Source organism: Bradyrhizobium ivorense (assembly GCF_900696085.1).
GTDB classification, from domain to species: Bacteria; Pseudomonadota; Alphaproteobacteria; order Rhizobiales; family Xanthobacteraceae; genus Bradyrhizobium; species Bradyrhizobium ivorense.
Map to the genome: position 1 here is coordinate 169,840 of NZ_CAADFC020000023.1, position 43,550 is coordinate 213,389.

The 43,550-nt window shown below is 61.8% G+C and carries 43 protein-coding genes and 2 tRNA genes (1 of these 45 running past the window's edge); 22 read left to right on the top strand and 23 right to left on the bottom strand.

What is annotated here, in order from left to right:
- From CI41S_RS29480 to CI41S_RS29490, 3 genes are all read right to left on the bottom strand, one after another.
- Window positions 1-155, bottom strand: the start of a protein-coding gene (locus tag CI41S_RS29480) for a peptidoglycan DD-metalloendopeptidase family protein (RefSeq protein WP_139862728.1). 1,429 nt of this gene lie to the left of the window's left edge; 155 of the gene's 1,584 nt are visible here — the first part of the coding sequence; it begins with the start codon at window positions 153-155; its stop codon lies beyond the left edge, outside the window.
- Between the two features lie 143 nt (window positions 156-298).
- Window positions 299-865: an elongation factor P gene (efp, locus tag CI41S_RS29485; RefSeq protein WP_139483241.1), complete on the bottom strand. Its 567-nt coding sequence runs from the start codon at window positions 863-865 to the stop codon at window positions 299-301.
- Window positions 866-1,023: 158 nt separating this feature from the next.
- Window positions 1,024-1,707 (bottom strand): hypothetical protein, encoded by a 684-nt coding sequence (locus tag CI41S_RS29490; protein WP_139862729.1) that lies wholly within the window; start codon window positions 1,705-1,707, stop codon window positions 1,024-1,026.
- Between the two features lie 284 nt (window positions 1,708-1,991).
- Here CI41S_RS29490 and epmA point away from each other — a divergent pair, with 284 nt between their 5' ends.
- The 4 genes from epmA to CI41S_RS29510 are packed head-to-tail and all read left to right on the top strand — an operon-like array spanning window position 1,992 to window position 4,638.
- The gene (gene epmA, locus CI41S_RS29495) at window positions 1,992-3,044 is read left to right on the top strand and encodes an EF-P lysine aminoacylase EpmA (RefSeq protein ID WP_139862730.1); all 1,053 of its coding nucleotides are present in this window, start codon (window positions 1,992-1,994) and stop codon (window positions 3,042-3,044) included.
- Complete coding sequence (locus CI41S_RS29500) at window positions 3,041-4,132, top strand: lysine-2,3-aminomutase-like protein (protein WP_139862731.1); 1,092 nt, start codon at window positions 3,041-3,043, stop codon at window positions 4,130-4,132. Before epmA ends, CI41S_RS29500 begins: the two co-directional genes overlap by 4 nt.
- Before the next feature lie 8 nt (window positions 4,133-4,140).
- Window positions 4,141-4,353 (top strand): hypothetical protein, encoded by a 213-nt coding sequence (locus tag CI41S_RS29505; protein ID WP_139862732.1) that lies wholly within the window; start codon window positions 4,141-4,143, stop codon window positions 4,351-4,353.
- 21 nt (window positions 4,354-4,374) lie between these two features.
- Window positions 4,375-4,638, top strand: coding sequence for a hypothetical protein (locus tag CI41S_RS29510; protein ID WP_139862733.1), 264 nt, complete (start codon window positions 4,375-4,377; stop codon window positions 4,636-4,638).
- 114 nt (window positions 4,639-4,752) lie between these two features.
- On the opposite strand, the gene CI41S_RS29515 is transcribed toward CI41S_RS29510, so the two are convergent.
- The 4 genes from CI41S_RS29515 to CI41S_RS29530 form a co-directional block, all read right to left on the bottom strand.
- A complete protein-coding gene (locus tag CI41S_RS29515; RefSeq protein WP_139862734.1) occupies window positions 4,753-5,838 on the bottom strand; it encodes a 3-deoxy-7-phosphoheptulonate synthase in 1,086 nt (361 codons plus the stop codon).
- Between the two features lie 237 nt (window positions 5,839-6,075).
- Window positions 6,076-6,648: an HdeD family acid-resistance protein gene (locus tag CI41S_RS29520; RefSeq protein WP_139483307.1), complete on the bottom strand. Its 573-nt coding sequence runs from the start codon at window positions 6,646-6,648 to the stop codon at window positions 6,076-6,078.
- A gap of 95 nt (window positions 6,649-6,743) precedes the next feature.
- Entirely contained in the window at window positions 6,744-7,781 is a 1,038-nt protein-coding gene (locus CI41S_RS29525) for a PrsW family glutamic-type intramembrane protease (protein ID WP_139862735.1), read from the bottom strand.
- A gap of 219 nt (window positions 7,782-8,000) precedes the next feature.
- Window positions 8,001-9,245, bottom strand: coding sequence for a Zn-dependent hydrolase (locus CI41S_RS29530; protein ID WP_139862736.1), 1,245 nt, complete (start codon window positions 9,243-9,245; stop codon window positions 8,001-8,003).
- 130 nt (window positions 9,246-9,375) lie between these two features.
- Between CI41S_RS29530 and CI41S_RS29535 the strand changes: the two genes are divergently transcribed.
- Together CI41S_RS29535 and CI41S_RS29540 are read left to right on the top strand one after the other, a co-directional pair.
- Window positions 9,376-9,717 carry a hypothetical protein gene (locus tag CI41S_RS29535; protein WP_139862737.1) on the top strand — a complete coding sequence of 114 codons (342 nt, stop codon included), beginning with the start codon at window positions 9,376-9,378 and terminating at the stop codon, window positions 9,715-9,717.
- Between the two features lie 352 nt (window positions 9,718-10,069).
- Window positions 10,070-10,252: a hypothetical protein gene (locus CI41S_RS29540; protein WP_139483311.1), complete on the top strand. Its 183-nt coding sequence runs from the start codon at window positions 10,070-10,072 to the stop codon at window positions 10,250-10,252.
- 87 nt (window positions 10,253-10,339) lie between these two features.
- Here the strand turns inward: CI41S_RS29540 and CI41S_RS29545 are convergent.
- Window positions 10,340-10,414, bottom strand: a tRNA-Glu gene (locus CI41S_RS29545).
- Window positions 10,415-10,630: 216 nt separating this feature from the next.
- Between CI41S_RS29545 and CI41S_RS29550 the strand changes: the two genes are divergently transcribed.
- Both CI41S_RS29550 and CI41S_RS29555 read left to right on the top strand, forming a co-directional pair.
- Entirely contained in the window at window positions 10,631-10,888 is a 258-nt protein-coding gene (locus CI41S_RS29550; RefSeq protein WP_139483312.1) for a PilZ domain-containing protein, read from the top strand.
- Window positions 10,889-10,919: 31 nt separating this feature from the next.
- Window positions 10,920-11,165 carry a hypothetical protein gene (locus CI41S_RS29555; RefSeq protein ID WP_139862738.1) on the top strand — a complete coding sequence of 82 codons (246 nt, stop codon included), beginning with the start codon at window positions 10,920-10,922 and terminating at the stop codon, window positions 11,163-11,165.
- Between the two features lie 92 nt (window positions 11,166-11,257).
- Here the strand turns inward: CI41S_RS29555 and CI41S_RS29560 are convergent, their stop codons facing one another.
- Together CI41S_RS29560 and CI41S_RS29565 are read right to left on the bottom strand one after the other, a co-directional pair.
- Window positions 11,258-11,902 carry a glutathione S-transferase family protein gene (locus CI41S_RS29560; RefSeq protein ID WP_139862739.1) on the bottom strand — a complete coding sequence of 215 codons (645 nt, stop codon included), beginning with the start codon at window positions 11,900-11,902 and terminating at the stop codon, window positions 11,258-11,260.
- Window positions 11,903-12,282: 380 nt separating this feature from the next.
- On the bottom strand, window positions 12,283-12,735 hold the full coding sequence (locus CI41S_RS29565; protein WP_139862740.1) for a VOC family protein: 453 nt from the start codon (window positions 12,733-12,735) through the stop codon (window positions 12,283-12,285).
- Window positions 12,736-12,962: 227 nt separating this feature from the next.
- Here CI41S_RS29565 and CI41S_RS29570 point away from each other — a divergent pair, with 227 nt between their 5' ends.
- Window positions 12,963-13,385 carry a hypothetical protein gene (locus CI41S_RS29570; RefSeq protein ID WP_139862741.1) on the top strand — a complete coding sequence of 141 codons (423 nt, stop codon included), beginning with the start codon at window positions 12,963-12,965 and terminating at the stop codon, window positions 13,383-13,385.
- 171 nt (window positions 13,386-13,556) lie between these two features.
- The gene (locus CI41S_RS43755; protein ID WP_172626901.1) at window positions 13,557-13,703 is read left to right on the top strand and encodes a hypothetical protein; all 147 of its coding nucleotides are present in this window, start codon (window positions 13,557-13,559) and stop codon (window positions 13,701-13,703) included.
- Window positions 13,704-14,131: 428 nt separating this feature from the next.
- Here the strand turns inward: CI41S_RS43755 and CI41S_RS29580 are convergent, their stop codons facing one another.
- From CI41S_RS29580 to CI41S_RS43760, 3 genes are all read right to left on the bottom strand, one after another.
- Window positions 14,132-14,380 (bottom strand): hypothetical protein, encoded by a 249-nt coding sequence (locus tag CI41S_RS29580; RefSeq protein ID WP_139862743.1) that lies wholly within the window; start codon window positions 14,378-14,380, stop codon window positions 14,132-14,134.
- 210 nt (window positions 14,381-14,590) lie between these two features.
- Window positions 14,591-14,821, bottom strand: coding sequence for a hypothetical protein (locus CI41S_RS29585; protein WP_139483318.1), 231 nt, complete (start codon window positions 14,819-14,821; stop codon window positions 14,591-14,593).
- Between the two features lie 125 nt (window positions 14,822-14,946).
- Window positions 14,947-15,120, bottom strand: a complete 174-nt coding sequence (locus CI41S_RS43760) for a hypothetical protein (RefSeq protein WP_172628235.1) — start codon at window positions 15,118-15,120, stop codon at window positions 14,947-14,949.
- Window positions 15,121-15,480: 360 nt separating this feature from the next.
- On the opposite strand from CI41S_RS43760, the gene CI41S_RS29590 reads away from it, so the two are divergent.
- Window positions 15,481-15,675, top strand: coding sequence for a hypothetical protein (locus CI41S_RS29590; RefSeq protein ID WP_139862744.1), 195 nt, complete (start codon window positions 15,481-15,483; stop codon window positions 15,673-15,675).
- A gap of 453 nt (window positions 15,676-16,128) precedes the next feature.
- Window positions 16,129-16,407: a hypothetical protein gene (locus CI41S_RS29595; protein ID WP_139483320.1), complete on the top strand. Its 279-nt coding sequence runs from the start codon at window positions 16,129-16,131 to the stop codon at window positions 16,405-16,407.
- 119 nt (window positions 16,408-16,526) lie between these two features.
- Here the strand turns inward: CI41S_RS29595 and CI41S_RS43765 are convergent, their stop codons facing one another.
- Window positions 16,527-16,688: a hypothetical protein gene (locus CI41S_RS43765; protein ID WP_172628236.1), complete on the bottom strand. Its 162-nt coding sequence runs from the start codon at window positions 16,686-16,688 to the stop codon at window positions 16,527-16,529.
- A 282-nt stretch (window positions 16,689-16,970) separates the two neighbouring features.
- On the opposite strand from CI41S_RS43765, the gene CI41S_RS29600 reads away from it, so the two are divergent.
- From CI41S_RS29600 to CI41S_RS29615, 4 genes are all read left to right on the top strand, one after another.
- On the top strand, window positions 16,971-17,732 hold the full coding sequence (locus CI41S_RS29600) for an SIR2 family NAD-dependent protein deacylase (protein WP_172628237.1): 762 nt from the start codon (window positions 16,971-16,973) through the stop codon (window positions 17,730-17,732).
- 200 nt (window positions 17,733-17,932) lie between these two features.
- A complete protein-coding gene (locus tag CI41S_RS29605) occupies window positions 17,933-18,598 on the top strand; it encodes a cold-shock protein (RefSeq protein ID WP_139483321.1) in 666 nt (221 codons plus the stop codon).
- A 210-nt stretch (window positions 18,599-18,808) separates the two neighbouring features.
- Entirely contained in the window at window positions 18,809-19,288 is a 480-nt protein-coding gene (locus tag CI41S_RS29610) for a DUF192 domain-containing protein (RefSeq protein ID WP_139862745.1), read from the top strand.
- Between the two features lie 130 nt (window positions 19,289-19,418).
- A tRNA-Pro gene (locus tag CI41S_RS29615) sits at window positions 19,419-19,495 on the top strand.
- A 513-nt stretch (window positions 19,496-20,008) separates the two neighbouring features.
- Here CI41S_RS29615 and CI41S_RS29625 read toward each other — a convergent pair.
- Window positions 20,009-20,800 (bottom strand): FkbM family methyltransferase, encoded by a 792-nt coding sequence (locus CI41S_RS29625; protein ID WP_139862746.1) that lies wholly within the window; start codon window positions 20,798-20,800, stop codon window positions 20,009-20,011.
- A 144-nt stretch (window positions 20,801-20,944) separates the two neighbouring features.
- On the opposite strand from CI41S_RS29625, the gene CI41S_RS29630 reads away from it, so the two are divergent.
- From CI41S_RS29630 to CI41S_RS29645, 3 genes are all read left to right on the top strand, one after another.
- The gene (locus CI41S_RS29630) at window positions 20,945-22,573 is read left to right on the top strand and encodes a hypothetical protein (RefSeq protein ID WP_139862747.1); all 1,629 of its coding nucleotides are present in this window, start codon (window positions 20,945-20,947) and stop codon (window positions 22,571-22,573) included.
- 45 nt (window positions 22,574-22,618) lie between these two features.
- Window positions 22,619-24,085 carry a bifunctional class I SAM-dependent methyltransferase/glycosyltransferase family 2 protein gene (locus tag CI41S_RS29635; protein WP_139862748.1) on the top strand — a complete coding sequence of 489 codons (1,467 nt, stop codon included), beginning with the start codon at window positions 22,619-22,621 and terminating at the stop codon, window positions 24,083-24,085.
- Window positions 24,086-24,901: 816 nt separating this feature from the next.
- Window positions 24,902-25,066, top strand: a complete 165-nt coding sequence (locus tag CI41S_RS29645; RefSeq protein WP_139483404.1) for a Flp family type IVb pilin — start codon at window positions 24,902-24,904, stop codon at window positions 25,064-25,066.
- Between the two features lie 426 nt (window positions 25,067-25,492).
- Here the strand turns inward: CI41S_RS29645 and CI41S_RS29650 are convergent, their stop codons facing one another.
- From CI41S_RS29650 to CI41S_RS29670, 5 genes are all read right to left on the bottom strand, one after another.
- Window positions 25,493-27,775, bottom strand: coding sequence for a calcium-binding protein (locus CI41S_RS29650; protein WP_139862750.1), 2,283 nt, complete (start codon window positions 27,773-27,775; stop codon window positions 25,493-25,495).
- An 89-nt stretch (window positions 27,776-27,864) separates the two neighbouring features.
- Window positions 27,865-30,108, bottom strand: coding sequence for a beta strand repeat-containing protein (locus CI41S_RS29655; RefSeq protein WP_139862751.1), 2,244 nt, complete (start codon window positions 30,106-30,108; stop codon window positions 27,865-27,867).
- 90 nt (window positions 30,109-30,198) lie between these two features.
- Window positions 30,199-32,679: a beta strand repeat-containing protein gene (locus CI41S_RS29660; protein WP_139862752.1), complete on the bottom strand. Its 2,481-nt coding sequence runs from the start codon at window positions 32,677-32,679 to the stop codon at window positions 30,199-30,201.
- A 152-nt stretch (window positions 32,680-32,831) separates the two neighbouring features.
- The gene (locus CI41S_RS45055; RefSeq protein WP_139862753.1) at window positions 32,832-35,075 is read right to left on the bottom strand and encodes a beta strand repeat-containing protein; all 2,244 of its coding nucleotides are present in this window, start codon (window positions 35,073-35,075) and stop codon (window positions 32,832-32,834) included.
- Between the two features lie 150 nt (window positions 35,076-35,225).
- Window positions 35,226-37,268, bottom strand: a complete 2,043-nt coding sequence (locus CI41S_RS29670) for a calcium-binding protein (protein WP_139862754.1) — start codon at window positions 37,266-37,268, stop codon at window positions 35,226-35,228.
- 422 nt (window positions 37,269-37,690) lie between these two features.
- Between CI41S_RS29670 and CI41S_RS29675 the strand changes: the two genes are divergently transcribed.
- On the top strand, window positions 37,691-38,461 hold the full coding sequence (locus CI41S_RS29675) for a cyclase family protein (protein ID WP_139862755.1): 771 nt from the start codon (window positions 37,691-37,693) through the stop codon (window positions 38,459-38,461).
- Window positions 38,462-38,778: 317 nt separating this feature from the next.
- Here the strand turns inward: CI41S_RS29675 and CI41S_RS29680 are convergent, their stop codons facing one another.
- Entirely contained in the window at window positions 38,779-39,063 is a 285-nt protein-coding gene (locus CI41S_RS29680) for a hypothetical protein (RefSeq protein WP_244622300.1), read from the bottom strand.
- A gap of 370 nt (window positions 39,064-39,433) precedes the next feature.
- On the opposite strand from CI41S_RS29680, the gene CI41S_RS29685 reads away from it, so the two are divergent.
- Window positions 39,434-41,254, top strand: a complete 1,821-nt coding sequence (locus tag CI41S_RS29685) for a carbamoyltransferase family protein (protein ID WP_139862756.1) — start codon at window positions 39,434-39,436, stop codon at window positions 41,252-41,254.
- Window positions 41,255-41,257: 3 nt separating this feature from the next.
- On the opposite strand, the gene CI41S_RS29690 is transcribed toward CI41S_RS29685, so the two are convergent.
- Window positions 41,258-42,421 carry an OpgC domain-containing protein gene (locus CI41S_RS29690; protein ID WP_139862757.1) on the bottom strand — a complete coding sequence of 388 codons (1,164 nt, stop codon included), beginning with the start codon at window positions 42,419-42,421 and terminating at the stop codon, window positions 41,258-41,260.
- Between the two features lie 238 nt (window positions 42,422-42,659).
- Between CI41S_RS29690 and CI41S_RS29695 the strand changes: the two genes are divergently transcribed.
- The gene (locus CI41S_RS29695; protein WP_139862758.1) at window positions 42,660-42,965 is read left to right on the top strand and encodes an ETC complex I subunit; all 306 of its coding nucleotides are present in this window, start codon (window positions 42,660-42,662) and stop codon (window positions 42,963-42,965) included.
- Window positions 42,966-43,269: 304 nt separating this feature from the next.
- Here CI41S_RS29695 and CI41S_RS29700 read toward each other — a convergent pair.
- Window positions 43,270-43,550: transposase (locus CI41S_RS29700; protein WP_139862759.1), on the bottom strand; the 281-nt coding region annotated here is incomplete at its 5' end.

Here is a 43,550-nt window from a genome sequence, read left to right on the forward strand (position 1 = left end):
TTGATCTCCAGCCGCAGCTGGTCGAGCACGCCGCGCCATTCGACCCGCATGGCCGAAATCGACGGCGTCCTGAATTCGTCGGCGGAAGCGCCGGGAAGAGGCAAGACAACGGTTGCCAGCCAGCAACTGACGAAGCTGACAACCTTCCTGTTCACTGCACCCCTCGGCCCATTTGCGAAATCGCAGGAGAGACTAAGCCATGATCCGGAAACCAGTGTAGCGGTTTTCCGCAGCTATCGTGCCTAAACAAGATGCTGAAGCGCGATGAAGGTTAACCAGCCGCCATCGCGCGTTAGGCTTAATCCTTGGCGCGTTCGACGTACGAGCCGTCTTCAGTCATCACCACGATGCGGGTGCCGGTGGAAACGTGCGGCGGCACGCCGGTGCGGATGCCGTTGGAGAGCACGGCTGGCTTGTAGGACGAGGAGGCGGTCTGGCCCTTGGTGACCGGCTCGGTCTCGACGACTTCGAGCGTCACGCGCTGCGGCAGCTGGATCGCGACCGGATTGCCCTCGTGCATCGAGAGCTTCACGGTCATGTTCTCCTGCAGATACGGCGCGGAGGTGCCGACGATCTCCTTGGAGACCTGAACCTGGTCGTAGTTCTCGGCGTTCATGAAGTGGAAGCCGTCGCCGTCCTCATAAAGGTAGTTGAAGTTGTGGTCTTCGACCGTGGCCTTCTCGACCTGGTCGGTGGTCTTGTAGCGCTCCGAGACCTTCACGCCGTCGCCGATGCGACGCATTTCGATCTGGCTGACCGGGGTGCCCTTGCCGGGATGAATGTTCTCGGCGGACAGGACCACATAGAGCCGGCCGTCCTGCTCGATGACGTTGCCCTTGCGGATGGAACTGGCGATGACTTTCAAAGGTGTTTTCCTGAATTTGGGAAGCCGGGAGCGCAAACCGGGTCGCCAGCCCCTCGGCCATGGCGGCGATTTCGGGCTGCAACATACTGATTTGTCCCTGAGATGCCAGTCTTTTGCGGCCGATTTTGGCAGGTTGCCAACCGTTCTGATCGCGGCGATCAGCGCGATTTCCGGTCCGGATCGGGCGTTTTCCACGCCTTGGCGTTGTGCTCGGCAAAGGCCTCGGGAACCGAGAAGGTCCCGGTTTTCAGGTCGTAGAGGCAGCGCCAGTCCTCGACCCAGGGGAACGGCGTGTCCTCGCCCTGAATGTCGAACGACAGGCCGATGACGAGGTAGCGGCTGTCGGGCCAGTGCTGGCCGAGCCAGGCATAATTGTCCTCGAGCCCCTTGATCAGGCCCGCCTGCATATGATCGAGCGAATAGGGGTCCTGGGGGTCGTACCGAACGACCTTGGCGGCGGGCTGGGTGAAGAAATAGTCCCAGGCGGCATCGCCCAGCGGCTTGTTGGTCGCCGCCGCAAAGCGGTCGCCGCTGCGCTTGTAGAGGTGCAGTGTCTGCGTGCCGGAGCCGATCTTCTGCATCCGCACCAGCCATTGGCTGTCCGGGCTGAAGCGGAAGCCGGCCTGATAGCCGGCCTGGTCGGTGGTTTCGCCCTCATTCAGCGGGAAAGCGTTCTTGCGGGCGCGGTCGAAGGTCCAGAACTGAAACAGCATGCCGTCATCGCCCATGTCGCGCGCATATTGCTCGACGCGCAACTTGCCGTCGGGCGAGGTGATGACCTTCGCATCCCTGACCCGCTTGAACTCGCTGGCGGGGCCCGTCGGCGTAGGCCGGCGCGGCAAGGGCCAGAGCGAACAGCAGCACCAATCCTGGAAGTCGGCCAAACATCGTCGCGTTCCCTTGTCCGTGGGTTGCAGATGGGACGCCGGGGCAGCCGGTCCGGTTCAGTCCATCGCGCACATGGACAACGCCGGTATCTTTCGACATGAAGGGATGGGGCAGCGCCCATGGGGCACGAGATCGAGATCGTGACAGTCATAAATACTTTCAGAGTCAATGGTTTGTGCTCGCTTCTTAAGCGGAATTGGCGGCGCGTTGATGTCGAATCCGCAGGAGCCGTGCGGCGATGACGGAGCACGGCCAATCCTCGCCATGGTGGACACCGTCGCGCTTCGGCGACCGCAGGCAATTCCTGCTGGCGCGGACCGCGATCACCAAGGCGCTGAGGGCCTGGTTTGAGGAGCAGGGATTTGCCGAGGTCGAGACGGGTGTGCTCCAGGTCTCGCCGGGCAACGAGACGCATCTGCATGCCCCGCGCACCGAGCTGTTGCGGGCGGACGGCTCGACGGCGACCCGCTATCTGCGCACCTCGCCGGAGTTCGCCTGCAAGAAGCTGCTCGCGGCCGGTGAACCGAGGATCTATGAGTTCGCGCGGGTGTTCCGCGATCGCGAGCGCGGCGACCTGCATCTGCCCGAATTCACCATGCTGGAATGGTATCGCGCCAACGAGGGCTATGACGCGATCATGGCCGACACCGTGGTCGCGATCGCCCATGCCGCGCAGGCCACCGGGATCGGACGGTTCTCGTTCCGCGGCAAGGTAGCCGACCCCTTCGCCGAGCCGGAGCTGCTGACTGTTGCCACCGCCTTCGAGCGGTTTGCCGGGATCGATCTGCTGGCGACGATCGCAGCCAACGAGGGCGACCGCGCGGCGCTGGCGGCGGCGGCAAAGCAGCGGGTGCGGATTGCAGACGACGACACCTGGTCCGATATCTTCAGCAAGGTGCTGGTCGAGCATGTCGAGCCCCATCTGGGGCAGGGACGCCTGACCGTGCTGTTCGAATATCCGTCGCCAGAAGCGGCGCTGGCGCGCACCAAGGCGGGTGATCCGCGCGTCGCCGAGCGTTTCGAGATCTATGCCTGCGGCGTCGAACTCGCCAACGGCTTTGGCGAGTTGACCGACGCCGCCGAGCAGCGCCATCGTTTCACCGCCGCGATGGACGAGAAGGCGCGCCGTTACGGCGAGCGCTACCCGCTCGACGAGGATTTCCTTGCCGCGGTCGGCCAGATGCCGGAGGCGAGCGGCGTCGCGCTCGGCTTCGACCGGCTGGTGATGCTGGCGAGCGGCGCGCCGCGGATTGACCAGGTGGTCTGGACACCGCCTGCAGGAGAGACATGAACAAGATCGATCGAAGATTGGCGGCAACGCTGCGGCAACCGCGCGAGCTGCTCGATGCCGGCCTCGCGCCGGTGGAGGCGCTGCCCGAGCTGGAGCGCGTCGCCGCGCGCTATGCGGTGGCGGTGACGCCGGAACTCGCCGCGCTGATCGATCCGGCCGATCCGGATGATCCGATCGCACGGCAGTTCGTCCCCAGCGCGGCCGAGCTCGTCGAGCAGCCGGGCGAGAACGCCGACCCGATCGGCGACGACGCGCATTCGCCGGTCGCAGGGATCGTGCACCGCTATCCGGACCGGGTGCTGTTCAAGCTGGTGCATGTCTGCGCGGTGTATTGCCGGTTCTGTTTCCGGCGGGAAATGGTCGGGCCCGGCAAGGCCTCGGCACTATCAGACGACGCCTATCGCGCGGCGCTGGACTACATCCGCGCGCATCAGGAGATCTGGGAGGTCATCCTGACCGGCGGTGATCCCCTGATGCTGTCGCCGCGCCGGCTGTCCGAGATAATGGCCGATCTCGCCGGCATCGATCATGTGAAGATCATCCGCATCCACACCCGCGTGCCGGTCGCCGATCCCGTGCGCATCGACGCCGACCTGGTCGCCGCGCTGCGGGTTGCGGGCGCGACAACATGGATCGCGGTCCATGCCAACCATCCGCGCGAGCTGACGGCTAGCGCTCGCGCGGCCTGCGCCCGCTTGGCCGATGCCGGCATCCCGCTGGTCAGCCAGTCGGTGCTGCTGCGCGGCGTTAACGACGATGCCAAAACCCTCGAGGCGCTGATGCGCGCCTTCGTCGAGTGCCGGATCAAGCCGTACTATCTGCACCACGGCGATCTCGCGCCCGGCACCGCGCATCTGCGCACCACGATTGAGGCCGGGCAGGAATTGATGCGCACCCTGCGCGGCCGCGTCTCCGGCCTGTGCCAGCCGGACTATGTGCTCGACATCCCCGGCGGCCACGGCAAGGCGCCGATCGGCCCGAGCTATTTGTCGCAGTCATCTTCCCACGAACGTGAAGAGGCCGGGGAACGACGCTATCGGGTCGTCGATTATTGCGGTGACGTTCACCTTTACCCGCCGGAAACGTGAGCCAGGCGATGGGCGGGAGCGGCGACGGGCGGCAGGAGCCGCCCGAGGACGAGGGCAACCGCTGGATCGAAAATGCCGTGCTGCTCGGCTTCTTTGCGGTACTGGTCGCCGCCGGAATCTGGCTACTTGGCACGATGGCCGATATACGGAAGGTACAGGATTGCGCGGCGCAGGGGCGCCGCAACTGTGCTAACATCGATGTCCCGGAACGGGCGCGATAGGGTTGAGAGCGGAGACGCGAGATGCGGAAAACAGTTTTGGCGATGGCGTTGATGGTTGCGGTCGGCGCGCTGCAGACCTGGGCACCCCAGGCCTGGGCACAGCAGCAAGGTGGGTCGTCCTCGGTCCAGAAAAACGGGCCGTTGCTGGAGGCGCCGATCGGCCACCGTCAGCCGCGCCGCGGCGACGTCCCCAGTGAGAAGAATCTGAGCGATCCGAACAGCGCGATGAACAAGGAAGACGCCGCGCTCGACAAGAAGATCAAGAGCATCTGCCGCGGCTGCTAAAGCATGATCCGGAAAAGTGTGAGGCGGTTTTCCGAATAGATCATGCTCAAGTAAAGAGCGAGAGCCGGCGGAGCGCGAGTTCGCCCCGCCGGCAGCGCTCAATCCGTTCCCGCCTCAGGCCGAACGCTCCTTCAGGCCGTCGCGTTGCACGCTGCGCCGGGCGTCGACGGCATCGGCCAATTGCTTCAGCACATCAGCCGTCGTGTCGAAGTCGATGCAGCCATCGGTGATGCTCTGGCCATAGGTCAGCGGCTTGCCGGGAACGACGTCCTGGCGGCCCGCCACCAGATTGCTTTCGATCATCACGCCGACGATGCGCTGCTCGCCGCCTGCGACCTGGCCTGCGATGTCGGCGGCCACCAGCGGCTGGTTCTCCGGCTTCTTGCTCGAATTGGCGTGGCTGGTGTCGATCATCAGCCTTGCTGCGACGCCGGCCCGGCCAAGCTCGGCCGCGGCCGCGTCGACGCTCGCCGCGTCGTAGTTCGGCGCGCGGCCGCCGCGCAGGATGACGTGGCAGTCCTCGTTGCCGCTGGTCGCCGCAATCGCCGAACGGCCGCCCTTGGTCACCGCCATGAAATGATGCGGGTGCGAGGCCGACTTCACGGCGTCAGCTGCGATCCGCAGGTTGCCGTCGGTGCCGTTCTTGAAGCCGACCGGGCACGACAACCCCGACGCCAGCTCGCGATGGATCTGGCTCTCGGTGGTGCGCGCGCCGATCGCGGCCCAGGAGACGAGGTCGGCGATGTATTGCGGCGTCGTCATGTCGAGGAATTCGGTGCCGGCCGGCAGGCCGAGATTGTTCACCGCCGACAGCACGCTGCGGGCGAGCCGCAGGCCCTTGTTGATGTCGAAGCTGCCGTCGAGGCCGGGATCGTTGATCAGTCCCTTCCATCCCACGGTGGTGCGCGGCTTCTCGAAATAGACCCGCATCACGATCTCGAGGCGGTCGGCGAGCTGTTCACGCAGGCCGGCGAGGCGCTCGGCGTAATCGACGGCCGCCGCGGGATCGTGGATGGAGCAGGGGCCGACCACGACCAACAGGCGGTCATCGGTCCCGTGCAGGATCGCGTGGATGGCATTGCGCGCGCCCATCACGACCCGGGTCGCGGTCAGGGTGCGCGGGATTTCCCGCATCACCTCATCGGGCGTACTGAGCTCTTTCAGTTCCTTGATGCGAAGATCGTCTGTCGTACTCAACACGGCTGGCTCCTTTGGATGTGGGACCTGCCGGCACACAAAAAAGCCGCCAGGTCTGGCGGCTTGTTTTGGTGGTCTGCTGCAATTCTTCAGATTGAGCGCGATCCTCCTGCCGCCAGCAAGCTGTCGTAGCTAAAATACCAAAAATAGCTGGTGGCGGCGGTGATCATGGGCCGGGTCTATAGCCCATGGAATCCGGCCTGTCACCCCAAAATCTCGCGCCGGCTTGCCGGTTCGGCGTCAGGTGTTGCGCGCCGCCAACGCCATGCCGATCAGGGTGGCGCCGCCGAACATCAGATTGAGGCCGACCAAAAGGCCGATCGCCCATTCCGCCGAGCCCGGCAGGCCGGCGATGATGAAGAACGCGATCAGGATGTCCATCAGCCCGGCGATCAGGAGCCACGACCAGCGTCCGGACAGTTCGCGGCGGTGCTCCAGCGCGTACATGATGGTGGCGACGCCCTCGGCGATGAAATAGGCGCCGATCACGATGGTCAGCGTCAGCACGCCCTGCATCGGCCGGGCCAGCAGGATCAGGCCGGCCAGCACCGCGAGCGCGGCCGAGATCAGCGACCACCAGAAGCCCGGCATGTCGCGCGCCCACCAGGTCACGATCAGCCCGCCGATGCCCGAGATCAGGAACATCCAGCCGAGGAAGATGGTGACGGCGAGGCTCGCGAATGCCGGCACCAGCATCGCCGCGATGCCGAGGATCACGAGCAGAATGCCCTCGAACAAAAACGCCCGCCAGTGCTGCTTGACCGCGGCGCTCATTTGCGATCGCAGCTTGTCGAGATTGTCGGGAAGTGTCATCGCGGCTCTCCGGATCTGCGAGCGTCGAGACGAATTCTAGAGCATGATCCGGAAAAGCGCGAAGCGGTTTTCCGAGAAGATCATCTCATCGCGCTTCAGCTTGGGCCTGATGCGGACGAAAAACCCTCTCCGGCGCTCCGCATCCGGTTACGGCCGAAGAAATACACGGCGGTGGTTGCGATCAGCAGCGCGAAGCCGATCAGGATCGAGGTGAAGCCGATCGGCACCAGGATGAACGACGCGTTGCGCTCGGGGTTGACGTACCAGTGATGCAGCGAGGTGAGCAGGAAGGAGACGCCGGCAAAGCCGGCGCCGCCGCCGATCAACAGCAGCGCCCACATCCGCCTGAGCTGGCTGAGCCGCTCGCGCGCAATGTCGGTGCGCGGCGCGTGATGCTTGCCGACGCGGCGCACCAGGCGGATGGCAAAGCCGATCGAGGAGAAGCCGATCACGACGCTGGCCGACCCGAGCAGCAGCCGCGTGGTCGAGCCAAGGTCGGGAATCCGCTGCAGGCACAACAGCGGGAAGTCGAACGCGGCGTGCAGCGCAATCGGCGCGAACAGCACCAGCGACCAGCTCGAGATCTTGGCCCAGTCGCGGTTGTGCCGGTGCGCGCCGAGCGCGCCGCCCGAGCGCGCGATCGCAAGATAGGCGCCGGCAATGATGCCGAGCGCGCCGTGAAACGGCACCGTCAGCACGCTGCGCAGCGCCGCGAGCGCACGCCACATGTCCTTGTGCTGGACCAGATAGGCAAGGTTCTCATAGGCCGCGAAGCCCAGCCCGGCCGCCGCGCCATAGACCACCGTGTCCATCGGATCGGCGGAGGCGCGGCGCCGCGCCGAGATCGCGACGATGACGAGGACCTTGACGATCTCCTCGGGCGCCGCGACGCCGAACGCCGCGCGCACCGCCTGGGTGAGCCAGGGATCGTCGGGAATGGCGAGCAGCGCGTTGAACGGCGCCCGCGCCAGGCCGAGCAGCGAGATGCTGGCGGCGCCGAGCACGAAGGCCAGCCACACCTGGGTCGGCGGTCCGGGGCGCTCATCGGCTGCGATCACGAGCCACAGCACCAGCAACGCGGGCGCGATGGCGGCAGCCCCAATCACAGTCGGAAGCGACTCGAGCAACAACATGAAGCCAATTTGTCCTTATGAGCGGCGAAAATGGCCGCAAATCCAGCCCTTTGCAAGGTGGCCCGTCGCCGCGGACACGCGGTTGGGAATTCACGTTTCGCTGTAACGGGGTGCAGGCCTTGTTGCGTGGCAGACGGGGGGCCGGGTATGGCGCGCCCGGCGGCAGCGCGCCGGCCAGCGGGGTCTCGGCGGTCGTTCCGTTCGGACGGCGGGTCTGAGTTAGCGCGCAGCCGCGCCCGCCAGCAGGCGCCGGCAGGTTTCGACGTAGACGTCCGCGCCGGTGACGATGTCGACGTCGTCGGTGTTCTCGGTCCAGTGATGGCTGATGCCGCCGATCGACGGCACGAACAGCATCGCCGCCGGCATGATGGTGGCGAGGATCTGGGCGTCGTGGCCGGCGCCGCTGGGCATGCGCACGGATTTGCCGTCCGCGCGCGCTGCGCTGGCGGCTTCGATCGCATCCTGGAACGGCTGATGCATCATCGCCGGCGCACCGGTTCTGATCCGTTCGACTGCGGCGCTGCAGCCGCCGCGCGCGGTGAGCTCGGCGGCCATGCGCTGCAGATGCTCTTCCAGCCGCGCAATCACGGCAGGGTTGTCGTCGCGGATCTGGAACAGCATCTCGGCGCGGCCCGGGATGATGCTCGGCGCGCCCGGGTCCAGCGTGATGCGGCCGGTGGTCCAGACCGTGCGCGGTCCGCACACGGCCGGGAAGCTGTCGTCGATCGCGACGCAGAACCGCGCCAGCGCCAGGCCAGCGTCCTTGCGGATCGCCATCCGCGTGGTGCCGGCATGGTTCTGCGCGCCGGTGAATGTGATGCGGTACTGCCAGATCCCGACGATCGAGGTGACGACGCCGATCTTCAGCTGGCCGCTCTCCAGCGTGTCACCCTGCTCGATATGCGCCTCGAGATAGCCGATATGGCGTCCTGGCGCGGCGTGCAGGCGCGGCCGGCCGGCAAAGCCGGCATCGTGCAGCGCCTGACGCATGGTACAATCGCTGCTGCGGTCGCGCGCCGCATCGATCTCGGCCTCGGTCACCGCGCCGACGTAGGAGCGGCTGCCGAGGAACTGGCCGAAATGGCCCTCCTCGTCGCACCAGGCCGCGACCTCGACGGCACCGTCGATCGAGGGATCGGTGTTGATGACGCGCGCGGCTTCGAGCGCGTAGATCACGCCGAGCGGGCCATCGAGCCAGCCCGCCTGGTTCTGGCTTTCGAGATGCGAGCCGGCGAGCAGTTTTGGTCCGGCCTTGGCGCTGCTGCCGAGCACATTGCCGATGCCGTCGATCGCCGCAGTGAGACCCGCCTCCGGCAGCCGCGCGGCGAGCCAGTCGAGCGAGCGCAGATGCGGCTCGGAAAACGTCGGCTTGTGCACGCCGGTCTTGAAGGCGCCGATGGCGCGCAGCGCGTTGAGATCGGCGAGCACGCGCTGGCCGTCGAAGCGCGGGTTGACGTCAGGCATGGCTAAACTCCCGTTTCACTTTTACGCCGCAATACCGTCGTCCTTGCATGCGATGGCTGGCCGACAGGGCAAACGATTTCTTAGCGGTTCTGCTCTTAGGTCGCAGCACGAATAGCGTGAGAGTTTGATCATGTCTGCATTCCGGAACTGGGGCGGCAAGGCCGCGGTGCTGTTGTTGCCGTTCGCACTCGGCGCCTGCGCGCAATATGCGCAATACGGCATGACGACGTCGACACAGCCGGGGCAGGGGCCGATCGCCTGGGACGGTGCCGGACAGGATCCGAACCTCCCACCGCCGCGGCGGCAGGCGCGCAATGCATCGCCGGCCGTGGCGCAGTCGGCGGATGCCGACGATCAACTGGCGCGGAAACTCGTGATCTGCAGCACCTGCATCAAACCGGCGCCGGCGCCGGCGCAGGTGGCGGTGCAGCCGGACAACCGCCAGGACGTGGCCAGCGCCGCCAATCGCTAGCCGGGTCGCGCGGCACGCGCGCTGAACGTTGGCCGCAAATCTCGGAACAGATCCGCGGGCCATAGTTAGGCCACGATATCGTCTGATGCGCAGGCCCATGCTGTTCGGAAGACCTGTCGTTCCCATCATCGTCATCGCGCTTGTTGCCGCCATCCTGATTCACCTCGGCGGCACACGGGCGCATGCGCATATGCCGCCGCATTGTGGATTCTGGACCACAATCCAGGCCGGACTTTCCTGCCGGTGACCGGGTCGCTCGCGCTTTGATCTATTTGGGTCATGACCGGAGCTGGTCCGGCGTGCTCTCAACTGGCGCAGGATTGCAGTTCATTTTTTGAAGTGACGGCGGCGCGTGGAAACACGCAGCCGGCGTCGCGGTCGGCTTTTCTCACTCCAGGTGATTTTGATCGTGCGCATTGGCTTCATCGTATTCGTCGTCTTGGCGGCCATCGCGGGCCTGCTGTCGCTTCCGGACCTGGACGAGCGCGCGGTGCTCGACCGCGGCGTCCCGGTCAGCCAGCTGGAACAACGCTGACGGCGCGCGGCGACGAGGCTCGGCAGGCGACCGCTTGAAGAAGCCAGCGCAATCCCTTGAGCTTGCTTGATTTTGGATTGGCCTTGATGGCGCTCCCTAGCGGAATCGAACCGCTCTCTCCACCGTGAAAGGGTGGCGTCCTAACCGATAGACGAAGGGAGCAAAACTCCCGGCAAATCAATACGTTAGACGTGAGATGCGCCGGACTGGCCGCAGCCGTCAACGGCCGCGACGGGCGAACGTATAGTGGCGATTGGCCGGGTGAGCAAGCGTTCCGAGCGGCTTTCCCGCGCCCCGGTGGATCGCTGCAATCCACGGCGATTTCGCAACCCTTTGGTAAGTCACCGGCGATACGGCTTGGCCTCGGGAATGATGGCAATGGCTCTCGGGACCAAGAAACGCGAAACGCGCAAATCGCTGCGCCAACCCGGCTGGATCACGCTCGACGGCGGATTCGCCGCGCGGCCCTGCGTGGTCGAGGACCTGTCGTCGACCGGCGCCAGGATCACGATCGAGGACCGCAACACGCTGCCCGCAAAACTGCGGCTGGCGTTCTCGCGCGATGCCCGTACCGGGCGAGCCTGCGAGGTGGTTTGGCGCGAAGGCAGGACATTCGGCGTCAAATTCGTGCGCTAGCCTCGACCATCCGCGCGCGATAAAAGGCCGGATGCGAACAACACTCTTCGCCATCCTCGCCGTGCTGCTGCCGGTCGCCGCGTTCGCGCAGCAGGGCAGAAGCCGCGATTTTCAGACGCCGCCCGATGCAGGCAAGGCGCTGCCGTCGAAGCCCGCGGCGCGGGCCAATCCTTGCGCGTCGTTCGGGCCCGGCTTCGTCCGGGTCGAGGGCACCGACACCTGCGTCAAGCTCGGCGGCGCGGTCAGCGTCGGCGGCGGCTACTCGAGCGGGCGCTGAGCGCGGCCTTTTCGTTTGAGCATGCTCTCCGCGCAAACGCGTTCCGCGTTTGTCGCGAGGGAGAACCGCTTCACACTTTTCCGGATCATGCTCTACGACATCGGCGGCGCGACGAAGCGGACGAATCCCGGCCGCGCTGCGAGCTCGCCGAACCAGCGGTCCAGATTGGGCAGCTTTGGCTTGCTGACGCCCTCGACGCCGAGCCAGCGCCGCGCAAACGCGCCGAGCACGATGTCGGCGATGGTGAACTGATCGCCCTCGATGAAGCGGCGGGTCGCGAGCCTGTCCTCGACCACGCGCCACACCACGCCCTCGGCGTCGACATCCTTCTGGATCTGGACCATGTCGCGCTTCTCCGGCGGCGTGCGCACCAGCGCCCAGAACACCGGGCGATCGACCGGCTGCAACGTCGACAGCGACCAGTCGAGCCAGCGGTCGACCGCGGCGCGCGCCTGCGGCGCCTGCGGATAGATCGGCGATCCCTGACCATAGGCCATGCAGAGATAGCGCATCACCGAATTGGATTCCCACAGCACGTAGTCGCCGTCGACCAGCGTCGGCACCCGGCCGTTCGGATTCATCGCCAGATAGTCCGCCTGGTCGTTCTTGCCGAACTGCATACCGGCGTCGATGCGTTGATAGGGCAGCTCGAGCTCGGCAAGGCACCAGAGCACTTTCTGCACATTGACCGAGTTGGCCCGGCCCCAGATCGTCAATTGCGGCTTGCTGTCAGGCACGCGTTTCTCCCGCTGTTGCTGTTTGCGGCGTTCTTAGCGGAGTCTTCCGCGGAAAGCCCGCAGTGAATTGCTCGCAGGACAAAAAACAGGCCCCGCCGCGGGATGGCAGGGCCTCTCGTTTCCCGGGGCGGTCATGCGTGCGTCGTACGCGCCGCCGAATTCAGTGGCCGAACACCAACCAAAGCAAAATGATCACCGGGATCGGCACGCCCACCAGCCAAAGCAAAATTCCTCTTGCCATGCGTCGTCCTCCTCCGCTTTGGGAAGACAACGATGCTGATAGCACCATGTTCCTAATGCGGATCCGGACCGGCTAGCCTCGCGGACCAGCGCGCTGCCGCGCGGAGTGGCGGAGGATTTCGCCGGGGCCTGTCGGGGACCTACCAGTGGCCGGTGTTCGGCATCGAGGTCCACGGCTCCGCCGGCGGCTTCGGGTCGCCCTTCTGCAACAGCTCGATCGAGTGCAGGTCGGGCGAGCGCACGAACGCCATGTTGCCGTCGCGCGGCGGACGGTTGATGGTGAGGCCCATCTTCATCAGCCGGTCGCAGGTCGCGTAGATGTCGTCGACCTCGTAGGCGAGGTGGCCGAAGTAGCGGTCCTCGCCGTACTTCTCCTCGTCCCAATTGTAGGTCAGTTCGACCAGCGGCGCGCCGCGGGTCTGCGGCTGCGACTTCAACAGATCGAGGTCCTCGGCCGCGCACAGGAACACCAGCGTGAAGCGTCCCTTGTCATTGTCGATGCGGCGCACTTCCTTCAGCCCCAGCGCGTCCTGGTAGAATTTCAGCGCCGTATCGAGATTGCGGACGCGCAGCATGGTGTGGAGATAGCGCATTTTTCTTATCCTCCTGAGAACGTTCAGAGATGCTCGTTTGGGCGAGGGAGCGGGGCGGAAATTAGCAGCAAATTGTGGGGAGGGGCAGCCTTTGCGTGCCGGTTGCGGGCGAATGAAAGCCCCTTTGTGCGCCTTGCGCTCTCAACCTTTCGCGAGCTTTCGGCGCGCGGAGCCGATAGCGAAATTGCCAGGCTCGCGCCTGCAGCGTTCTACAGAAAATCTCCTGAATGACTGCGCACGCTGGCAAGCGCGAACAGGCCTATGCTGCCGGCATGAAGCGATTTCTGGCTTTTGCCCTGATCGGGCCATTCATCACCATCGCGCTGCTCACGGCCTACATTGTCGTGCGCTCGGGAACGACGAACCCGGCGCTGGTGGCTGCCGGGTTCGTGGCGAGCGCGTATCTGGCAAAAAAACTGTTCGTCTTCCTGACATCGCTGGCGGCCTGGCTCGGCGATGTGGTTCTGGTTCATTGGCGCGTTGAGCTGCTGAAACGAATCCTCGTCATCGGGGGAGGGGTGACGGTGCTGACCGCGGGTCTCGAGACATTCAGCACCGCCGTGCTCGTCATTGGACTGATTTGCGGTTCGATCGCGGCGCTTTGCGTATGGCTGTCGGACCATGAAGAACGAGGAAAGCAGGAGTCTTAAAGCATCTCGCGCGCTCCATCTGCGTTCGTGAAAACAGAATGAAGCTTACCGGAAGTTCATCTGACGAGAGGTGCGTACTGCGACAATAAGGTGCCTAAGGTTGCAGCGGTTTAATGATGGGCGAGCGACGACCTGGAGTAATTTCCGCTCCAACAATCGGAGCTTATTTCCATGTCGAACCGCGTCGAAGACGTGCAGATGTTGAGGTTGGCGAAAGCGTTCTACAAGATCAAAAGCTCGGACGTTCGCCGAGCTGTCGTGCAGTACGTCGAAGAACAGCTCGAAAAGGAAGAACGGGAAGAGAAGAAGCGGGCGTGATGGTTTTGCGAACGAAGCTTGCCTCTCCGTTAGAGGTCAACTTTTCGCGAGATTTCAGAAATGGCGCTGATCACCGCCAGGGCAAGGCCGAAGGCGATCCGCTCCGAACGATGCCTCTCCCAAAAATGGAAAGCCCCGCAGGCTGGATGCGGGGCTTTCCCAGTTGACGGTCTGGGATTTTCAGGGCGTGAGCCGTCAACTGCTACAGACAAACTTAAGGTTGAATTCGCAAAAAGCAACAGCGCCGAGGCGACGGAACATGTTCGTGCCCGCGGCGCTGCCTAGATACTGGGCCCTGAAAAACCCCAGCGCCCGTGCGTCGTCGCAGTCGCCAAAAGTTCAAAGCAAACCCCGCGAGCGGGAATCGCGGGGACTTCCGAAGCCGACAGGGCGGTGAGCTGCCGGCACTACTGAACGCTGTTTTGGGTTCAATGCGGCTTCGGCCGATTCGTTCCCCCTGCCGCAGCAGGGTTGAGGCGGTCGGGCTTCCAATCCGGTTGCGGCTCGTATTCGCCAACCCGCTCCACGTGATAGTCGGCAGCAAGAATACGCCCTCCGGCTTCGTCCGCGGCGGGAACATTGGCCACGAGGCCGTCGATCAAAGCGGCTTCCCAGACTTCCTTTTCAGTCGGGAAGGACCGTCCAAGCTGCGTCTTGCCGCGGAACAGTGCGTACATCGCGCCTCCTTTATATCAAAACCCCGCCAGCTACCGAGGTAGGCTGACGGGGCTTGTTGAGCTGATATTTCCGGTGGATTTCTCCCTCGTTGTATCGCTCGCAACATCAACGGTCGGATCGAGCATCCGTTCCAAATTTTTTGCGGGCTGCGCAACGCGCTGCGCCAAGGCCGAGGAGAGCCGCGACGCCCGCCCGTGCAGAGCGGGCCGCTACTTCCTGGGATTGTCCTTCCTGGCGGCGTTGCCCTTTGTCGTGTCCTTCGCGTCGGGCTTGTTGGCGCGGTTCACGTTCATGCCGGTGGTATCCATCGAGCCTTTCGGCGTGGCCCCATTGATATTTTCCGGCCGCTCCATCCCGGTCTGGGGAGCGGGGCCCGTATCCTGCGCGAAGGCCGGGCCGCACATCAGGGCGAGGGCGGCAACGACGACGAGCTTGTTCATGAGCATCTCCTTGCCCATGACTACCTGTGCGCGGAGGAGTGGTTCCAGTCGCCGGCGAGGTTTCCCGCGCGCGCGAGACCTTGGCACACGACGGGTGCCCTTCGCGGCCTGACGATGGCCGGCGTTCAGACCTTGATGTTGAGGATGGTCTCGACGGCGTCGCGGTCGGCCTTGTTCTTGGCGGCGAAGACGTCGAGCACGTCCTCGTTGACAATGCGCGGCTCAGCCTTCGCGGTCTGGTCGACGACGAGCTGCACGCGGGCGTGCGTCACTTCGACAGGTACGGGGTAGATGAGCATGGCTCTCCCTCCTGGGGGAACCTTGTCAGCGGCTTCTTAACGCTTTGTAAATGCGAGGGTGCGGCGTTTTCGGCCGAATCAGCCCGGGCCCCGGTCAAGCGGCCCACCGGATCGGCCGATAAATACCAATTGTGCACCTCTGTGGATTTGTGCGCAGCAAGATCATTAAAATACTAGGCAAAAGCGCTCTGATGGGGCTGTGGATTTGCTGCGGACAAGCTCTGGATATGCTGCGGATCGGACGCTGGCGGTCCGCAGAGGCGGCCGCTCACGAAACGGTCCGGCCGATAACCCTATTCGGTTAGGTTAAGCGCTATATCGCGTTGTCACGACCCGTGATTGGGCGTGGAATGGCTGCGGATGACAGCCATGATGCCGACATTTCACAGTGCGGACCGACCGACCCACCGGCGCGTGATGGTGATGGGGCTGCTGTTTTGCGCCGCCTTCATCGCGATCAGTTTTTGGCTGCGGCCGCAGCCGGAGAGTGGGCATGTGCTGGTCAAGGCGGACAGGCTGGTTCGCACCGCGGGTGAGCCGCACAAGTCTAACTAGAGCACGATCCGGAAAAGTGTGAAGCGGCTTTCCCTCGCGACAAACGCGGAACGCATTTGCGCGGAGATCATGCTCAAACAAAAAGCTGAAGCGCGATGATGACTCAACCTCATCTCATCGCGCTTTAGCGGCGGCGCCGAGGCTCAGTCCGGCAGCTTGCCGTTCGGGTGCTTGTGATACATCGCGATCGCGATGAAGCCGGCAAAGCCCATCACATTGAGTAAAAGTTCCATCCAAGCCGGCATAGGTCAACCTCACGAGATCACATATTAATCCCTGAGGTTGTCTTCTAGTTCCCGCGCCAACCGATGGTGGCTCTGCGCTATCGCATGGCTGTGGAACCGGGCGAGGGGGGAATCCAGCGTATTTGCTGATGCTTGGCGCCCCGCGTTGATCTGAAACCATCGCTCCGCGCCGGCGTTAATCCCACGAAATGAGGAGAGGAGGTTGCGGATGAAAAAGACATTGGCAGTTGTGGCGGCGGTTGCGACTGTTGGCGCAACCGTGCTGAGCGCGCCGGCGGAGGCGCGCCACCGCGGTATCGGTCCTGGTCTGGCGTTCGGTCTGGCCGCCGGTGCGATCGCTGCCGGCGCAGCGGGCGCTTACGGCCCATACTACTACGGGCCGGGCTACGGTTACTATGGCCCGCGCTACTACAGCCCGGGGCCATACGCCTATTACGGCGGTCCGTATTATCGACACCGCTATTACCGGCACTATTACGACTGGTAATGACGAAGCCCGGAGCGCACCGCTCCGGGCTTTTTCAATGACGGGTCAGCGCGCGATCGGTTAGCCGGGTTGCGGGCAGACCAGAGCGATGCACTGATCGCGTTTCGCACCGCGCGGCATCACGCGTTCTCGCGTTGAAATCCGCTCCAGGCATTGCCGAGCGTGTTGGCGAAATATTCCTGGCGATCGCGTTCGAACTTCTGCTGCGTCGCCCTGAAGCTGGCCACGCGTGCGGCGATCTCTTCGCGCTCGCGCGAGACGCGATCTTTCTGGTCGGTCATTGCCCATCCTCCGTGTCACCCCCGTCCCCGGCCGCATTGGCATCGGCGATTTGGGCGTCAATGGGGAGCTGAAATTGCAGGAATGTGATGAAGCGAAGGCGGTGCCGTCGGCAAAACTCAGGAAGAGCAACGAGACGGGCGCCGGAGCAGCACGCTGCCAAGGCCGCTTGATGCCGCCGCCTGATGGACGCGGCTCGATCGAGCGAGATCGCGCGCCCGCATTGCGCGTTGGTCCCGCAATCGGCCGTGCTATAGTCGGCGCATCCAACCGGATCGTCTCCTGTGATTGCAAAGGATCTGCGCAGCGGCGTCGAGCAGCTAGGCAACATGATTGCCGAGGCGTCGTCGATCGTGCCCTTCACCGGCGCCGGCATCTCGACCGAGTGCGGCATTCCGGATTTCCGTTCGCCGGGCGGGCTGTGGACCCGCAACCGGCCGATCCCGTTCGACGAGTTCGTCGCCAGCCAGGATGCGCGCGACGAGTCGTGGCGCCGGCGCTTTGCGATGGAACCAACCTTCGCCGCGGCTAAGCCCGGTCGCGGGCATCGCGCGCTCGCCTCGCTCTATCGCGCCGGCAAGGTTCCGGGCATCATCACCCAGAACATCGACAACCTTCATCAGGCGTCAGGCTTCAAGGCCACCGACGTCATCGAGTTGCACGGCAACACGACCTACGCACGCTGCATCGGCTGCAGCAAGGACTACGAACTCTCGTGGGTAAAGCGGCAATTCGACCAAAGCGGTAGTGCGCCCGACTGCGCGGACTGCGGCGATCCGGTCAAGACCGCGACGATTTCGTTCGGCCAGGCGATGCCCGAGGACGCGATGTTGCGCGCGACGGAACTGACCAAGACCTGCGATCTGTTTCTCGCGATCGGATCGTCGCTGGTGGTGTGGCCGGCGGCGGGCTTTCCGATGATGGCGAAGAACAGCGGCGCGCGGCTCGTGATCATCAACAAAGAGCCGACCGATCAGGACGACATCGCCGATCTCGTGATCCGCCACGACATCGGCGACACGCTCGGTCCGTTCGTCGGCAACTGATGCCTGTTTGATTCGCAGCTGTGCAAGCCTGTTCATAGTTCCCGTTAGATTCGATTTTTAGCTATGCCCCGCAAGCGGGAGTGTTATCTTTTGATTCGAGAGATTCGCGCAGCGTTCTCGTGAGTTGGTCATGAATGGCAGCGTGTTCAGGCTTTGCCGCAACGACGGCGAACTGCAATTGATGTGTGGGGTCCGGGGTCATGGGGTCGGACGGATTTGAGTCCAAGAAGCTCGGCGGGCCGCCCGCGAGCGGAGGTGGGCAGAGCAGAATTGGACAAGGCGAGTATGGCGGCGGCGCGCCGCGCGATCCGGCGCTCGATGCATTCTCCGGACTGGGCGATGCAGCGGCCAATCTCGTCGAGCTCTCCGGCGTCATCAAATGGTTCGACGCCTCGAAGGGTTACGGCTTCATCGTCCCCGACAATGGCTGGCCCGACATCCTGCTGCATGTGACGGTGCTGCGCCGCGACGGCTATCAGACCGCCTACGAGGGCGCGCGCCTGGTTGTCGAATGCGTGCAGCGCGCCAAGGGCTATCAGGCCTTCCGCATCGTCTCGATGGACGAGTCGACCGCGATCCATCCGGCGCAGATGCTGCCGCCGCGCACCCACGTCACGGTGACCGCGACCAGCGGGCTCGAGCGCGCGCAGGTCAAGTGGTTCAACCGGCTGCGCGGCTTCGGCTTCGTCACCTGCGGCGAGGGCACGCCCGACATCTTCGTGCACATGGAGACGCTGCGCCGCTTCGGCATGACCGAGCTGCGCCCCGGCCAGTATGTGCTGGTGCGGTTCGGGCCCGGCTCCAAGGGCATGATGGCCGCCGAGATCCATCCCGAGACCGGCCCGTCGGCGCTGTCGTCGCACTAGCCCCCGGCGCTTGACCCAGAGCACTTGACCCCAAGGCACTTGATCCCAAGGCACCTGACCCCAAGGCGCTCGATCCCGGACTCCTGATTCAAGATTTGGGATCGCCTGACGGAAACGTGAGGCGAGGGGCCGCCGGCAAGGCTCTGGCATTTGCCGCAATCATCGGGTTAGGGTCCGCCGGCAAAATTCCACCGGCATGAGTATCCTTCGATGAATTTCGATCGCATTGTTGGGCGGCTTCGCCCGTGGCTGCTGGCCGCGCTCGTCATCCTGTCCGGCGCGCTGCTGGTCCCGGCCGCGCAGGCGGCAAGCTTCCAGCCGCTCGAGATCGTCACCAAGTCCGGCGTCCACGTCTTCTCGGTCGAGATGGCGACCACCGAACAGGAGAAGGAGACCGGCCTGATGTACCGCAAGGAGCTGGCGGACGGCAAAGGCATGCTGTTCGACTTCTCGCCGGAGCAGGAGGTCTCGATGTGGATGAAGAACACCTACATCTCGCTCGACATGATCTTCATCCGCGCCGACGGCCGGATCCTGCGGATTGCCGAAAACACCGAGCCGATGTCGACCAAGATCATCCCGTCGCGGGGGCTCGCGAAGGGCGTGCTGGAGGTCATTGCCGGGACCGCGCAGAAGTACGGCATCCAGCCCGGCGACCGGGTCGCCCATCCCCTGTTCAACGGCCGCTAGCTGCTTATTTTGACGCGCTTTCCCGGAGGCGGGCCGGCGTCCGGCCGGGCTTGCGGCGCAACGCTTGGGGCGCCCAACCGGTGCCTTGCTGGCGCCGGGCTAAGCGTGTATCCACTCGCCTCATGGAGTTCGGGGTATAGCGCAGCCTGGTAGCGCGGCAGTTTTGGGTACTGCAGGTCGTTGGTTCGAATCCAGCTGCCCCGACCAACCAACCCACTGAAACTGGCTGTACATTTTTCCTCCGCTTTTGCGACGAATGCCTGTGCGATCTCCGGCAAACACGGGGGAAGCACAGGCGCCGTTTGAAGGCCCGGCTAGGGTATTCTAGTGCGCCCGGAAGGCGCTTACGCTATCCGCGGCGAGATCGAGCGTATGCGCGTCCAGGTAGGCCGGCAGAGGAAGGAGATCCTTACCCTTCAGCGGGTTGGCATCTCCACGGCGTCGGCCGAAGCCTTGCTTGAGAGGTGCTCGACAAGGTCGACACTTTTTGCGCGAAGAGGGACAAGCTCAAGAAGGCACTCCCAGATCCCAAGATCGGAAAAGCGCTAGGAGGTCGTGGCTGGTGAGGTGGTTTGCGACGAAGCCGACTTGTCACCGTTTCTGACGGCACCGCGCGACGTTCAACGGAAGCAACGCGGGAAGGGTGGTGCTATCTGCTGGACGCGGCGAAGATAAGAATGACTGTTCCAAGCCCGCTCAACGTTGTCTACCCAGTGCAATTCAAGGTTCGTTATTGCGATGCGACTTGAGAAATAACACGTCGGTATAATCATTGGCGGCAACCTTGGCATGGATTTCAGTCCGAGTCGCCGTCTTGTGGCCTACCCGGGTTAGCCAATACGGGGCGTACCCCTTACCCTGGAGCAGATCTAAGACTGCGGCAACAGACGAGCCGAAATCCTGTAGGGCGTTTTCCGATAACTCAACAAAAAGGGCCGGACTGCCAACGTCTAGGATCTCGTTCATTCCGCGAAGTACCAGCATTTCCGCACCCTGCACGTCGATTTTTACCAGCGCGGGACGAAGCCCGTTGTGATCTCGGGCGAGGTCGTCGACTGTCACCGCCGTGACTGGGACACCAGTGTGGCTCCGCGAAAGCTTATGATCTGCCGGGTGGAGCGGATTCAGCTCCAAATATTTCGTCCCGGGTTCGTCGGCAGCAACCGCCTTCACCGCAAACACGTGGTCAAGCAGGTTTGCTTGGCTCAATGCTGAGACCAAGGTTTCAAAGTTCTGTAAATCCGGCTCGATTGCAATGACACGGCCATCTCGACCCACCCAGTCCGCAAACCGTAGCGTGAAAAATCCGACGTTCGCGCCGACATCAATCACTACAGACCCGGCCGGTACAAACGATCTGAGGCGATCGATCGGGCCGGCTTCGAAATATCGCTTGTAGATTGGATACAACGTAAGATAGGTTTGATAAAATCCCGGTAAGCGATGCAAACCTAACTTTACTGTTAATCCAAACACCGTGACGGTGGAATTCTTGAAGAAGTTGAGAAGCATTTCCGATTACCCAAAAAACGGAGAGCGGGGGCGCATTTTAAATTACGGATTACGGAATATTGTGGATTTGTGCAAATGGTGCCGTTCGCTTAGCTTGTGACCTTTCCAAGCGCCCGTAGTTTTTCAGGAAACTACAAGTGCAGCATGAATCAATTGGAGCTCGGATTGCGTAATCGTTTATCGTGGCCCGCATCAGCTGCGATCGTTTTTCTCCTGATCCCTGTTAGCCTCTCGTATCTCTACCCCACCTCATTCTGGGCCAACACGGACTATCAGCCGCTCGGTCTCGCCGACGCTCTGAATTTTGCTTATCGGCTTGCCGACCTCAAGATGTACACCGGTCGCGGCATGGCGGACCATCCTGGTGTCCCGTTCTATTTTATGAACTGGTTCGCACTAGCGTTGACTGGATTTCCGATTGCCTGGAAGGACGCTCGATTTTATACCGAAGTCCTCGAACACCTGCAGACCTACTATTCGATCACCATTTGGCTTGGCGCGTCAATTGGCGCATTTGGCGTTTATCTGTTCGCGCGTGTTGCACAACGCATTGCGCCCACCAGCACTGTGATGCTTGGGCTGCTGATGTGGCTTGTGTCAACGCCGGCAACGTTGCTGATGTTTACGTCGCCATCGATCGACTCCTTCGCGATCCTGATCAATGCCCTTTTCTTCGCAGTCCTCGTGAAGCTTGCCTATCGTCCCGATATTACTGCTAACGTGTGTGCATTGGGTGCCGCGGCAAGCGCTTTTGGCTATCTTAACAAGCTGTCCTACGTTTACATCGGCCTCTCTCTTGCCGGCACCCAGATACTCAATCTTATCCTTCGCAGACCTGGTTGGCTTCGAAGCATTTGGATCTGCGTGATCTTCGTCGCTCTCTTGCTTGCGATCGTCTTCATTGTTGGCAAGTTCGTCATCGGACAAGCCGCCTTCGATGCCTTGATTGAATTTCACAAGCAAGTAATTCTCGGCTCAGGTATGTACGGTAGCGGGAAGGAAAGCGTTGTAAGCGGTGACGCGATCCGCCTGGCCATAGCCGCCATTCCCGCGGAGGGGACCTACGCGTTGGCGATTGCCTTGGTCGGTGGCTTCATGCTGGGGGCCGCGGGCCTTGTGACTGCGTTGAGAGGACCGGAGCACTTGCCGGCAGCGATAATTGCCGTTGGATCTGGTTTCGCCTCCTGCTTTTCCGCCCTCATCGTGCTGAAGCATTACTCTCTCCACTACACGGCCGGCGTATCGGCCACCCTACCTGCCTCTGTAGTTGCGCTCTATTTGCTAACGAAGGATTGGAAGTATCAAGTTCGATGGACGGCGGCGTTGCTTGGAATAGGAGCGATTGCGGCGATGGGCGCGAGAAATGCTCCGGCGCTAGCTACATCTCTTGCGTTGGTAGCCAAGAGGACCGAACTGGCGAGCGCAGACAGAAAGGATTTCACTGCTCATCTTGGCAGAGACAATCGCCTTGTCGAATTTGTCTATGCCGCGCCCTTTGCCGAGTACGGTGAAGGCTTCGTTGTTGTCTATGGAAGCGTGCCGCGATTGACGCAGGCTTATCGAGATTCCCGGCGTGACGTGATAAGCAGCATGACGGCCGACTTAACAGATCGTGAGGTCGGCGTTTTCGTCCTCGACAAGATCTACTTTCCAACTGCCGAAGCGATCAAATCCTCGCCGAACATTGCTTTGGTTTCGCCTCGGCCCGCCACCATGAAGGAGGGCGACAAGCTGATCGAACTTCGCACGGTTTTTCTGTTGATCCGCCAATAACCTTCGCATCGCTAATTGCTCATAGCCAGTTTTACGAGGGCCCTTATGATTGAGATGGTGTCGAGTGAGAAGATGGTTGCGCCAGTCGATGCTCGCAAGCAGCGGGTTTGGACAGACGCGGAGGCCTCAGGCGGTGAGCAGTACCTCCGCGGCAAATTCAACAGTTCATATCGAAGCGACGACATCAAATTCATGCGTTTCCTAGTTCCGAGGGGCAAGCGTGTCCTCGAACTCGGCTGCGGCAGGGGTGACATGCTTGCGGCTCTTGAGCCGTCTTACGGAGTTGGAGTGGATTTCAGTCCGACGACCATCGCAAAGGCGCAAGCTACTCATCCAGGGCTAAATTTTATTCTGGGTGATGCAGAGGATCCGTCGACACTGGCGAAGGCCGAAGGGCCTTTCGATTATGTGATAATCGCTGACACCATCGGTATGTTCGAGGACATAGATGGCACGCTAAATTGCTTGCGGCGGCTGTGTCTGCCGTCAACGCGTATCGTGATTTCATATTTTTCTCATCTTTGGAAACCTGTCCTCAGGTTGGCGGAGATCCTGAAGCTGAAGAGCCGCCAGCCCGAAATCAATTACATTGCGACCGTTGATTTTCTCAATTTAATGGACCTCACGGATTTCGAAGTCATCCGGCAGGAACAGCGGCAGTTGATTCCGTTTCATTGGCTCGGATTGGGGCCATTGGTTAATCGGTTCATTGCTCCGTTGCCGGGGATTAATCGGCTCTGTCTACGCACTTATCTTGTGGCGCGTCCATTTGAGCAGTTTTCTGATCGGAAGTTGTCAGTAAGCATTGTGATCCCATGTCGCAACGAGAAGGGAAATATCGAAAGCGCAATTCGCAGGATGCCGAGGTTCGGTCTGGAACAGGAGATATTGTTCGTTGAAGGCAATTCGAGCGACGGCACCTTCGAGGAATGCGAACGAGTACGCGATGTCTATCGCGATACCTGGGATATCGCAGTGCTGAAGCAGGATGGCAAAGGTAAGGGCGATGCCGTTCGGAAAGGCTTTGCCGCAGCGAAGCACGATGTCCTGATGATTTTAGATGCGGATCTTACGATGCCGCCCGAAGCGCTGCCGAGATATTGCGCGATGATCGAGAAGGGAAGGGCTGAATTCGTCAATGGAACGCGCCTGGTCTATCCGATGGAGGGCGAGGCTATGCGGCCTCTTAACTTCATAGCCAACCGCGTTTTTGCCTATCTGTTCAGCTACCTCGTGAACACAAGGTTGACCGACACTTTGTGTGGCACCAAAGTTCTATTGCGACGCGACTACGAGGCGCTGGCGCGAGAGCGAGACTATTTCGGTGAGTTCGATCCATTCGGCGACTTCGACTTAATCTTCGGTGCAGCACGGAAGAATCTGAAAATCGTGGAGACGCCGATCCATTATAGGGCCCGCACTTATGGCGAGACGCAGATTTCTCGCTTCCGGGATGGCTGGTTGTTGCTGAAGATGGTTTGGTTTGCGTTTCGCAAACTGAAGGCGATCTAGCGCGAATTTCGCAAGGTCGCTGGTCGAGAAGGTATTCGCCGCTTCCACTTCGCGCGCGGCCGCCTCAGGTACCCCTCATCGTTTTTCCAGGACGACTTTCTGACCTTGGCGTACTGGTCAAGATACAGCTGGGCGAACTCGTCGAGTGCTGATCCTGTTTGGGGCGCCTGGTGCGCTTCTCGGCGGCGGGGTCCGCACCGTTTGCCACCATCCCGGGCAGGCTCCTGGCCAGGGGCGGGCCGCGCCCGGCGCTATCTTGCCGACGGCGCCGACGGTGAATCGACGGACGGGGTGTCCGGCCGGATCCCGCCCGATAGACAATGATGAACGACTTTGTCCCCGTGAGGCGTACGCGCACGCCGAAGCCGGGGCGGCTTGCCGTCCCAGACGGTGTACTCGGCCGCCTGGGGTTCCAGCCCGTCGACGGGGGTTTTGCTGATGATTTGACCGCTCTTTTTCCCCCGCGAAGCCCGCGGGGCATGGGATGGTGAGGGAGGGTAGGTGAGGCAATAGCTTTGGGTACTGCAGGTCGTTGGTTCGAATCCAGCTGCCCGGCCAATCACCTGGCCGAATTTGCCACGATGGCCGAGCTCGTGCCCGGTCGTTGACGGTGCGGCTTGCGCCATGGTCGAGCCCGGTCTTGCCCCGCGCTCACGCGACGGCAACCAGCAAGTTTTCCGAAAATTCGAGTTCCGATTTAGTGAAAATGCACGGGCTGGTCATTCAGACGGCCTTAAATTCTTCCGTAGTAATACCCCGTTCAGAACCGGGATTTCATCCGTGTTCTTGAGCAGAAGATCTAAGGGCAGGGCTGTCATGAAAACTCTTATTGTTGGTTTTTTGCACGACGAATCCGGAGCGACCGCGATCGAATACGCACTGATCGCGACGGGCATCGCCATCGCCATCATCGCGGCCGTCAACGGTGTTGGCTCAAAGCTGAGCGGGACCTTCAATTCCATCAGCAGCTCGCTGAAGTAATCGAAGCCGCGACGCCGTATCAGCGCAACCGCGTTACAAGCAACCGAGGGAAGCCAATGTCCCTCGGTGCTTTTTTCTATTCCGGCCAGGCCGACTGGACGCCCGCGGGGCGGGCCCCGCAGGCGGATCGGGATGCCGCGGGCCGGTGCCCGCCGACCACATCCCAACAAACAACAGCGCCGCCTGAACGGAATATGATCGTTCAGACGACGCCGCCGAAATCACTGGGCCCTGAAATCCCCAGTGTCCATGGGTCGCGGCCACCGTCAAAAGGTTCAAACTTGGTGAACCGTTCTTTTGGGCTGATTGTCGCAGGCCGGCCAGCGCTGGCCGCGGGTCTGCCGGGCGCGCGTCCGGATGATCCCAGATGCCAGGATGCCCGGCCGTTGCCCGTCCGCGAGGACGGGCAACCAGTCGCATGCCGACTCAGAAGAGGAAATCTCCTGCATCGAGCTGCCCGATCAGGACGCCCTTGAGCAGCACCGCATCGCCGCCGGAGATGCCGACCACGACGCCGCCGGTCACGCTGGTGAGCGCCAGCGCGCCGAAGTTGAGCCCGCGTCCGGTTAGATCAATGAAGTCGCGCTCGATCGCGTTGGCATTGTCGGCGTTGAAGTCGTTGATCGTGTCGAACCCGTTGCCTGCTGTGCGGTAGTTGTAGGTGTCAATGCCTCCCGCTCCGGTGAAGGTGTCGTCTCCCGCTTTGCCGGTGAACGTGTTGTTGGATAAATTGCCCGTCCCGGTGTGCGACGACGAGCCGATGAAGGTCAGCTTCTCGACGTCCGGAGAGAGCGTGTACGAGGCGAGGAAGGTCTGCACCTCGTCATTGCCTTCACCGGCAAATTCGAACACGGTGTCGGCGTTGGATTGCACGGCGTAGATGTCGTCGCCCAGTCCACCCTGCAGGGTGTTGAGCCCCGCGCCGTCGATCAGGGTGTCGTTACCACCGGCGCCGACCAGATAGTCGTTGCCGGTGCCGCCGACGATCAGATTGCTGAGCTCGTTGCCGATGCCGGTGAAATCGTTGCTGCCGGTATGGGTGAGGTTTTCGACATTCGCCGCCATGATCAGGAACCCGAGTCCGGTCTGCACCAGATCGGTGCCCTCGTTGGCGAACTCGATGATCGAATCCCCCACGGCCTGCGCGATGTAGGTGTCGTTGCCGGCGCCGCCTTGCATGGTGTTGGCGGCTCCGGCCCCGCCGATCAGCGTGTCGTTGCCATCGCCGCCGACCAGCGTGTCGGCACCGCCGCCGCCGTTCAGCGTGTTGTTGCTGGAATTGCCGATGATGGTGTCATCGTTGTTCGATCCGGTGATGTTTTCGATGCTGAAAAACGTATCAGTTTGGCCGTAGCCGTTCAGGCCCTGGCCGCTCGACAGATTCACCGAGATCGCTCCCGGCGCTGCCGAATAGTCGGCGGTATCGCTGCCGGGCCCGCCAATCAGGGCATTGTAGCCGCCCAAGCCGGTCAGAACATCGTTGCCGTTGCCACCCTGGATGGTGTTGTCGAGCTCGTTGCCGATTCCGGTGAAGCTCTGGCCGCCGGAATATTTCAGGTCCTCGATGTTTGCACCGAGCGTGAAGCTGGTGAGGGTGGTCAGCACCCTGTCGTGACCTTCGCCCGCGAACTCGATCAGATTGTCGCCGGCAGCCTCGACGACGTAGGTGTCGTCGCCCGTGCCGCCCTGCATGGCATCCGGCGCGCTGCCGCCGTCGTAGAGCGTATCGTTGCCACCGAGGCCGATCAGATAGTCGCTGCCGACGCCGCCCTGGATCCAGTTGTCGCCGGCATTGCCGATGCCGGTGAAGCTCTGCGTGCCCAAATAGAATAGGTTCTCCACGTTGGCGGAGAGCGTATAGCTGGCCGAGGTCGCGAACACGGCGTCGTTGCCCTCGCCGGGAAGTTCGATGATGATGTCGGACGCCTTGTTGACGAAGTAGACGTCGTCACCCGTGCCGCCGACAAGCGTGCTGGGGCCGCCACCGGCCCGCAAGATATCATTGCCGTCGTCGCCCACGAGCGTGCTGTCGCCCGATCCGCCGTTCAGGACGTCGTTGCCGGTGCCTCCATGCGCAATGACCGCTACTCCGGCTAGCGTTGCATCGAACGTGTCGTTGCCAGAGCCGCCGTCGAAGGACACATCCACAATCCCGGTCGCCGCCAGATTGGGCAGCACGAAGCTGTCGTTCGTCGAAAAGATGTGATGCCAATAGTCCGAGTACGGGGGGTTGTCTTGCTCAAAGTCCGCCGGTGCATCCGCGGCCCCTCCAATGATCTGCAAGTGCTCGATCGATTGAAGGTCGGTTCTGTGGAAAGAAGTCTCTTCGGCGCTCGCCGTTAGGCCGGAGCGGTGGACTTCGGTCCACGCATACGAATCGAAAATAACATGTCCGGTGACGGGATCGACCTCGATGCGGGCTCTTTCAGCGTCCGAGACCAACCAGGGTATGGTCACATGGTTCAACGTTTCATAATATGGAATGTTGACCTGGAACGTGTCGCTGCCGTCGCCGCCGCTCACGATGTCTGCGCCGTCGCCGTGCGACCAGGCCGAGTGGTCGTTTGCGCCGTCGCCGCGCGACCAGACGAACAGGTCGTCGCCGCCGAAACCGTTGAGCGTATCATTTCCCTTCAGTCCGATAATCGTATCATCGTCCGGGGTGCCGTTGAGAGTTTCTGGATTGTCGGTTCCCTGAATCAAAGCCATCAAAATTGCCTTCCCAAATTACGCCCGTGTCTCAATTGCGACTGAGATAGCGAGAGAGGCTCAAGTCTGACTCTCTCCCTCCGTGAGTTTCAGAACAGGAAATCTCCCGAATCGAGTTGCCCAACCTGGACGCCCTTGAGCAGGACGGTGTCGCCACCGGGGATGCCGACCATGACGTCGCCGTTCACGCTGGTGAACGTCAGCGCTCCGAAGTTAAGGCCGCGTCCAGTCAGATCGATGACGTCGTGCTCGGTCGCGTCGGCATTGTCGGGATTGAAGTCGTTGATCGTGTCGAAGCCATTCCCCGCCGCGCGATAGTTGTAAATGTCGTTGCCGCCGGCACCGGTGAAGGTGTCGTTGCCCGCGCCACCGGTGAGGGTGTTGGCGAGATTGTTGCCCGTCCCGGTGTGCGACGTCGCGCCAAGAAAAGTCAGCTTCTCGACGTTGGGCGAGAGTGTGTAGGAGGCCAGGAAGGTCTGCACTTCGTCGATGCCTTCATTGGCAAACTCGACCACGCTGTCGGTGTTCGCTTGCACCGAGTAAAGGTCGTTTCCGGTGCCGCCCTGCAGCGTGTTCAAGCCGCCATAACCTGCGTTCAAGCGGTCATCGCCGCCGAACCCGACCAGGTAATTGTAGCCGGACCCGCCCATGATTAGATTATCGAGGTCGTTACCGATTCCGGTGAAATCGGCGCTCCTGCCGTTGTGCGCGAGGACTTCGACGTTCGCGGGCAGGATGAAGAAGCCAAGGTCGGTCGTAACGTCATCTGAGCCTTCGTTGGCGAATTCGACGATCGAATCGCCTACGGCTTCGACGAAGTAGTGGTCGCCCCCGGTGCCGCCCTGCATGGTGTTGGCAGCTCCGGTCCCGCCCGTGAGAAAATCTTCACCGCCGCCACCGACCAGAGTGTCGGCGCCGTCGCGGCCGAACAGAAAGTTCGTTGCGTCATCGCCGATGATGGTGTCATCGTTGTTCGAGCCGTTGATGATTTCGATGCTGATATACGTATCGGTTCCGCCGTAGCCGTTCAGACCATGGCCGGTTGCCAGATTCACCGTGACCGCTGCAGGCGCTGCGGAATAGTCGGCGGCATCGAGACCACCAGCGCCGTTCAGAACATTGTCGCCGCCCAAGCCGGACAGTCTATCAAAGCCGATGCTGCCCTCCATGATGTTGTCGAGTTCGTTGCCGATGCCCGTGAAACTGCCGCCCGGTGAGCTGTTGGAACTCTTCAGGTCTTCGATGTTCGCCCCGAGCGTGAAACTGGAGAGAGTGGTCACAACCTTGTCGTGGCCTTCATTGGCGAACTCGATCAATGTATCGCCGGCATCGACGATGTAGGTATCGTCACCACGACCGCCCTGTAGCGCGTCCGGCGCGCCGCCGCCGTCGTATAGCGTATCATTGCCGTCGAGGCCGATCAGATAGTCGCTGCCCTGGCCGCCCTGGATCCAGTTGTCACCGGCATTGCCGATGCCAGTGAAACTCTGCGTGCCCGAATAGAACAGGCTCTCGACGTTCGCCGAGAGCGTAAAGCTGGACAAGCTTGCGAAGACGGCGTCGTTGCCCTCGCCGGATAGCTCGGTAATGGTTACACCGGAGGTGTTGACGAAGTAGACGTCGTCGCCGATGCCGCCTACCAGAGTATTGAGGCTGCTTCCGGCCCGCAAGATATCGTTGCCCGCGTCGCCATAGAGCGCGTCGTTGCCCGACCCGCCGATCAAGATGTCATTGCCGGTTCCGCCGTGCGCAACAACCGCTACGCCGGCAAGCGTTGCATCGAAAGTGTCATCGCCGGAGCCGCCGTCGAAATAAACATCCTGAACGCCGGTTCCCGCCAGATTGGGCAACTCAAAATTGTCGTTCGTCGAGAAGCTGTGCCTAGGGTGGAACGGAGCGTTGACGTCGGTAAAGCTCGCAGGTGCATCTGCGGCACCTCCGATGATCTGCAGGTGCTCAACGGACTGAAGGTCGGTTCTTTTGAATTGCCCGGCGCTCCAGGAGCCACGAAAACTGGAGAAAGTGGAGAGATATGAATCAAACACAGCGTGGCCGGTTACCGGATCGACCTCGATGCGAGCCTCCTCGCTCTGGTCAACGCGAGTGTCGCCGGCGATCTGAAAAATGTCCTCGTAGTAAGGAATGTTGACCTGGAACGTGTCGCTGCCGTCGCCGCCGTCCACTGTATCTGCACCGTCGCCGCGCGACCAGACGAACAGGTCGGCGCCGCCGAGACCATTGAGCGTATCATTACCCTTCAGTCCGATGATCGTATCGTCGTCCGGGGTGCCGTTGAGGGTTTCGGGATTGTCGGTTCCTTGAATCAAAGCCATCAAAAATTGCCTTCCCAAATTGCGCCCGTGTCTCAATTACGACTGAGATAGCGGGAGAGGCTCAACACTGAGTCTCTCCCTCCGTGAGTTTCAGAACAGAAAATCTCCCGCATCGAGCTGCCCAACCTGGACGCCCTTGAGCAGAACGGTGTCACCACCGGGGATACCGACCATGACGTCGCCGTTCACGCTGGTGAACGTCAGCGCTCCGAAGTTAAGGCCGCGTCCAGTCAGATCGATGACGTCGTGCTCGGTCGCGTCGGCATTGTCGGGATTGAAGTCGTTGATCGTGTCGAAGCCATTCCCCGCCGCGCGATAGTTGTAAATGTCGTTGCCGCCGGCACCGGTGAAGGTGTCGTTGCCCGCGCCACCGGTGAAGGTGTTGGCGAGGTTGTTGCCTGTCCCGGTGTGCGACGTCGCGCCGATGAAGGTCAGCTTCTCGACGTTCGGCGAGAGCGTGTAGGAGGCGAGGAACGTCTGCACCTCGTCGATGCCTTCATTGGCGAACTCGAATACCGTGTCCGCATTCGATTGCACGGCGTAGATGTCGTCGCCGGTGCCGCCTTGGAGAGTGTTGAGGCCCGCGCCGTCGATCAGAGTGTCGTTACCCGCGCCGCCGACCAGATAGTCGTTGCCGGTGCCGCCGATGATGAGATTGTTGAGTTCGTTGCCGATGCCGGTGAAATCGTTGCTGCCGATATGGGTGAGATTTTCGACATTCGCCGCCAGAACCAGAAACCCGAGCCCGGTCTGCACCTGATCGGTGCCTTCATTGGCGAACTCGGTGATCGAATCGCCCACGGCCTGCACGATGTAGGTATCGTTGCCGGCACCACCCTGCATGGTGTTGGCGGCTCCGGCGCCACCGTTCAGCGTGTTATTGCCGGAATCGCCGATGACGGTGTCGGCGTTGTTCGATCCGATAATGTTTTCGATGCTGATGTAGGTATCCGTTCCGCCATAGCCGTTTTGGCCGTGGCCGGTCGAGAGGTCGATCGAGATTGCCCCCGGCGCCGCGGAATAGTCGGCGGTATCGCTGCCGCCGGCACCGTTCAAGACATTGTTGCCGCCGGCGCCAGTCAGAAAATCGTTGCCGCTACCGCCCTGGATCCAGTTATCTCCGGCATTGCCGACGCCGGTGAAACTCTGCGTGCCCGAATAGAACAGGTTCTCCACGTTTGCCTGGAGCGTAAATCTGGACGAGCTTGCGAACACAGCGTCGTTGCCTTCGCCGGGCATTTCGATCACGGTATCGGCGGTGTTGTTGACAAAGTAGACGTCATCTCCGGTGCCGCCCTGCAAGGTATCAGGCGCGCCGGCGGAGCCGAGCAGATAATCGTCGCCATCGAGGCCGATAAGATAGTCGCTTCCCGGGCCGCCCTGGATCCAGTTGTTCTCGGCATTGCCGATGCCAGTGAAACTCTGTGTGCCCGAATAGAACAGGTTCTCGACGTTTGCCGGGAGCGTAAATCTGGACGAGCTTGCGAACACAGCGTCGTTGCCGTCGCCGGGCATTTCGATCACGGTATCGGCGGTGTTGTTGACAAAGTAGACGTCATCTCCGGTCCCGCCCTGCAAAGTGTCAGGCGCGCCGGCGGAGCCGAGCAGATAATCGTTGCCATCGAGGCCGATGAGGTAGTCGCTTCCCGGGCCGCCCTGGATCCAATTGCTCTCGGCATTGCCGATGCCGGTGAAGCTCTGCGTACCCGAATAGAACAGGTTCTCGACGTTTGCGGAGAGCGTAAAGCTGGAGGAGCTTGTGAAGACCGCGTCGTTACCCTCGCCGGATAGTTCGGTGATGATGTCGGCGGCATTCTTGACATAGTAAGTGTCGTCGCCGGTGCCGCCCACCAAGGTATTGAGGCCATCTCCTCCCTTCAACGTGTCATTGCCGGACCCGCCGTGCGCAACGATCGCTACGCCAGCAAGCGTTGCGTCGAAAATGTCGTTGCCGGAGCCTCCGTCGAAGGACACGTCCTGAACGCCGGTGCCCGCCAGATTGGGCAGCACGAAATTATCGTTTGTCGAAAAGCTGTAGGTCAAACGCCGGTAGTCGTCGGTGAACGCCGCCGGCGCGTCTGCGGTACCTCCGACAATTTGCAAATGTTCGATAGATGTAAGAACTGTTCTTGTGAGGCGCGTTTCTTCGGGCGAGTGGGTCTGCGGAAGGGGAATAGGGACGAGGTTTGTTTGAAAAAGGGTATAGGTATCGAAAACAAGCTGGCCGTGACTGTCGATCGCGATGCGAGCCTTTTCAAGGCCGTCAAGGAAGTAAGGCCCCCACTGTTCTGTTTGGTAGGCGTCTTCATAAAATGGAATGTTGACCTGGAACGTGTCGCTGCCATCGCCGCCATTTACGGTATCTGCGCCGTCGCCTCTGACGTTCGCATCGTATGTTTCTGAGGCAACACTGCCAGTCCCGGCAGTCGCGTCACCGCCGCTCGACCAAACGAACAGGTCGTCGCCGCCGAGACCGTTAAGCGTATCATTGTCCTTCAGTCCGATAATCGTATCGTCGTCCGGGGTGCCGTTGAGAGTGTCCTGACCGGCGGTTCCCTGAATCAAAGCCATGAAAAATTACCCTCCCAATTGCGCCCGTGTCTCTATTGCGACCAAGGCAGCGTCAGCTAACCCTGACGACCAAGTTTGGAACGTCAGATTGCGCTCCAAGCAGGCCCAGATAGCGGGAGAGGCTCAACCCTGAGACTCTCCCTCCGTGAGTTTCAGAACAAGAAATCTCCCGCATCGAGCTGCCCAACCTGGACGCCCTTGAGCAGGACGATGTCGCCACCGGGGATGCCGACCATTACGTCGCCGTTGACGCTGGTGATCGCCAGCGCTCCGAAGTTAAGGCCGCGTCCCGTCAGATCGATGACGTCGTGCTCCGCCGCGTTGGCATTGTCGGCGTTGAAGTCGTTGATCGTGTCGAAGCCATTCCCCGCCGCGCGATAGTTGTAAATGTCGTTGCCCCCGGCGCCGGTGAAGGTGTCGTTGCCGGCGCCGCCGGTGAAGGTGTTGGCGAGATTGTTTCCCGTGCCGGTGTGCGACGTCGCGCCGATGAAGGTCAGCTTCTCGACGTTCGGCGAGAGGGTGTAGGAGGCGAGGAAGGTCTGCACCTCGTCGATGCCTTCATTGGCGAACTCGAACACGGTGTCCGCATTCGACTGCACGGCGTAGATGTCGTCGCCGGTGCCGCCTTGGAGGGTGTTGAGGCCCGAGCCGTCGATCAGGGTGTCGTTACCCGCGCCGCCGACCAGATAATCGTTGCCGGTGCCGCCGATGATCAGATTGTTCAGCTCGTTGCCGATTCCGATGAAATCGTTGCTGCCGGTATGGGTGAGATTTTCGACATTCGACGCCAGAATCAGAAACCCGAGCCCGGTCTGCACCTGATCGGTGCCTTCATTGGCGAATTCGATGATCGAATCGCCCACGGCCTGCACGATGTAGGTGTCGTTTCCGGCGCCGCCCTGCATGGTGTTGGCCGCTCCGGCCCCGCCGATCAGCGTGTCGTTGCCATCGCCGCCGACCAGCGTATCGCCTCCGCCGCCGCCGTTCAGCGTGTTGTTGCCGGAATTGCCGATGATGGTGTCATCGTTGCCGGAGCCGATGATGTTCTCGATGCTGAAAAACGTATCGGTCCTGCCAAAGCCGTTCTGGCCCTGGCCACTCGACAGATTCACCGATATCGCTCCCGGCGCTGCCGAATAGTCGGCTGTATCGTTGCCGTATTCGCCAATCAGGACATTGAAGCCGCCCAAGCCGTACAGAACATCACTGCCGTTGCTACCCTCAATGGTGTTGTCGAGCTCATTGCCGATGCCGGTGAAGTTTTGGTTGCCGGAATATTTGAGGTCCTCGAGGTTTGCACCGAGCGTGAAGCTGGCGATGGTGGTCAGCACCCTGTCGTGACCTTCGCCCGCAAATTCGATCAGATTGTCACCGGCCGCCTCGACGACGTAGGTGTCGTCGCCGGTGCCGCCCTGCAGGGCATCCGGCGAGCTGCCGCCGTCGTAGAGCGTATCGTTGCCAGCGAGCCCGATCAGATAGTCGCTGCCCACGCCGCCCTGAATCCAGTTGTCGGCGGCACTGCCGATGCCGGTAAAACTCTGCGTGCCCAAATAGAACAGGTTCTCGACGTTGGCTGAAAGCGTATAGCTGGACGAGGTGGCGAAGACCGCGTCGTTGCCCTCGCCGGGCAGCTCGGTGATGGTGTCGGTGGTCTTGTTGACGAAGTAAACGTCGTCGCCGCTGCCGCCGGCCAGGGTGTTGGCGCTGCTTCCTCCCTTCAAGATATCGTTGCCGGTGCCGCCAAACGCAACGATCGGCACCGAGGCGAAGGTTGCGTCGAAAACATCGTTCCCGGAACCGCCGTCGAAATAAACGTCCTGGACGCCGGTCCCCGTCAGATTGGGCAACACGAAATTATCGTTTGTCGAAAAGCTGTAGTCCGGCGGCCAGACGACGTCGCCGAACCCCGCCGGTGCGTCCGCGGTACCTCCGACAATTTGCAAATGCTCGATGGATGTGAGGACTGTTCTATTGAGGTGAGATTCTGACGTAATGTAAAAACGTTGAGAATGAGTACCGACGACCAGCTCTTGATAAAGACTGTAGGTCTCAAAAACCACGTGGCCGTTAGCATCGATTCCGATCCGCGCCTTTTCGATGTTTTCCCTGTAGTGATCGATTTCGTATACTTCATAGAAAGGAATGTTGGCCTGGAACGTGTCGCTGCCATCGCCGCCGTTGACGGAATCTGCACCGTCGCCTGCGACGTTCGCATAGTATTTGCCTGAGGCGGCGTTGCCGGTCGCGGCATCCGCGTCATTGCCGCTTGACCAAACGAACAGGTCGTCGCCGCCGAGACCGTTCAGCGTATCATTACCCTTCAGTCCGATGATCGTATCGTTGTCCGAGGTGCCGTTGAGGGTTTCGGGATTGTCGGTTCCTTGAATCAGAGCCATGCTAGTTCACTTCCGATGAAATTGTACCCGAGACGGGCAAGTCGTGGCCGGGGCGCGAGCCCGCCCGCTAGGCCTGATCCAGAAGTTCTTTCGCGCGTGATGCCCGGCCGTTGCCCGTCCGTGAGGACGGGCAACGATTGGTGCAGCAACTCAGAACAGGAAATCTCCCGCGTCGAGCTGGCCGATCAGGACGCCCTTGAGCAGGACGGCATCGCCGCCGGGGATGCCGACCACCACGCCGCCGGTGACGCTGGTGAGCGCCAGCGAGCCGAAGTTGAGCCCGCGCCCCGTCAGATCGATGTGGTCGTGCTCGGCCGCGTTGGCATTGTCGGCGTTGAAGTCGTTGATGGTGTCGAACCCGTTGCCCGCCGTGCGATAGTTGTAGGTGTCATTGCCTCCCGCGCCGGTGAAGGTGTCGTCGCCCGATGCGCCGGTGAACGTGTTGTTGAGCACGTTCCCGGTCCCGGTGTGCGACGGTGAACCGATGAAGGTCAGCTTTTCGACGTTGGGAGAGAGCGTGTACGAGGTCAGGAAGGTCTGGACCTCGTCGATGCCTTCATTGGCAAATTCGAACACGGTGTCGGCGTTCGATTGCACGGCGTAGATGTCGTCGCCCGTTCCACCCTGCAGGGTGTTGAGGCCCGAGCCGTCGATCAGGGTATCGTTGCCCCCAGCGCCGACCAGATAGTCGTTGCCGGTGCCGCCGATCATCACGTTGTTCAGGTTGTTGCCGACGCCGGTGAAATCGGCGCTTCCGGTGTGGGTCAGGTTTTCGACGTTCGCCGACAGGGTGAACGACCCAAGAGCCGTCTCGACCAGGTCGGTGCCTTGATTGGCGAATTCGATCACTGAATCTCCGGCCGCCTGGACGATGTAGTGGTCGTCGCCGGTGCCGCCTTGCAGCGTATTGGCCGCGCCGGCGCCGCCGATCAGCGTATCGTTGCCACCGAAACCGATCAGGTAGTTGGAATTGGTGTCGCCGATCAGGGTGTCGAAGCCGCTGCCGCCGTCCAGGGTCTGGATGTTCACCAGGGTATCGATGCCGGCCGCGCCGGTGTCCTGGGTGCCCTTGTTGCTCAGGTCGATATGAAGGTCGCGCGTGTACCTGGAGTAATCGACCTCGTTGGTGCCGCCGAGACCGTTGTAATAGTCATTCCCGTCGCTGCCGTAGAAGTGGTCGTTGCCGGCCCCGGTGGTGTAGGTGTCGTTACCCGTGCCGCCGAACACCCTCATGTTGTTCGTTGTGAGCTGCGCGTCGAGGTAGTTCTGATCGCCGTCGGCAAAATAGGTCACGGTGCCGGTGACGCCGGTGCCGGTCAGATCGCCGACAGTCAGGCTGTCGTTGCCTGCGCGGCCATGGATATCGATGCTTTCGATCGAATTGAATGTCAGGGTGTTGAAATAGGTGGAGTTGCTGATATCCAGCTTGGCGACGCCGGCCACGGATCGCAGGTAGAGATGATCGCCGAGGTTGGAGCCGGTGATGTCGGCGTTGTCGGTGCCGCCCGCGCCATTGAAGGTATCGTTGCCGTCGCTGACCGCACCGAAAATGCTGTTGCCCCCCATCCATATGAAGGTGTCATTTCCACCGAGGCCGTTCAGGGTATCGTCGCCCTGCAACCCATCGAGCACACTTCCGTTGGGGGCCGTCGCGTTCAACGTCTCGGGATTGTCCGTACCATAGGCAATGGGCAGCGGGCTTCCCTGCAGCGCTTCACCGATAAAGAGCCGATATTCACCGGTGCTGGTGGCGCCGTTCCCCGACGATGGATCAAAGGCATTCGCCTGAATGTTGTTGAACGCGGCGACTTGAAGATAGAAGTTTCCAGGTTGGTTGACGTTCGTGTAGGTAAAAAAGGAATCATTCAGATCGTTGTCGTCGCTGCTGGCGACCACGTTGCCGGCTGCATCCATCAACCGCAGAAACGGATCCAGGCTCGAGCCCAGCCTGTATGCGTCGATATCGACCTGGATCGTGCTGTTGGTCGGGATCGCGATAACATAATAGTCGAAGTCGCCCGACGTCGTGCCGTATGGACCGTCGCCGATGAAACCGTTGGCCTGAACAATGGCGCCATCCTGGAAGCGTGCAAGCGCGTTGTTGGCAGAGAGGATCGAACCGTCGTTTTCGCCTTGGGAAATTTGGGTGATTTGGCTGACTTGGGTCGAACTGGTGCCTTGAATGAAGGGCATTACTTATCTCCCATAAAAAATCGCGTGAAATAGCAGTGGTTAAAACATCGTTAAGGTAACGCGGGGTGCTTGCAGCCGTCAACGTGGAACAGAGCGGCCAAGCGGACTCGAGAAGCCCTGCACGCCATGGTTGTGGCGATAAATTGGGATGGGGCGTGGTCCGAGACTTAGCGCGCCCAGCCGACATGCGACAGAGATCAACTGGCGCGGGCTTCGTTGGAATGAGAAAAAGATCGGGACAAGAGGCAACGCAACGCGCACGTCCCTTTTGGGAACTTCTATCGTAATGCGAGGTGAAAGCAACGTCCCACTGCCAGGCGGGGTGTTCTCGATGTGCCAGGATCCGGCGAGAATGGGGTAGGATGGACCGGCAAAGCGACGCCAATAGCACGGCCTCACAAGAACAATCCGCGAGCAGCACCATGACGCGCAGACTGATCGACATCTCCGTTCCCCTGCAGAATGACGTGCCGGCCGATCCGCCCGGCAATCATCCGACCATCCAGTACATCGACCACCAGCAAGGTCTGCCGCGCATGCTGCAGTTCTTCGACGGATTGAAGGCCGAGGATCTGCCGGACGGGCAGGGCTGGGCGGTCGAGCAGGTTTCGCTCTCCACCCACAACGGCACGCATCTCGATGCCCCCTGGCATTTCCATCCGACCATGAACCGCGGCGAGCGCGCCTGGACCATCGACGAGGTGCCGCTGGAGTGGTGCTTTCAGCCCGGCGTGAAGCTCGACTTCCGCCATCTGCCCGACGGTTACGTCGCGACCGCCGCTGATGTCGAGGCCGAGCTGAAGCGCATCGGCCACACGCTGTCGCCGCTCGAGATCGTCGTCGTCAACACCAGCGCCAAATACGGCCGCCCGGATTACGTCAACTCCGGCTGCGGCATGGGCTACGAGGCGACCATGTATCTGCTCGAGCGCGGCGTGCGGCTCACCGGCATCGACGGCTGGAGTTGGGACGCGCCGTTCGTCTTCACCGCGAAGAAGTATGCCGAGACCCGCGACGCCAGCCTGATCTGGGAGGGCCACAAGGCCGGCCGGCACATCGGCTATTGCCACATCGAGAAGCTGCACAATCTGGAGCAGCTGCCTTCGACCGGCTTCATGGTGTCCTGCTTCCCGGTGAAGATCGAGCGGGCGTCGGCAGGGTGGACACGGGCGGTCGCGATCCTCGATGGCTAGGCTTGGATGCCAGCTCTGGGTGACTGGGCCCGGTGCCGGTCACAGCACCGTGCTGCGGGCCTTTCATAACGGTGGATTGTTGCGGCGAGGCCACAGCCTCAGGCAGCCAAATGTGATCTCATACACGCCGTAGTCGTGCGGCGGCTGGCGCGTCAGCAGCGCATGATCTGCGAAGGTCTCTCCCGCGGACTGTGAGCCCCGGCGTCGTCCGGGGCTCTTTCTTGCCCGGGCCTGCCTCGCGCCAAAAAAATCAGGTGCGCCGTCACCGACGCACCTGACCAACCCTTGCAATATGACTTGCGTGGAACGGGCGGCTGTTACCAGCGGCAAACGCGAACGCCGCGCGGGGTCCACCAGCAACGCGGACCGACCACTCCGTATCCATATCCATATCCGCCGCGATAGCCATAACCGCGATAGCCATAGCCGCGGCCGCGATAACCCCAGCCGCCGCCGCGATAACCCCAGCCGCCGCGTCCGCGATAGGCTTGAGCCGGCGAGGTGGTTGCACCCACCAGAATGGCGGAGGTGCTGGCGACATAGACGAACAACAAAGCGACTGCTGCGAGGCAACGAGTCAGGATATTGTAGCGTTTAGTCATTCTGAACATCTCCAGGTCACTTCCAAACATCAGAAACTGATGATGGTTGTCTCGCTTAGACGCGCCAGACCGGCATTCGGTTCGCACGCGCCAAGACAATATTTTCACGAAGGTTCTTGCGAGCTTTCGCGACTCTATTGAGACGAACAGATAAGGTCAAGTTACAGTCCTGATTGTGATGGAAGATCATGGAGTTGCGTTCATCTTGCTGTTCATCGGCCGTTCATTCTGTTCATCTTGATCTATAGGTTAATCGATTTGTGCACCGCAGAAGCCGAGACGGCGGGCGGCGGCGCGTGCGGATCGAGAACTGGAAGTCGACACCATCGTAATCCCAGAGCGTTGAAAGCAGTCCCTCCGAAGAGTCCCCATGCCGAAACAACACACCTACGTGCTTGGTCTCAACACCTACGACCATGACGTCAGCGCCTGCCTGCTGCGCGACGGGGCGATCGCCTTTGCCATCGCCAAGGAGCGCATCACCCGCGAGAAGCACGCCTCCGGCTTCTACAAGGAGGTGATCGACTATTGCCTCGAGGCCGAGGGCATCACGCTCGACGACGTCGATCTCGTGGTGCGCAACAGCTACATCCTGCCGGTGCCCGACATGGAGGAGCGGCTGGCGCATCAGGACATGCCGGGCTTCCTGTCGTTCGCCGAGCGCAACGAGGCGGAGAAGCATCCGCTGTTTGGCGCCAAGTCCGACAAGGTGGTGTCGATCTCGCATCACCTCGCGCATGCCTACAGCGCGTTCGCGGTGTCGCCGTTCAAGGACGGCGTCGTGATGGTGGTCGACGGCGTCGGCAGCTATCGGGCCGACGCGATGGAGCCGTATCCATCCGACGAGGCCGGCAGCCCGCTGGCGCGCGAGTCCGAGAGCTACTACAGCTTCGACGACGCCAAACTCGAATGCCTGAAGAAGGTCTGGATGGAGCCGGCGCGCGGCCTGCTCTCGGACGAGTTCTACAACATGCCGGGGCTGGGCGCGCTGTACAGCCGCGTCTCGACCTACGTGTTCGGCGACTGGAACAAGTGCGGCGAGCTGATGGGGCTGGCACCCTATGGCCGCCGCGAGCAGGTCGGCCACCTGCTCGAGATGACCGACGGCAGGCTGCACGTGCCGTTCTGGAGCGAGGCGAACCGCCAGCCTTACCTGCTCGACAGCGGTAGCTGGGACAAGAGCCCAGCGATGCGGCACTGGGAGGACATCGCCTGGCGGGTGCAGGACGACACCGAGAACGTGCTCTTGGCGCGGGCGCGCTGGCTGCGCGAGACCACGGGCGCGAAGAACCTCTGCATCGCCGGCGGCGTCGCGCTCAACTGCGTCGCCAACGGCCGCGTCGCGCGCGAGGCCGGCTTTGACAATGTCTGGATCCAGCCCGCCGCCGGCGACGACGGCATCGCGATCGGCTGCGCGTATTACGGCTGGCTGGAAATCCTGAAACGGCAGCGCTGCTTCGTGATGGAGCACGCCTATGTCGGCCGGCCCTACAGCGACGCCGAGGTGGCTGCCGCGCTGAAGGATTTCCTGGTGCGCATCCAGGTCGAGGCCAAACGCAGCGACAACATCTGCCGCGACACCGCAAAGCTGCTCGCCGAGCAGCGCGTGATCGGCTGGTTTCAGGGACCGTCGGAGTTCGGGCCGCGCGCGCTCGGCAATCGCAGCCTGATCGCCGATCCGCGCAAGGCCGAGATGAAGGACATCCTCAACAGCCGGGTCAAGCACCGCCAGGCATTCCGCCCGTTCGCGCCGATCGTGCTGGCCGAACGCATGAAGGAGATTTTTGAAGGCGAGGAGGACTCGCCGTTCATGCTGATCGCCAAGCCAGTGCGCCCTGAATGGCGCGACAAAATTCCGGCGATCGTCCATGTCGACGGCTCGGCGCGGGTGCAGAGCGTGCGCGACGACACCAACCCGATGCTCTATCGTCTGCTCAAGGAGTTCGAGGCGCTGACCGGCGTGCCGGTGCTGATCAACACCTCGTTCAACGTCAAGGGCGAGCCGATCATCGAGACGCCGCAGGACGCGGTGAGCTGTTTCCTCACCACCGGCATCGACACCCTCGTGATGCACGACACGCTGGTGACGAAGACGCGGATGCACAAGGTGGTGGCGCCGGTCATGACCACCTTCGGCGACGTCGCGACCATCGTCGCCTCGACCACGCAGAACGGCAGCCGGGGCGGCTAATCCTTAGCTCGCCTTGGCGGGGGCCGCCGGCTTCGGCGCCGGCGGCTTGATCGGCTTGTCCTGCCGCTTCGACCAGGAGATGTAATAGGCCACGATGGTCATGATCGCGATGCCGGAGATCGACACGAAGATCTGCGCGAACAGCGAGCCCGAGCTCATCGAGAGCTCGAAATGGCCGACAAAGGACAGGAACACGCCGACGCAGAACACCGCGAGCGACTGCTGGCCGCAGACGATCAAGGGATCGAACACCTTCCATTCCAGCGCCGCCCAGTCCTTCGGGATGAAGCGGATCACCAGCACGGTGATCACCACGAAGTGCAGGAAGCGGTAGGGCGCAAGGTTGGTCTTGTCGTTCGGGTTGAACGCCGAATAGAGCCAGTCCGGGAACAGCGCACCGAAGTCCGGGAAGCGGCCGGCCATCGTCATGATCAGCGCGAAGATCATGTAGGCGATGCAGAACCACAGGGTGTAGGGCGAATTGATGATGTGCATGTTCTTGCGCGCACCGCCCATCGCGCACCAGGAGCCGAACACGAACAGCACCTGCCAGGCGAACGGATTGAAGTACCAGGTGCCGGCCGGATAGGCCGCCAGGTTCCAGCCCATGTGCCGCGACACCAGCCACAGCGCGATCGAGGCCAGCATGGTCCAGTTCGGCCGTCGCAGCATGAACCACAGCACCGGCGGGAACAGGCCCATCAGCACGATGTAGAGCGGCAGCACGTCGAGGTTGACCGGCTTGAACTTCAGAAACAGGCCCTGGCGCAGCGTCTCGGTGGCGTTGTCGACGAGCCCCGCGACGTTGAACTCGTTGATGATCTCGGAATCGCCGAACCGCAGTGCCAGGTAGCTGATCGAGGCGATGTAGATCACGAACAGGATGATGTGGGCGACATAGAGCTGCCAGACCCGCTTGGTCAGCCGCGTGGCGCCGACGACGAAGCCGCGCTCCAGCATCATGCGGGCATAGACGAACGAGGCGGTGTAACCGGAGATGAAGACGAACAGGTCGGCAGCGTCGCTGAACCCGTAATTCCGGGTCGTGATCCAGTTCACGACATTGTCGGGGATGTGATCGAGATAGATCGCCCAGTTCGCGATCCCGCGGAACAGGTCGAGCCGGAGGTCACGTCCTTTTTCGGGCAGGGTGGCGTGGATTTCCATGGGGCCGCTTCCTCGAGGTGACGCTGTCGAGCAGGCCGCGCTGCGGGCCCGAGGCGTTCCAAAGGAGAGCCCGGGGCCAGATTGTCACAGCGCGGTAGAATGACTATACCGGTCCGGCGAAGGCTGCCTCCGAGATCGAGGAATCACCGATCACATCACTGAGCGGTGTTTCTATACTATCCCGGCGGTTTTCCTCCAATCGTTCCCATGTCGCATATCCCACGAGGCTCGACCATCCATGACCGCACGCATTTTTAAGCCGGCCAAAAACGCGATGCAATCGGGACGCGCCAAGACCAGGGAATGGCAACTGGACTACGAACCCGAGCAGCCGCGCGCCGTGGAGCCCTTGATGGGCTGGACCTCGTCCGGCGACATGAAGCAGCAGCTCACGCTGCGCTTCGACACCAAGGAGGAGGCGGTGGCCTATTGCGAGCGCAGGGGCATCGCCTATCAGGTGATCGAGCCAAAGGACTCCGCGCACCGCCAGATCGCCTACGCCGACAATTTTGCATTTCGCCGCTGGGAGCCGTGGACCCACTGAGTCCGACCCCTTAGGGTCCTGAGGACTCCCACCCCGTCATGTATGGACGGCCCCCTGTCGGCAAGGGCTTTCTTGATGTTTCGGCAAGCGGATCGGGGAGCGGTCATGTATACGGCCTCGAGATGCGGCCATTGACCGCGGGCCCTGATGGAGATCGCTGATCGAATTCCAATCATTGCGGCGCGCTGTGACGCGCGATGACGTGGCGGAGTGTTTCGATCCCGGTTTCCTGACCATTTGCCATCACACCTTGATTGCCCTTCCGATAGGAATGAGCGCGAGCGCGGCGGCTGTCGCCCCTCGACTAGGCAGCAGCCGGCGCGCTCGCGCGGTCGCGGTAAGGTTCTCCTTTGACCAGCATGGCCCAGATGATGCGCGCGGTCTTGGCGGCGAAGGCCACCATGGCGACCTTGTAGGGCCGCCGCGCCAGCAAATCACGCAGCCATGGATCGCTGACGCCGCGCGCCTTCTGCTGCCGCAGATGGGCGCTGGCGCCGTTGATGAAGAGCGCGCGCAGCACGCGATCGCCCTGCTTGGAGATGCGGCCTGGGCGATGCTTGCCCCCGGTGCCGTGATCTTTGCCGG

Coding starts and splice junctions, on each gene's coding strand:
- epmA (WP_139862730.1), top strand. CDS start 1,992: ATGACGGAGCACGGCCAATCCTCGCCATGGTGGACACCGTCGCGCTTC.
- CI41S_RS29500 (WP_139862731.1), top strand. CDS start 3,041: ATGAACAAGATCGATCGAAGATTGGCGGCAACGCTGCGGCAACCGCGC.
- CI41S_RS29505 (WP_139862732.1), top strand. CDS start 4,141: ATGGGCGGGAGCGGCGACGGGCGGCAGGAGCCGCCCGAGGACGAGGGC.
- CI41S_RS29510 (WP_139862733.1), top strand. CDS start 4,375: ATGCGGAAAACAGTTTTGGCGATGGCGTTGATGGTTGCGGTCGGCGCG.
- CI41S_RS29520 (WP_139483307.1), bottom strand. CDS start 6,648: ATGACACTTCCCGACAATCTCGACAAGCTGCGATCGCAAATGAGCGCC.
- CI41S_RS29525 (WP_139862735.1), bottom strand. CDS start 7,781: ATGTTGTTGCTCGAGTCGCTTCCGACTGTGATTGGGGCTGCCGCCATC.
- CI41S_RS29530 (WP_139862736.1), bottom strand. CDS start 9,245: ATGCCTGACGTCAACCCGCGCTTCGACGGCCAGCGCGTGCTCGCCGAT.
- CI41S_RS29535 (WP_139862737.1), top strand. CDS start 9,376: ATGTCTGCATTCCGGAACTGGGGCGGCAAGGCCGCGGTGCTGTTGTTG.
- CI41S_RS29550 (WP_139483312.1), top strand. CDS start 10,631: ATGGCTCTCGGGACCAAGAAACGCGAAACGCGCAAATCGCTGCGCCAA.
- CI41S_RS29555 (WP_139862738.1), top strand. CDS start 10,920: ATGCGAACAACACTCTTCGCCATCCTCGCCGTGCTGCTGCCGGTCGCC.
- CI41S_RS29565 (WP_139862740.1), bottom strand. CDS start 12,735: ATGCGCTATCTCCACACCATGCTGCGCGTCCGCAATCTCGATACGGCG.
- CI41S_RS29570 (WP_139862741.1), top strand. CDS start 12,963: ATGACTGCGCACGCTGGCAAGCGCGAACAGGCCTATGCTGCCGGCATG.
- CI41S_RS43755 (WP_172626901.1), top strand. CDS start 13,557: ATGTCGAACCGCGTCGAAGACGTGCAGATGTTGAGGTTGGCGAAAGCG.
- CI41S_RS29580 (WP_139862743.1), bottom strand. CDS start 14,380: ATGTACGCACTGTTCCGCGGCAAGACGCAGCTTGGACGGTCCTTCCCG.
- CI41S_RS29585 (WP_139483318.1), bottom strand. CDS start 14,821: ATGAACAAGCTCGTCGTCGTTGCCGCCCTCGCCCTGATGTGCGGCCCG.
- CI41S_RS43760 (WP_172628235.1), bottom strand. CDS start 15,120: ATGCTCATCTACCCCGTACCTGTCGAAGTGACGCACGCCCGCGTGCAG.
- CI41S_RS29590 (WP_139862744.1), top strand. CDS start 15,481: ATGACAGCCATGATGCCGACATTTCACAGTGCGGACCGACCGACCCAC.
- CI41S_RS29595 (WP_139483320.1), top strand. CDS start 16,129: ATGAAAAAGACATTGGCAGTTGTGGCGGCGGTTGCGACTGTTGGCGCA.
- CI41S_RS43765 (WP_172628236.1), bottom strand. CDS start 16,688: ATGACCGACCAGAAAGATCGCGTCTCGCGCGAGCGCGAAGAGATCGCC.
- CI41S_RS29605 (WP_139483321.1), top strand. CDS start 17,933: ATGGGGTCGGACGGATTTGAGTCCAAGAAGCTCGGCGGGCCGCCCGCG.
- CI41S_RS29610 (WP_139862745.1), top strand. CDS start 18,809: ATGAATTTCGATCGCATTGTTGGGCGGCTTCGCCCGTGGCTGCTGGCC.
- CI41S_RS29625 (WP_139862746.1), bottom strand. CDS start 20,800: ATGCTTCTCAACTTCTTCAAGAATTCCACCGTCACGGTGTTTGGATTA.
- CI41S_RS29630 (WP_139862747.1), top strand. CDS start 20,945: ATGAATCAATTGGAGCTCGGATTGCGTAATCGTTTATCGTGGCCCGCA.
- CI41S_RS29635 (WP_139862748.1), top strand. CDS start 22,619: ATGATTGAGATGGTGTCGAGTGAGAAGATGGTTGCGCCAGTCGATGCT.
- CI41S_RS29645 (WP_139483404.1), top strand. CDS start 24,902: ATGAAAACTCTTATTGTTGGTTTTTTGCACGACGAATCCGGAGCGACC.
- CI41S_RS29650 (WP_139862750.1), bottom strand. CDS start 27,775: ATGGCTTTGATTCAGGGAACCGACAATCCAGAAACTCTCAACGGCACC.
- CI41S_RS29655 (WP_139862751.1), bottom strand. CDS start 30,108: ATGGCTTTGATTCAAGGAACCGACAATCCCGAAACCCTCAACGGCACC.
- CI41S_RS29660 (WP_139862752.1), bottom strand. CDS start 32,679: ATGGCTTTGATTCAGGGAACCGCCGGTCAGGACACTCTCAACGGCACC.
- CI41S_RS45055 (WP_139862753.1), bottom strand. CDS start 35,075: ATGGCTCTGATTCAAGGAACCGACAATCCCGAAACCCTCAACGGCACC.
- CI41S_RS29670 (WP_139862754.1), bottom strand. CDS start 37,268: ATGCCCTTCATTCAAGGCACCAGTTCGACCCAAGTCAGCCAAATCACC.
- CI41S_RS29675 (WP_139862755.1), top strand. CDS start 37,691: ATGACGCGCAGACTGATCGACATCTCCGTTCCCCTGCAGAATGACGTG.
- CI41S_RS29680 (WP_244622300.1), bottom strand. CDS start 39,063: ATGACTAAACGCTACAATATCCTGACTCGTTGCCTCGCAGCAGTCGCT.
- CI41S_RS29685 (WP_139862756.1), top strand. CDS start 39,434: ATGCCGAAACAACACACCTACGTGCTTGGTCTCAACACCTACGACCAT.
- CI41S_RS29690 (WP_139862757.1), bottom strand. CDS start 42,421: ATGGAAATCCACGCCACCCTGCCCGAAAAAGGACGTGACCTCCGGCTC.
- CI41S_RS29695 (WP_139862758.1), top strand. CDS start 42,660: ATGACCGCACGCATTTTTAAGCCGGCCAAAAACGCGATGCAATCGGGA.